The 41,526-nt window shown below is 70.1% G+C and carries 45 protein-coding genes; 18 read left to right on the plus strand and 27 right to left on the minus strand.

The window, feature by feature from the left end:
• Positions 1–2 precede the first annotated feature (2 nt).
• The gene (locus tag ACVNF4_RS05245; protein ID WP_461801467.1) at positions 3–185 is read right to left on the minus strand and encodes a hypothetical protein; all 183 of its coding nucleotides are present in this window, start codon (positions 183–185) and stop codon (positions 3–5) included.
• Between the two features lie 49 nt (positions 186–234).
• Entirely contained in the window at positions 235–1,743 is a 1,509-nt protein-coding gene (locus ACVNF4_RS05250) for a gamma-aminobutyraldehyde dehydrogenase (RefSeq protein ID WP_461801468.1), read from the minus strand.
• 223 nt (positions 1,744–1,966) lie between these two features.
• On the opposite strand from ACVNF4_RS05250, the gene ACVNF4_RS05255 reads away from it, so the two are divergent.
• Positions 1,967–2,536 (plus strand): NADAR family protein, encoded by a 570-nt coding sequence (locus ACVNF4_RS05255; protein ID WP_461801469.1) that lies wholly within the window; start codon positions 1,967–1,969, stop codon positions 2,534–2,536.
• On the opposite strand, the gene ACVNF4_RS05260 is transcribed toward ACVNF4_RS05255, so the two are convergent.
• Positions 2,533–2,682: a hypothetical protein gene (locus tag ACVNF4_RS05260; RefSeq protein WP_461801470.1), complete on the minus strand. Its 150-nt coding sequence runs from the start codon at positions 2,680–2,682 to the stop codon at positions 2,533–2,535. The genes ACVNF4_RS05255 and ACVNF4_RS05260 overlap by 4 nt on opposite strands.
• 141 nt (positions 2,683–2,823) lie before the next feature.
• Complete coding sequence (locus tag ACVNF4_RS05265) at positions 2,824–3,576, minus strand: DUF4190 domain-containing protein (RefSeq protein ID WP_461801471.1); 753 nt, start codon at positions 3,574–3,576, stop codon at positions 2,824–2,826.
• Positions 3,577–3,921: 345 nt separating this feature from the next.
• On the opposite strand from ACVNF4_RS05265, the gene ACVNF4_RS05270 reads away from it, so the two are divergent.
• Together ACVNF4_RS05270 and ACVNF4_RS05275 are read left to right on the plus strand one after the other, a co-directional pair.
• Positions 3,922–4,977 (plus strand): adenosine deaminase, encoded by a 1,056-nt coding sequence (locus tag ACVNF4_RS05270; RefSeq protein WP_461801472.1) that lies wholly within the window; start codon positions 3,922–3,924, stop codon positions 4,975–4,977.
• Positions 4,978–4,996: 19 nt separating this feature from the next.
• Entirely contained in the window at positions 4,997–5,683 is a 687-nt protein-coding gene (locus tag ACVNF4_RS05275; protein ID WP_461801473.1) for a glycerophosphodiester phosphodiesterase, read from the plus strand.
• A 45-nt stretch (positions 5,684–5,728) separates the two neighbouring features.
• Here ACVNF4_RS05275 and ACVNF4_RS05280 read toward each other — a convergent pair whose 3' ends face one another.
• A complete protein-coding gene (locus ACVNF4_RS05280) occupies positions 5,729–6,337 on the minus strand; it encodes an NADPH-dependent F420 reductase (protein ID WP_461801474.1) in 609 nt (202 codons plus the stop codon).
• A gap of 70 nt (positions 6,338–6,407) precedes the next feature.
• On the opposite strand from ACVNF4_RS05280, the gene ACVNF4_RS05285 reads away from it, so the two are divergent.
• The gene (locus ACVNF4_RS05285; protein WP_461801475.1) at positions 6,408–6,749 is read left to right on the plus strand and encodes a winged helix-turn-helix transcriptional regulator; all 342 of its coding nucleotides are present in this window, start codon (positions 6,408–6,410) and stop codon (positions 6,747–6,749) included.
• Here ACVNF4_RS05285 and ACVNF4_RS05290 read toward each other — a convergent pair.
• Positions 6,731–8,455: an RNA polymerase sigma factor gene (locus ACVNF4_RS05290; RefSeq protein ID WP_461801508.1), complete on the minus strand. Its 1,725-nt coding sequence runs from the start codon at positions 8,453–8,455 to the stop codon at positions 6,731–6,733. The genes ACVNF4_RS05285 and ACVNF4_RS05290 overlap by 19 nt on opposite strands.
• A gap of 335 nt (positions 8,456–8,790) precedes the next feature.
• Between ACVNF4_RS05290 and ACVNF4_RS05295 the strand changes: the two genes are divergently transcribed.
• The 4 genes from ACVNF4_RS05295 to ACVNF4_RS05310 all read left to right on the plus strand — a co-directional run bounded on the left by ACVNF4_RS05295 (position 8,791) and on the right by ACVNF4_RS05310 (position 13,021).
• Positions 8,791–10,143: a serine hydrolase domain-containing protein gene (locus tag ACVNF4_RS05295; RefSeq protein ID WP_461801476.1), complete on the plus strand. Its 1,353-nt coding sequence runs from the start codon at positions 8,791–8,793 to the stop codon at positions 10,141–10,143.
• Between the two features lie 138 nt (positions 10,144–10,281).
• Entirely contained in the window at positions 10,282–11,175 is an 894-nt protein-coding gene (locus ACVNF4_RS05300; protein WP_461801477.1) for a hypothetical protein, read from the plus strand.
• Positions 11,176–11,304: 129 nt separating this feature from the next.
• Positions 11,305–11,751, plus strand: coding sequence for a hypothetical protein (locus tag ACVNF4_RS05305; RefSeq protein WP_461801478.1), 447 nt, complete (start codon positions 11,305–11,307; stop codon positions 11,749–11,751).
• 523 nt (positions 11,752–12,274) lie between these two features.
• The gene (locus ACVNF4_RS05310) at positions 12,275–13,021 is read left to right on the plus strand and encodes a DUF5131 family protein (protein WP_461801479.1); all 747 of its coding nucleotides are present in this window, start codon (positions 12,275–12,277) and stop codon (positions 13,019–13,021) included.
• 49 nt (positions 13,022–13,070) lie between these two features.
• Here the strand turns inward: ACVNF4_RS05310 and tcmP are convergent, their stop codons facing one another.
• The 3 genes from tcmP to ACVNF4_RS05325 all read right to left on the minus strand — a co-directional run bounded on the left by tcmP (position 13,071) and on the right by ACVNF4_RS05325 (position 15,336).
• Positions 13,071–14,180, minus strand: a complete 1,110-nt coding sequence (gene tcmP / locus ACVNF4_RS05315) for a three-Cys-motif partner protein TcmP (protein WP_461801480.1) — start codon at positions 14,178–14,180, stop codon at positions 13,071–13,073.
• A gap of 330 nt (positions 14,181–14,510) precedes the next feature.
• Positions 14,511–15,035: an ImmA/IrrE family metallo-endopeptidase gene (locus tag ACVNF4_RS05320; RefSeq protein WP_461801481.1), complete on the minus strand. Its 525-nt coding sequence runs from the start codon at positions 15,033–15,035 to the stop codon at positions 14,511–14,513.
• Positions 15,028–15,336, minus strand: a complete 309-nt coding sequence (locus ACVNF4_RS05325; RefSeq protein WP_461801482.1) for a helix-turn-helix domain-containing protein — start codon at positions 15,334–15,336, stop codon at positions 15,028–15,030. Before ACVNF4_RS05325 ends, ACVNF4_RS05320 begins: the two co-directional genes overlap by 8 nt.
• Before the next feature lie 124 nt (positions 15,337–15,460).
• Here ACVNF4_RS05325 and ACVNF4_RS05330 point away from each other — a divergent pair, with 124 nt between their 5' ends.
• Complete coding sequence (locus ACVNF4_RS05330; RefSeq protein WP_461801483.1) at positions 15,461–16,492, plus strand: hypothetical protein; 1,032 nt, start codon at positions 15,461–15,463, stop codon at positions 16,490–16,492.
• A gap of 93 nt (positions 16,493–16,585) precedes the next feature.
• Here ACVNF4_RS05330 and ACVNF4_RS05335 read toward each other — a convergent pair whose 3' ends face one another.
• Positions 16,586–16,945, minus strand: coding sequence for a hypothetical protein (locus ACVNF4_RS05335; protein ID WP_461801484.1), 360 nt, complete (start codon positions 16,943–16,945; stop codon positions 16,586–16,588).
• Positions 16,946–16,965: 20 nt separating this feature from the next.
• On the opposite strand from ACVNF4_RS05335, the gene ACVNF4_RS05340 reads away from it, so the two are divergent.
• Entirely contained in the window at positions 16,966–17,484 is a 519-nt protein-coding gene (locus ACVNF4_RS05340; protein ID WP_461801485.1) for a hypothetical protein, read from the plus strand.
• A gap of 60 nt (positions 17,485–17,544) precedes the next feature.
• Here ACVNF4_RS05340 and ACVNF4_RS05345 read toward each other — a convergent pair whose 3' ends face one another.
• Positions 17,545–18,720: a polyamine ABC transporter substrate-binding protein gene (locus ACVNF4_RS05345; RefSeq protein WP_461801509.1), complete on the minus strand. Its 1,176-nt coding sequence runs from the start codon at positions 18,718–18,720 to the stop codon at positions 17,545–17,547.
• 60 nt (positions 18,721–18,780) lie between these two features.
• Positions 18,781–20,220: a gamma-aminobutyraldehyde dehydrogenase gene (locus tag ACVNF4_RS05350; RefSeq protein WP_461801486.1), complete on the minus strand. Its 1,440-nt coding sequence runs from the start codon at positions 20,218–20,220 to the stop codon at positions 18,781–18,783.
• 165 nt (positions 20,221–20,385) lie between these two features.
• On the opposite strand from ACVNF4_RS05350, the gene ACVNF4_RS05355 reads away from it, so the two are divergent.
• The 7 genes from ACVNF4_RS05355 to ACVNF4_RS05385 all read left to right on the plus strand — a co-directional run bounded on the left by ACVNF4_RS05355 (position 20,386) and on the right by ACVNF4_RS05385 (position 26,964).
• A complete protein-coding gene (locus tag ACVNF4_RS05355; protein WP_461801487.1) occupies positions 20,386–20,868 on the plus strand; it encodes an Lrp/AsnC family transcriptional regulator in 483 nt (160 codons plus the stop codon).
• Complete coding sequence (locus tag ACVNF4_RS05360; RefSeq protein WP_461801488.1) at positions 20,865–22,229, plus strand: aspartate aminotransferase family protein; 1,365 nt, start codon at positions 20,865–20,867, stop codon at positions 22,227–22,229. Before ACVNF4_RS05355 ends, ACVNF4_RS05360 begins: the two co-directional genes overlap by 4 nt.
• 182 nt (positions 22,230–22,411) lie before the next feature.
• A complete protein-coding gene (locus ACVNF4_RS05365; RefSeq protein ID WP_461801489.1) occupies positions 22,412–23,152 on the plus strand; it encodes an ABC transporter ATP-binding protein in 741 nt (246 codons plus the stop codon).
• A complete protein-coding gene (locus tag ACVNF4_RS05370; RefSeq protein ID WP_461801490.1) occupies positions 23,134–24,429 on the plus strand; it encodes a hypothetical protein in 1,296 nt (431 codons plus the stop codon). The genes ACVNF4_RS05365 and ACVNF4_RS05370 overlap by 19 nt, the downstream gene beginning before the upstream one ends.
• A gap of 99 nt (positions 24,430–24,528) precedes the next feature.
• Positions 24,529–24,948 (plus strand): VOC family protein, encoded by a 420-nt coding sequence (locus tag ACVNF4_RS05375; protein ID WP_461801491.1) that lies wholly within the window; start codon positions 24,529–24,531, stop codon positions 24,946–24,948.
• A gap of 30 nt (positions 24,949–24,978) precedes the next feature.
• Positions 24,979–26,109, plus strand: coding sequence for an LOG family protein (locus tag ACVNF4_RS05380; RefSeq protein WP_461801492.1), 1,131 nt, complete (start codon positions 24,979–24,981; stop codon positions 26,107–26,109).
• Positions 26,110–26,265: 156 nt separating this feature from the next.
• The gene (locus ACVNF4_RS05385) at positions 26,266–26,964 is read left to right on the plus strand and encodes an LAETG motif-containing sortase-dependent surface protein (RefSeq protein ID WP_461801493.1); all 699 of its coding nucleotides are present in this window, start codon (positions 26,266–26,268) and stop codon (positions 26,962–26,964) included.
• A 35-nt stretch (positions 26,965–26,999) separates the two neighbouring features.
• On the opposite strand, the gene ACVNF4_RS05390 is transcribed toward ACVNF4_RS05385, so the two are convergent.
• From ACVNF4_RS05390 to rpsB, 11 genes are all read right to left on the minus strand, one after another.
• Positions 27,000–27,746 carry a maleylpyruvate isomerase family mycothiol-dependent enzyme gene (locus ACVNF4_RS05390; protein WP_461801494.1) on the minus strand — a complete coding sequence of 249 codons (747 nt, stop codon included), beginning with the start codon at positions 27,744–27,746 and terminating at the stop codon, positions 27,000–27,002.
• A 5-nt stretch (positions 27,747–27,751) separates the two neighbouring features.
• Positions 27,752–28,771, minus strand: a complete 1,020-nt coding sequence (locus tag ACVNF4_RS05395; RefSeq protein WP_461801495.1) for an ABC transporter ATP-binding protein — start codon at positions 28,769–28,771, stop codon at positions 27,752–27,754.
• A gap of 2 nt (positions 28,772–28,773) precedes the next feature.
• Positions 28,774–30,375, minus strand: a complete 1,602-nt coding sequence (locus ACVNF4_RS05400; protein WP_461801496.1) for an ABC transporter permease — start codon at positions 30,373–30,375, stop codon at positions 28,774–28,776.
• 14 nt (positions 30,376–30,389) lie between these two features.
• Complete coding sequence (locus ACVNF4_RS05405; protein WP_461801510.1) at positions 30,390–31,436, minus strand: thiamine ABC transporter substrate-binding protein; 1,047 nt, start codon at positions 31,434–31,436, stop codon at positions 30,390–30,392.
• A 159-nt stretch (positions 31,437–31,595) separates the two neighbouring features.
• On the minus strand, positions 31,596–32,702 hold the full coding sequence (gene rlmN, locus ACVNF4_RS05410) for a dual-specificity RNA methyltransferase RlmN (protein ID WP_461801497.1): 1,107 nt from the start codon (positions 32,700–32,702) through the stop codon (positions 31,596–31,598).
• 59 nt (positions 32,703–32,761) lie between these two features.
• Positions 32,762–32,935, minus strand: a complete 174-nt coding sequence (locus tag ACVNF4_RS05415; protein WP_461801498.1) for a hypothetical protein — start codon at positions 32,933–32,935, stop codon at positions 32,762–32,764.
• Between the two features lie 62 nt (positions 32,936–32,997).
• Positions 32,998–34,113, minus strand: a complete 1,116-nt coding sequence (locus ACVNF4_RS05420) for a phosphatidate cytidylyltransferase (RefSeq protein WP_461801499.1) — start codon at positions 34,111–34,113, stop codon at positions 32,998–33,000.
• On the minus strand, positions 34,113–34,670 hold the full coding sequence (gene frr, locus ACVNF4_RS05425) for a ribosome recycling factor (RefSeq protein ID WP_461801500.1): 558 nt from the start codon (positions 34,668–34,670) through the stop codon (positions 34,113–34,115). Before frr ends, ACVNF4_RS05420 begins: the two co-directional genes overlap by 1 nt.
• Before the next feature lie 121 nt (positions 34,671–34,791).
• On the minus strand, positions 34,792–35,547 hold the full coding sequence (pyrH, locus tag ACVNF4_RS05430; RefSeq protein ID WP_461801501.1) for a UMP kinase: 756 nt from the start codon (positions 35,545–35,547) through the stop codon (positions 34,792–34,794).
• Between the two features lie 170 nt (positions 35,548–35,717).
• Entirely contained in the window at positions 35,718–36,554 is an 837-nt protein-coding gene (gene tsf, locus ACVNF4_RS05435; protein ID WP_461801502.1) for a translation elongation factor Ts, read from the minus strand.
• Positions 36,555–36,693: 139 nt separating this feature from the next.
• Complete coding sequence (gene rpsB / locus ACVNF4_RS05440; RefSeq protein WP_461801503.1) at positions 36,694–37,587, minus strand: 30S ribosomal protein S2; 894 nt, start codon at positions 37,585–37,587, stop codon at positions 36,694–36,696.
• A gap of 271 nt (positions 37,588–37,858) precedes the next feature.
• On the opposite strand from rpsB, the gene ACVNF4_RS05445 reads away from it, so the two are divergent.
• A complete protein-coding gene (locus ACVNF4_RS05445; RefSeq protein WP_461801504.1) occupies positions 37,859–38,365 on the plus strand; it encodes a murein hydrolase activator EnvC family protein in 507 nt (168 codons plus the stop codon).
• On the opposite strand, the gene ACVNF4_RS05450 is transcribed toward ACVNF4_RS05445, so the two are convergent.
• From ACVNF4_RS05450 to ACVNF4_RS05465, 4 genes are all read right to left on the minus strand, one after another.
• A complete protein-coding gene (locus tag ACVNF4_RS05450) occupies positions 38,265–38,864 on the minus strand; it encodes a TetR/AcrR family transcriptional regulator (protein ID WP_461801511.1) in 600 nt (199 codons plus the stop codon). The two genes, ACVNF4_RS05445 and ACVNF4_RS05450, sit on opposite strands and share 101 nt — an antisense overlap.
• Positions 38,865–38,932: 68 nt before the next feature.
• Positions 38,933–39,775, minus strand: coding sequence for an RNA polymerase sigma factor WhiG (gene whiG / locus ACVNF4_RS05455; RefSeq protein WP_461801505.1), 843 nt, complete (start codon positions 39,773–39,775; stop codon positions 38,933–38,935).
• Between the two features lie 253 nt (positions 39,776–40,028).
• Complete coding sequence (gene dprA, locus ACVNF4_RS05460; RefSeq protein WP_461801506.1) at positions 40,029–41,174, minus strand: DNA-processing protein DprA; 1,146 nt, start codon at positions 41,172–41,174, stop codon at positions 40,029–40,031.
• A 55-nt stretch (positions 41,175–41,229) separates the two neighbouring features.
• Positions 41,230–41,526 (minus strand): magnesium chelatase subunit ChlI family protein (locus ACVNF4_RS05465; RefSeq protein ID WP_461801507.1); only part of this gene is annotated, 297 nt, incomplete at its 5' end.

Here is a 41,526-nt window from a genome sequence, read left to right on the forward strand (position 1 = left end):
GGTCAGGCGGATCCGGCCCCTTCGGCGCCGGGCAAGTCGCTGCCGCACAACGTGAAGGTGGACGGATACAGCGTGTCCGGGAGCGAGTTGACCGTGCGGTTCACGGGTGGGCCGCCGCGCGGGCTGCGCCTCATGGCCGCCAACCGGGCCGGTGAGAGGCGGTCGTCGGGCTCGTACTGCTCCATGCGCGTGCTGCCCTTCCTGACGGGACGACGGTCGGCTACGGGGCCTCGCTCAGCGGCCGGTGAACACCGTGCGGTGCCAGGGCTTGCGGGCGAGGCCCGTGTTGTCGAACATGACGTGCTTGATCTGGGTGTACTCCTCGAACGAGTACGGTGACATGTCCTTGCCGTAACCGGACTGCCCGTACCCCCCGTGGGGCATCTCGCTGACGATCGGGATGTGGTCGTTGACCCACACGCACCCCGCGCGCAGCTCCCGGGTGGCCCGGTTCGCCCGGAACACGTCCCGGGTCCACACGGAGGCCGCGAGCCCGTAGGGGGTGTCATTGGCGAGCCGGATGCCTTCGTCGTCGCTGTCGAAGGGCAGGGCCACCAGGACGGGCCCGAAGATCTCGGACCGGACGATCTCGCTGTCCTGGGGGGCGTCCGCGATCAGGGTGGGGAGATAGTAGGCGCCGTCGCGCTCCTTGGGGGAGGCCCCGCCGGTGACCACGCGCGCGTACGCGCGTGCCCGGTCGACGAAACCCGCGACGCGGTCGCGGTGCGCGTGAGTGATCAGCGGGCCGAGGTCGGTGCCGTCCTCGAAGGGGTCGCCGAGGACGACGCTCTCCATGAGGGCGGCCGTCCGCTCCACGAACGCGTCGTACAGCGGCCTCTGCACGTACGCGCGCGTGGCGGCCGTGCAGTCCTGCCCGCCGTTGATCAGCGCGCCCGCGACGGCGCCCTGTGCGGCGGCCTCCAGGTCGGCGTCGTCGTGCACCAGGAACGGCGCCTTGCCGCCCAGCTCCAGATGCACGCGCTTGACGGTCTCCGAGGCCACCCGCGCGATGTGCTTGCCGACGGCCGTGGAGCCCGTGAACGACGTCATCGCGACGTCCGGATGCCCGACCAGATGCTCCCCGGCCTCCTGCCCGGTGCCGCTGACGACGTTGACGACGCCGTCGGGGATCCCGGCGTCCGTGGCGGCCCGCGCGAACATCAGGGCCGTCAGGGGGGTCAGCTCGGAGGGCTTCAGGACGATCGTGTTGCCCGCCGCGATCGCCGGGAGGATCTTCCAGGCGGCCATCTGGAGGGGGTAGTTCCAGGGGGCGATGGAGCCGACGACGCCGAGCGCCTCGCGCCGTACGTACGACGTGTGGTCCGCCGAGTACTCGCCGGCCGCCTGGCCCTGGAGGTGCCGGGCCGCGCCCGCGAAGAACGCGGTGTTGTCGATCGTCCCGGGGACGTCGAACTCGCGCGTCAGCCTCAGGGGTTTGCCGCACTGGAGCGACTCCGCGCGGGCGAAATCCTCGGCGCGGTCGGCGAGGACTCCGGCGAGACGGTGCATCGCGTCGGAGCGTTCGCCGGGGGTGGCGCCGGACCAGCCGGGGAAGGCGGCCCGCGCGGCGGCCACGGCGGCGTCGACGTCCGCCGGGGAGGCGAGGGCGTAGGTGAGGACGGGGGTGTCCGTGGCGGGGTCGACGACGGTGTGGCTGTTCGGAGAGGTGCCGGAGGTGAGACGGCCGGCGATGTACTGGGCACCTCGGGCGAAACGTTCCTCTGCGGGGAACCTGTCCTGCATGCCGCTCTCCTCCACCTTCGCGCCTGACTCGGCGTTCGATGCACGGGCGTAGCTCTGGCCGGATTTGAGTGCTGATCCTGACAGAGAGACGGCACCCCAACAAGTGATTCCGTTGTTGCCTTTTGGTTACGCGACGGAATCTGTCGAGCGGACGGTTGAGGAAGGGTGCGCTGGAGCTGAAATTCGGCCCGGATTGTCAGTGGCGGCTGCGATGCTTCCGGGCATGGAGAAGATCGATTCACGGGAGGCGCTCACACGGGCGGTCCGGGCGGGCGCGAAGGTCAAGTATCTGCACTTCTGGGGACACCGGCCCAGTGCCGACGGGCGGGTCGGGGCCGGCTGCCTCAGCCAGTGGTGGAAGTCGCCGTTCACCGTGGCGGGGGTGCACTACGCGACGGCCGAGCACTGGATGATGGCCGAGAAGGCCCGGCTGTTCGGGGACGCGGAAGCGGAGGCGCGGGTGCTCGCGGCGGGGCATCCGTCCGGCGCGAAGAACGCCGGGCGGCGGGTCCGGGGGTTCGACGACGCGGTGTGGGCGCGGGAGCGGTTCCGGATCGTCACCGAGGGGAGCGTCCACAAGTTCCGCTCCGACCCCGCGCTCCGGGAGTTCCTGCTCGGCACCGGCCGGCGCGTGCTCGTCGAGGCCAGCCCGGTGGACGCGGTGTGGGGGATCGGCCTCGCCGCGCGGGACGCGGGGGCCGATGATCCCGAGCGGTGGAGGGGGCTGAATCTGCTGGGGTTCGCGTTGATGGAGGCACGGGAGAGGGTTCGGGAGGAGGGGGTGCCCGGCTAGGCGGGGGGGGCGGTGAGGTGGTCGAAGTGGTCCCGGGGGCTGACGATCCGGCCGTCGCGCACCCGGAGCACGAAGATGCCGGGCAGGGTGGAGGGTTCACCGATCTTCTCGACGGTCCCCTCGTACGCGAAAACGGCGACGATCACCGGGGGACGACGTCGGTGTCCTCCGCGTAGAGGTCGGGGAGTTCCTCCCGGCGGCCCTCCGCGCCGCCGCTCACCGCCCTCGCACAGCGCGTCATGCGGTGCCGTCGACGTCCCGGCCGTCGGGAGCAGGCCCCCGCCCGCTCAGACCATGATCATCAGTACGGCCATGCCCACCGACAGCAGGATCCCGGCGACGCCGCAGATGATGCCGGCCAGGGCCTGACCGCCGTTCGTCGCCTCGCCCCGCGCGGCCTTGCGGCGGCCGATGACGCCGAAGACGACGCCCAGGACACCGAGGATGAAGGCGATCGGCCAGAAGCAGAAGCCGAGGGCGCCGAGGATGCCGGTGATCATGGCGGCCGTGCCCATGCCGTTACTCGGGGGTGCGGCGGGCCAGCCGTAGGGGGTGGGGGCGGGGTAGCCGAGGGGCCCCGGCGTGGGGGGTGTGCCGTACGGGGTCGGGTAGGCGTAGGGCGCCGGGTAGCCGTAGGGGGCGGGGCCGGGGCCGTCCGGGGCTATGGGGGGTGGGGGGACGTGGGAGGTGGGGGCCGACGCCGCGTAAGGGTGCGGCGGGGGGTACGAGGCGAGGGGCGGGGTGGTCGCGCTCGGTGCCGCGAAGGGGTTCGACGGCGGCTGCGGGGTGGGGGCGGCCGGCGGGGAGGTGATCGTTCGGTGGTCGTGTACGGACGGGGGTGCCGCGTCGTACGTGGGGGTCGTGGGGGCGTCGGGGACGGTGGGTGTCGCCGGGGCGAGGGGTGTCGCCGGGGCCGGCTGTTCCTGCACCACTGGTGGTGGGGGCAGCGGTACGCCGGAGCCGTAGGTGCCGTCGGCGGGCGGCGCCCAGGGCGCGGTGGCTCCGCCCGGCGTCGTACCGTCCGCGGATGTCCCCGGCATCGGAGGCGCCCACGGTCCCGTCACCGGCGCCTTGTCCTGAGGCCCGCTGTCCTGAGGCCCACTGCGCTCGGGCCTGCCGTTCTCGGGCGCCCCGCCCGGAGTCCCGCTCCCCCCGAGCCCCTCGTCCGGAGCCCCGTCCTGTCGGGCCCCAGGGCTTCCGAACCCCTCGCCCCCCAGCCCCTCCCGCGTGTTCTCCGCCATCCGCCCGCCCCTCTCGTACGTCCCGACCATGCTAAATCCCCCCACCTCGCCCGCACTCCCCGCCCTAGGATGATCGGGAGCAGACGATCAGCCGATCACTCGCGCCCGGGGCGGACCCCTGGAGGCGCCGTCCCGGAGGGACCCATGAGCAACCCCGTACCCGCAGCACCCCACGACCTGAGCGCCTTCATCGCGGGCCTGCCGAAGGCCGAACTGCATGTGCACCACGTGGGGTCGGCGTCCCCGAGGATCGTCGCGGAGCTGGCGGCCCGGCACCCGGACTCGAAGGTGCCGACGGACCCGGAGGCGCTCGCCGACTACTTCAGCTTCACGGACTTCGCGCACTTCATCGAGGTGTACCTGTCGGTCGTGGACGTGATCCGCACGCCGGAGGACGTCCGCCTGCTGACGTACGAGGTCGCGCGGGAGTTGTCCCGGCAGCAGGTGCGGTACGCGGAGCTGACGATCACGCCGTACTCCTCGACCCGGCGCGGTATCGACGCGAAGGCGTTCATGGACGCGATCGAGGATGCCCGCAAGGCTGCCGAGAAGGACCTCGGCACCGTCCTGCGCTGGTGCTTCGACATTCCCGGCGAGGCGGGGCTGGAGTCGGCCGAGGAGACCGTCCGGCTCGCGACGGACGACCGGCTGCGCCCCGAGGGACTCGTCTCCTTCGGGCTCGGCGGACCCGAGATCGGCGTGCCCCGCCCGCAGTTCAAGCCGTACTTCGACCGGGCGATCGCCGCGGGCCTGCGCTCCGTGCCCCACGCGGGCGAGACGACCGGCCCGGAGACCGTCTGGGACGCCCTGACCTATCTTCGTGCTGAACGCATCGGCCACGGCACGAGTTCCGCCCAGGACGAGAAGCTTCTCGCCCACCTCGCGGCCGAACGCATCCCGCTGGAGGTCTGCCCGACCTCCAACATCGCCACCCGCGCGGTGGCGACGCTCGACGAGCACCCGATCAAGGAGTTCGCACGGGCCGGAGTGCTGGTGACGATCAACTCGGACGATCCGCCGATGTTCGGCACCGACCTGAACAACGAGTACGCCGTCGCCGCCAGGCTCCTCGGTCTCGACGAGCGCGGGGTGGCCGGCCTCGCGAAGAACGCGGTGGAGGCGGCGTTCCTCGACGACGCGGGTAAAGCACGGATCAAGGACGAGATCGACACCTACACCTCCCAGTGGCTCGCGCCGTAGCTGCCGTGACAATGGCCGTATGCAGACCCTGACGGCCGTGGCCCACCGCGGCGATCCCTACCGCTTCCGGGAGAACACCCTCGACTCGCTGCGTTCCGCGCTGACCCGTGGCGCGGACGCGGTCGAGATCGACGTACGGCTGACGCGGGACGGCGTGCCGGTCCTCCTGCACGACGAGACGCTGAACCGGCTCTGGGAGGTTGAGCGCCCGCTGGGATCCCTGTCGGCGGCGGAGGTGCGCGGGATGACGGAGGGCGGTGTGCCGACGCTTGTGGAAGCGCTTGCGGCGACGGAGGGCGCCCGGGTGATGGTCGACCTGCCGGGCACGCGGGACGTCCGGGTCGCCCGGCGGATCGTCGACGCGGTCCGTGAGGCGGGGGCCGCCGAGCGGGTCTACTACTGCGCCGACGCGCAGGCGATGCTGGCGGTCCGCGCGGCCGACGCGTCGGCGGAGATCGCCCTCACGCACACGTCCCTCGCGCCGATCCGCCCCACCCTCCTCGCCGCGATCCGCCCCCGCTGGCTCAACTACCGCTTCTCCCTGGTCGATCGGCCGCTCGCCGAGCACGTCCACCGCACCGGCCACCTCCTCTCCGTGTGGACGCCCGACACCCGGCGCTCCCTGCGGAAGCTGATCGATCTGGGGGTGGACTCGATCACGACGAACCGGATCGACGTGCTGCACGGGTTGCGGGGCGGGGAGTAGCAAGTAGCGGCGGGTGGCGGGTCTTTGAGGGCGCCGCCCCACCCCTCACCCCCGCCCCCACGCATCCGGCACCGGCGCCACGATCGCCTGAGCGTCCGCCCCCTCCCCCACCCACAGCCGGATCAACAGCGCGGCCGTCGCCTCGACGAGCCCCGCCCGGTCGGCTCCCCCCGCGTACAAGGGCTCGCACCCGATCGCGCGCACGAGTCGGCGGACGACGTCCAAGGCGCCGGCGTCGTCCCCGCAGAGCGGCACGGCGAGCGGGCGGCCCTCGAAGACGGGCGGGGTGAGGCGCCAGACGTCGACGTGGCACAGGTTGAACGCCTTGACCACATGGGCGGTTGGCGCGGCGGCGGCGATGCGCTCGGCGACGGACGGCCCGGCGGCGGTCGTCAGCGTGAAGCCGGGTGCGGTGACCGCGTTGACGCAGTCCACCAACACCCGTCCCCGCAGGGTGTCTTGGAGCCCGCTCACCACATCCACGACCGCCGGGTAGGGCAGCGCGAGAAGCACCGCGTCCGTCCCGAACTCGGCGGCCTCTTCCAGGGACACGACCCCTGTGCGTCCCCCGGCGAGCACCTCGTGTCCGGCGCGGCGCCACTGCGTGCCGAGTGCGTCCGCCATGCCGCCCGTGCCGAGAATCCCGATCCTCATGCCGCCGACTCCCCTGCTCCAGATGACTGTTCACCTGACACTAGGGAGCGACTGAGGCACCATCCGGTACGTGACGACCGAGCTACCCTTCCTCGCCGACTGCCGTGCCCGCCTCGCCTTCGACCTCCTCGCGCACACCTGGGACCCGGTGGCGCTGTGGGCCCTGCGGACCGGCCCGGTGCGGCACGGTCAACTCCGTTTGCGGATCGGGGGGATCAGCCCGAAGGTCCTCACGGAGACCGTCCGCAGGCTGGAGTTCAACGGCCTGGCCGCCCGGGACGAGGGCGGCGCGTACGAACTGACGCCCCTGGGGCGGACATTGCTGCCGGTGATCGAGGCCCTCGGGGTGTGGGCGGCGACACACGGGGACGACGTGCTGGAGGCGCAGGACGACTACACGGCGGACCGCTGAGGGACGGTCGCGGGGTCGACCGGCGTGGTGCGGGTGAGGTATTGGGGGACGGGGGTGTCGTCGTCGCCGGTGTCGCGGACGATGCCGTAGCGGGTGGCGCCCTGCGGCGGGCCCTGGCCGATGTCCTTCACCACTTCCTCGCGGGTGGCGGGGAAGACGGTGAGCCCGTAGTCGGCGCCGCGTTCGTTGACGGTGAGGGTGACGGAGCCGTCGAGGTAGAAGTACTCGTTCTGCCACATCTGTTGGGCCCCGCCGGGCAGGACGGCGTAGCCGGTCGTCGGGCCGCCCATGCCGGTCTCGGAACCGCCGGGGGCGCCTGTCGGGTCGTCCATCCGGCGTCCGCCGCCGGAGGCGACGTGGAAGACCTTGCCCTTCAGCCCGGTCCAACTGGGCATGGCCAGCGCGCCGGAACGGTAGCCGGGCGAGATCTGCCAGCGCACCAGGACGTATCCCTGCCCGCTCAAGTCGACGTGATCGCCCCGGTGTTGCATGACCGCCCTGGCCCCGGCGCTGCTTGTGACACCGGACGCGGGCCGCTGAGGCAGCGCGCCCGGCGGAGTGTCGGGGTCCGGCGCGCTGTCGACGGTGTCGACGACACTGCCGTACACAGCGCTCCTCTTCGAGGGCGTCGGAGTCGGACTGGGACTCGAACTCGGCTTCGGAGAAGGCGACTTGGTGGGCGTCGGGGTGGGGGTGGGCGGGGTGTCGGGGAAGTTTTCGGCGGTGGGGACGACGACGGCGCGCTTCGGCGGATCGTCGGGGGTCCGGACGACGACGTAGACGCCACCGGCGATCAGCGTCGCACCCGCCGTCACCGCGACGGCCGGCTTCGTCAGCGCCCCCACGACCTTCGCCGACCAGCCGACCCCGGTCGCCGCGACCGCCGTCTTCCCGCCCAGAGTCAGCGAGAGCGTGAAGCCGACCGGGACGGGGACGAGGGCGATGCCGGCGAGGAGCCGTTCGGCGGGTACGACGGGTTCGTGGGCGTCGCCGCAGTAGGCGCAGCCCCGGATGTGCCGGGCGAGCCGCTTGCGCCAGACGGAGTCGGGGCGGCCGTGCCAACGGGCGGTCAGCTCACGGAGGTTGGGGCACGCGCCGGCCAGCGCGCGGACGATGCCCCGGGAGACCTCCAGCCGTTCCTTGACGCGCTGGACCCGGACGGCGGCGTGCTGGCGGCTGATGCCGACGGCGGCGGCGAGTTCCCGTCGGGTGAGTTCGCCGGAGACCTCCAGCCACCACAGGGAGAGGAGTTGGCGGTCCTCGGAGTCCAACCAGGGCACCGCCTCGGCGACTTCCTTGCGCTGGCCCTCCAACTGGAGCCTGAGGACGGCGAGTTCGGCGAAGTCCGCCGAGTCGTGTGCGGCGGTGTCGTTCTCGTCGAGACGCTGGGGCGGGGTGCGGCGGCGGGCTCGGTCGCGGATCTGGCGCATGGCGATCGCGACGAGCCAGGAGCGGAAGCTGTCCGGGTCGCGCAGGGCACCGAGGTTGCCGACGGCCCTCATCATCGTCTCCTGGACGACGTCGTCGACGTCCGCGTGGCCGTTGAGCGCCCTGCCGACGATGTTGTAGACGAGCGGCAGCCAGCCCTGGACCAACTCGTCCAGCGCCCGCCGGTCACCCGCCTGGGCGGCGGCGATGACGACGGCCCAGCCGTCACCGGCCCGGCCACTCACACCGCCACGCCGGGCTCGCCCGCCCGCTTCCATTCTCATACCAGCACCTTTTCAGCCAGGGTCGGGCTGTTGGCAATGTCGGGGATCACAGGTGGGGACGGGATGGGCGGGGCGGCGATAACACTTTTCCGGGGTGCGGCCGTTTCTCGGCGCCCCGGTACCCCCTCTGACCTGGCCCGTTCAGGTGCGACGGGCCCGTGGGGCGGGCGGGCCTCTAGGGGTGAACCCTGAGAAGGTGACGGCGTGTCGGGGCAGGTGATCGGGGGCGGATCCGGGTGGGCCCCGATGTGGGAGAGGTGGTTCGGGCCGGACGATGGTCGCATCGCATCCGGCACATCGCATCCGGCACATCGTCCTCGGGGGTCTCCATGCAGTTTCGCCGTACGACCGTCCTCACCGCGTCACTCGCCGCGTCGCTCGCCTTGGCACTGGCCGCCGGTCCGCTCGCGGCGCCGGTCTTCGCGGCGGGCTCACCGGAAGGGGGCTGCAAGCCGGCCGGGACTCCCACGCCGGCGGGGATTCTTGCGCCGGCGAGAGAGGCATCAGGCTCCCCGGCACTGAGCACCCCAACAACGAGTTCCCCGGCACTGAGCACCCCAACAACGAGTTCCCCGACGCTGAGCACCCCGGCAGCGAACGTCCACGCGCCGAGCGCGCAGACGCCGGTCACACAGACCCGGGATCCGCTGGCCCCAGACGCGCAAGCCCTCCGTGAAGCCATAGCCGGTCTCCCCGGCCCCGACGCCACAGCCGCGCTGGTCCGCGTCGGGGGGACAGCCGGTACCTGGCGGGGCAGCTCGGGTGTGCGGGACATCGAGAGCGGCGCCCCCGCCGACCCGAACGCGCACTTCCGGGCCGGCTCGACGACCAAGGTGGTGACGGCGGCGACGGTGCTGCGGCTCGCGGCGGAGGGGAAGGTGGATCTCGGGGCGCCGGTGCAGCGGTATCTGCCGGGCCTGCTCAGCGGGGAGTTCGAGCCGATCAGTGTCCGGCAGCTCCTCAACCACACCTCGGGCATCCGGCCCGGCGCCGAACTCGGCAGCACCTTCGAGGAGCAGTACGCCCACCGTTTCGAGACGCTGACGCCCCGCCAGGTCGTGGCCTCGGCGGTGGCAGAGGGCCCCGAGTTCTGCCCCGGCACCGGGCAGCACTACTCCAACATCGGGTACACGATCCTGGGCCTGCTGATCGAGAAGGTCACCGGCCACTCGTACGCCTCCGAGGCCACCCGCCTGGTGCTGGCCCCCGCCGGAATGCGCCACACGTACTTCCCCGGCACCGACCCGCACATCGCCGGCCCGCACCACCACGGCTACCAGACGGTGCGGCGGGCCGACGGGACGACGGACCTGGTCGACGTCACGGAGTGGAACCAGGCGGACCGCGCGGCGGCCGGCGACATGATCTCGACGACGGCCGATCTGGAGCGGCTGATCACGTCCCTCTTCCAGGGCCGGATCGTCCCGAGCCCCCAGCTGGAGGAGATGTTCACACTCCCGTCCGGCATCCCGGGCGCCACCTACAGCGCCGGGCTCCAGCGCGGCGAGTTCGGCGGCAAGGTCTTCTGGCTCAAGACCGGTTCCCGTCCGGGGTTCATCTCGGCAGCGGGGGCCACCCGGGACCTCTCGCGGACGCTGGTCTACTCGATCAACGCGACCGATGCGAAGGGGAAGGAGATGAATGGGGTCGCCCAGCGGGTCGTCAGGGCGGCGGTGAGGTGAAGGCTCACGCGATGAGGTGAGGGCCGGCGTTGAGGTGCGGGGTCCAGCCAGCTTTCCTTATACCCCACCGGGGTATAGAGTCGAAGCCCTGTACCCCCCTGGGGTATACCGTCGGAGAGGCAGAACAGGGAGCCCGCCATGACCCCACTCCAGAAGATCGGCGCTTTCGGTGCCGCGCTCGCCGTGTCGTTCGGGGCCGCGTACGGGGTGGGCACGCTGATCGGCCCGTTCGACAGCGGCACGAAGAGCGAGGCGCAGCAGTCCGCGCACCAGGGGACGGGCCACAAGGAGTCCGACTCGGAGGGCACCGGCTCCGCCGTCACCCCGGCCGGCCTCCAGGTCACCGAGGGCGGCTACTCGCTCGACCTGAAGACCCCGGCGCTGACGGCGAACAGCACCGCCACGCTGAAGTTCGCGGTACTCGGCAGCAACGGCACGCCGGTGACCTCGTACCAGGTGGAGCACGAGAAGGAGCTGCACCTGATCGTGGCCTCGCGGGACCTCACCGAGTACCGGCACCTGCACCCGGTCCGGGCGGCGGACGGCACGTGGAGCACGCCGGTGACGCTGCCGGAGGCGGGCAGCTACCGGGTGTTCGCGGACTTCACGCCGGCCGGCGGGGGCAGGAACCTGACGCTCGGGTCGGACCTGACGGTCGCCGGGGCGTACGAGGCGCGGAAGGCGCCGGCCCCGGTGCGTGAGGTGACGGTCGACGGGTACACCGTGACGCTGGACGGCGACCTCGCGGCCGGGAAGGGGAGCGAGCTGGGGTTCACGGTGAGCAAGGAGGGCCGGCCTGTGAAGCTGGAGCCGTACCTCGGAGCGAACGGACACCTCGTCGCCCTACGGACCGGTGACCTGGCCTACCTGCACGTACACCCGCACGACGACAACCCCGGCGCGACGAAGGTCTCGTTCACGGCGGACGTGCCGAGCACGGGCACGTACCGGCTGTTCCTCGACTTCAAGGCGGACGGCAAGGTCCGGACGGCGGCGTTCACGACGAGCACGGACCAGCACTCGCACGGCTGACACCGCGCACCCCCGAAGGCCCGCAGCTCCCGGCGGGCCTTCCCCGCGTTCCGGCCACTTCTCGACCAGCGGACGACAACATCGTCCGGCCCCGCCCGAAACCCCCCAGAAGCCCCGAGGACCACGGAAATGCGATACGTAGAAACCGCCTGGGAATCCTTCGGCTTCCGCCTGGACCCCACCGCCTACCTGACCGCGCTCCCCACCCTCCGCGACCGCCTCCCACCCGGCGCCCGCGCCTTCGCCACCGCCCCCGGCCACTACGACATCGCGGGCGCGACCCACTGCGTCAAGGACCTGGAGCTCGCGGGCGTCCACCTCGCCACCGACAAGAGCGGCGGCCTCGTCCTGGAGTTCGCGCCGAACCGCTGGAAACACGACACCGGCCTGCGCATCACCTACTCCGGCGTCCGCCACTTCTCCGTCGACTACGCCCACGCCATGGGCTGGATGCCCGTGGACACCGTCCTCCTCGACGAGATCCTCCCGGACGACGACGGCTGCGTCCACGAGATCGCCCTGACCGACGCGACGATCACCGTCCGCTGCACGGACCTGCGGGCGAACTGGGGCTGACCACGAACTGTGACCAGGATCGGTAGTTGACACTAAGCCACCCTCGCGACCTGCGCTGATGCCAACTAGCTTCACCGACCGGAGGCTCGGAATCAGAGAGATAGTCGGCACTTTGGTACAGCGCAGATCACGAGGGGTGTCGCCACATCTGGGCATGCGTTGCACACAGCCGACTCGGTCACGGGAACTCGGCCTGGCTCATGACGCAGTTGTGGCCGTGTGACGGAGATGGCTACAGATCAGAACGAGCCCTGACCGTTCCCCTGTAGGCATGACCGGCGCCCGCACGAATCCGGGGTGGCCCGAGTGACCCCGCATGCCAGGAGACTTGGCCGGTTTTCAGCGCAACACTCACCCCGAAGATAGGTACACGTGTTCCATTTCGGGGACGATGGGAACGGGATGGATGCCGGATGGTTGGATGCCGGTACCAGGTAGTGCGGCAGGATCGTTGAGAATATCGCAGGCTCGTGCTGTGCCGCCGAGGACAGGATTTGGTTCGAGGGAATGGAGGGGCCGGCCAGTGAGTGACCGCAGCGCGATTGAGTGGACCGAGGCGACATGGAACCCGACGACAGGGTGCGACCGTGTCTCCAAGGGGTGCGACAACTGCTACGCGCTGACACTGGCAAAACGTCTCAAGGCCATGGGGTCGGTGAAGTACCAAAGCGACGGCGACCCGAGGACTTCGGGTCCGGGATTCGGGCTGACGCTGCATCCCGATGCGCTGAACGTACCGTACGGCTGGAAGAGCCCACGGACAGTGTTCGTAAACTCGATGAGCGACCTGTTCCACGCTCGCGTTCCGCTCGACTATGTACGCCGAGTCTTCAGCGTGATCGCCGACACCCCGCAGCACACCTACCAAGTGCTCACGAAGCGAGCCCGTCGCCTTCGCCAAGTTGCCGACCGACTGGAGTGGCCAGAGAACCTATGGATGGGTGTTTCCGTGGAAAGCGTGCAGGAGTTGCCGCGCATCGACGACCTACGGCAGGTTCCCGCTGCAGTTCGTTTCCTCTCGTGCGAGCCGCTACTGGGCCGGCTGGACGGCCTGAACCTGGCGGACATCCACTGGGTCATCGCTGGCGGTGAGTCAGGTCCAGGGTTCCGGCCGGTGGAAGAGGAGTGGATCACCCACATCCGCGACATCTGCCTGGACGGCGAGGTCGCGTTCTTCTTCAAGCAGTGGGGCGGGCGCACTCCGAAGGCGTCCGGGCGCCTGCTGGAAGACCGAACTTGGGATGAAATGCCGCTGCCGGTCACGGTGTGATGTGTGCCCGAGTCCCGACGCCCGACGGATTCGGTCGGGAGCGCTCGGGTCAGGCCTGTGCCGGCGGCAGGACGATCAGCTCGCGGGTCCTGTCACCGCCGACACCAGTGGTCGGTGTCTTGCCCTCCCCGTACAGATGCTTGACGGCTTTGCGAGCGACCGGCTCAGTAACCTGCCCGTAGTAATCTCCGAACAATTCCAGCGTGTGCTCAACGAGCTTCACGGGGCGACCGCGCCGTAGCAGTCGTTCAAGATTGGCCGCGATCACGGGAACAGCTTCTTTCTCCACCGCTGCAGAGTCCGGGCGTAGCATCGAGGCCGTGGAGAACAGCGCGTCCGGATCCTCCTGCTCCTCCTGCAGTTCAAGCGTCTTCCACCACTCGGCACGGGCCCGGGCGACCGCGTCGCCGAACACCCACAGGCCGTACGGGCTGCGAGTCGCGAAGACCAGGTGGTAGACGGGCTTCCACGTCGGGTGCTTGGTGACCGGAACGGAGTGGACGAACATGGCGGTGCGCCGTTTGAGTCGGGTGGCGTACTCTGCGGCCACCGCCTCCGCAGCGTCGTCCTCGGCACTGCCACCGGTGAAGTAGTCCCGCCACCACCGGCCACCGCAGACTGCGTCGAAGCGCTCCAAGGCCTTCTCGTTACCCTTGGGAGAGCGAACGTGGCCACCGAGGCGGCGCACCGCCATCATGCTGAAGTTCATCAGCAGTTCGGTCGCCGGACGGCGCTGCGGCCGTCGCTGGGCCAACACATCAGCCAGCCGATCCATCGGTAGGCACAACCCGCACGGATCCAGGAACAGGAACAGGGGCACCCCCATGGCCCGCTGTACTACGTCGTCCAGGACGCCGTCGACCTCGCCGCGATGGGCACGGGCTTCCACGCCACGTGCCTGATATCCACGCATGACCTCCAGCAGCCGCTCGAACGACTTGGCCTGCTGTTCCACAAAGAAGCAAGACAGGTTCAGTCCACGCGAGCGGTAGTAGGAGGCGACCCGCAGAACGATCTCCGCAGAGCCCGGCTCCCCGTTCTCGTAACGGCCCTCGCCGGCATACCCGTCCAGGTACACAACACGCCGGTCTTGAGCCTGGGCGCCAGTCATACCGCCGAACGGCGGTATATAGCGGCGCAGCAGGTCGTGCTTGAACACGCTGGGCAGAGCTTTGCCCTGCCAGTAGACCCCGCCTGTCCCCGTCGACATGATCCCCCGCACCGTTAGAGAACCAGTACATGCTGTTACGCATGGTGAGCCACTGGCCTAACCCCGACAAGAGGCCCATGGGCCGCGCGGTCAGAAACAGGCCTTCGAGGCTTGACGGCGGTCGGGTTCCTCGGCTCCTGTGGTCCGATCTCGGCATCGGGCGATCTGGGGTGGGTACTGGCAGGACACTCAGGACCAGAGTCCCACCTCGGCGGCCTCCGGCCTGCGCCGGTCGAACGTGTCAGCGCCACTGAGGTCCGGCAATTCATCAGATCCGCATCAACTCACGAGCCCAAGGTTGATGAGGCGGAAACCCATGGCTGACTCGCTGACACCAAAGACGGCAGCCAACGCGCCGGTGCAGCGCTCCGGATCCTGACGAACATCTACAGGCAGCCGTTGCAGTTCCAATCGGACGAGGCCAGCAGGCATCAACAGGTTCGCTGCAAAGGCGTTCGCCTCGATCTCCTCACGATCGGTAGCCATGCTGGACGTCTTGTCCCGGAGGTTGACCCGAACGGGCCGATCAAGCACGATCTCCCGCCCCGGATGCAGCAAGAAGTGCCCCAGCTCGTGGGCGATCGTGAACCGTTGGCGGCGATCGGAGTGAACATCGTTGACCCCGATCACCGGAGCCCGGCCGTCCTGCCGGATGAGCATCCCTGAGACATCTCCGTCCTTGAATGCGCTGCGGGAGACTACGATCCCGAGATGCTCCGCCAGCCGCTCGACGCTGATGGGCGGCGCAAGCTCACCCGCCTCCGCCAGGAGACGGCCAGCCGCCTGTTCCGCTCGCCTAGCCACGACCTGACTCCTTCTCCACGTTTGCCAGCACACTCTGCGCCCAGCCGCGCGCGTCCTCCGGCAACTCGTCCAAGACATCCGAGCGACCGCCGGGCGTCGGCAACAACGACTCCGGCTCCACACGCAGTGCGGCAGCGAACTCGAAGAGCATGTGCAGCGCCACCCGCTGCCGTCCCTTCTCAATGTTGCTGATCGAGGTGCGGTTCAGCCCCACGGCACTCCCCAGTTCCTGCTGGCTCAGCCCTTGGGCGGCACGTGCCTTCCGAACTAGCTCTCCGAATGCCTCGTAGAACTCGTCCATACGTTCGCATCCTCTCGCACTCACGGCCAATGGTTCCAGTCTCACAAACGCCGTTGCTCAGAGTGGAATGCATATGGTTGGCTAGAGTGGAACCAATGGGGGGCCTGAGCACAGAGAGGTACCGATGGTCAGCAAAGAATCCCTCGCCGCACTCCTCGACGAAGGGCGCCGCAAGATCCAGGTGACCGACGAGGAAGTCGCCGAGGCCAAGCGTCGCCGTCAGCTCCTGGCAGCGTCTGCGCGCCGGGCCTTCCCCGGCTCCACCACCTACTACAACGGGAGCGTCGCGCACGGCGATGCCAACACTCCTCTGACCGACGTCGACCTCGGCGTCGTCCTCACCAAGAAGGAGGCCGAGCCGTACGGCCCCGGCAAAAAGAGCGCCGTGAACCTCATGGAGCAAATCCGCGAGGTGATCCACGAGGATCTTGACGACGAGTTCGACAAGCTCACCATCGAGGTCGAGGGCCGGCGCCGCGCCGTGCTCGTACGGTTCGGTGACCCGGTCACGCAGGGCCAGGCCGACTTCACTGCGGACGTGATGACCGCGCTCCCGCACCCCTCAGGCCGCGGACTGTACATCCCGAACACGAAGATCGCGGACCAGTGGGACCGCGCCGACCCGATCACCCACACGCGGATGGTGCTCCAGGCCATTGAGGACACGAAGGTCGTCTTCGCCCGCACCGTGCGGCTGCTGAAGCACTGGAACTGCACGCACAGCAAGCCCATATGCAGCTGGAACATCAAGGCCCTGTGCCTGAACTGCATCGACGAGCCCATGCCGCTGATCAACGCGCTGCAGGCCTTCTTCACGTATGCGGCGGACCAGATCGGCAAGGGCCCGACGCCCGACCCGGCCGGTGTGGCCGGACCGATCCCGCTCAACATGCCTCGCGCCGACGTACACAAGCGGCTCTGCACCGCGCGGGAGTACATCGACCTGGCAATCGAGCATGAGAAGGCCGGACGCCCGCTCAGCGCGCGGCACGCGCTGCACCAGGTCCTCCCCGAGCTTGTGCCGGACGCGGACGGCACGCAGGAGGAAGCCGGGCGCCTCGCCCAGACCGTCCTCACGGGCGGTACAGCGGCCTCGGGGCTGGGACTCGCCACCCGGCTCGTCACCCCGACCCGGCCCCGGGCTTGGGGAGACTGACCTTTCATGCCCCTCTGGTACGGGGCCCAGCCAGCATGGTGGGCCCCTCTCGAACGGGACGCCCGGCGCCAATTCGGTGACGCGCTTCGCCACTCATACCTGCGCGACTCGCTGACGTACGAACTCACCGGCCTCGACGTCATAGGCGAGCCCAACCCCATCGACATCCGGATCCGCTTCCACGCGGATCCGCCTTACTCCACCTATGGCCAGCGGGCCGAGGACTTTCCCCGCGTGCACGCCAAGCCCGGAGTCCCCTCGAAGCACCGATACAAGTTCGACGACGCCCTCTGCCTCTGGTACCCGCTTGACCCAGTAGAGAGACGCTGGACGAGTTCGAAAGGGCTGCTGGACCTCATCGAGATAGTCCGCACACACTTGTTCCTCGAACACTACTGGCGGCTCACCGGCGGAGAGCACGGCGGCCAGTGGCTCGTGGAGGATGCTCCTCACGGCATTGCGGGGAGTGGTACGTGGCGGTCATCTCGGCGGCACAGACGACGGACGGCGGCTGGACCTGGGCACAAACCGCCGCACTGATCGTGCCCTGCATCGCGCTCGTCGGCGCATACCTCACGTACGCCCTCAACCAGCGAGCCGTACGCAGGGAACGCCGCGCCAAGACATTCGCCGAAGCCCTGACGGCGGTCGAAGAGTACTTGGAGATGCCGTACCGCATACGGCGACGCCCCAAGTCCTCCTCCGCCGTTCGGCAACAGCTCACCAATGAAGTCAGTGGCCTGCTCGCCCGGATGGCGTTCCATCAGGCGTGGCTCCAGATCGAAGCATCGGCGGTCGCGGGCCCCTACACGACGCTCGTGGCAACGGCCCGAGCGGAGGCCGGCGCACAGATGAGTCTCGCCTGGAATCAGCCGCCGATCACCACCGATAGCGGCATGAACCTCGGGGCGCCGTATCCGCGTGACCGATCAAACGCTGCACGGGCCATCTGCATTGAGGTGATGCGCCGCCACCTCGGAGAACGATCGTGATCTTGGCGTCAAGCCATTCCTCCTTTTGCGTCAACTAAAAATCCTCGTCACACCAACCCCCTACAACCCCACGATCTCGTTCCACCTCTTCGCGAACCCCACCCGCTCCCGAGCCGTGATGTCCCGGGCCACCGCGAGCCGCTCCCGCATCCCCGCGTCGGGAAAGATCAGCGGGTTCGCGGCAAGGGCGGCCGTATCCGCGTCGGAGGAGTCCGCCATGACCCCCTGCGCGGCCGGCACCGGGCAGACGTAGTTCACCCAGGCGGCGAGCTCGGCCGCGACGGACGGCTCGTAGTAGTAGTCGACGAGCCGCTCGGCGTCGGACTTGTGGGCGGCGAGGTCGGGGATCATGAGGGAGTCGGCCCACAGCTCGCCCCCTTCCTCGGGGACGACGAACCGGATGTCGGGGTTGTCGGCCTGGAGCTGGACGACGTCGCCGGAGTACGCCTGACAGGCGAGGACGTCCCCGCTGACCAGGTCTTTCGTGTAGTCGTTGCCGGTGAAGCGCCGGATCTGTCCGCGCCGCACCTCCCGCTCGACCTGCTCGCAGATCAGCGCGAAGTCGTCACCGGTCCAGCGCCGCACGTCGACCCCGTTGCCCTGCATGAGCAGCGCGAAGGACTCGTCGAGCCCGGACAGCAGGGTGACGCGTCCCTTGAGGTCGGGCGCCCAGAGGTCGGAGACGCTGCGGATGTCCCGCCCGAGCAGGCGCCGGTTGTAGGCGATGCCGGTGATCCCGGACTGCCACGGCACGCTGAACCGGCGTCCGGGGTCGAAGACGGGCGTCCGCAGCAGCGGGTCCAACTCGGCGGCGACGTGCGGCTGTCGGCGCCGGTCCATCTCCTGGACCCACCCGAGCCGCACGAACCGCGCGCACATCCAGTCGCTCATCACGATCAGGTCCCGCCCGGTCGGCTGATGGTTCATCAGCGCCGGGCTGACCTTCCCGAAGAACTCGTCGTTGTCGTTGATGTCCTCGCTGTAGGAGACGGCGACCCCGGTCCGCCGAGTGAACTCCCGCAGCGTGGGCCGCGTGGAGCCGTCGTCCGACGTGTCGATGTACAGGGGCCAGTTGGCGAACACCACGCGCCGGTCGCGGGCGGACCGGTCGACGGCGGAACGCTCGCCGGGCCGTACGTAGGCGGCCTGGACCCCGCACCCGGTCAGCGCGGCGGCGCCGAGGGCGGTCAGGAAGGAGCGGCGGGCGAGAGCGCCTCGCCCACCGCGGCCGTGCATGATCAACTAACGCTTCCTCGAACAACGCTTTCCAGAGAACAAGGCTTCACTGAACCCGGTCTAGGAGTCCAGCGCGGTCATCACGTGCTTGATCCGCGTGTAGTCCTCGAACCCGTACCCCGAGAGGTCCTTGCCGTACCCGGACTTCTTGAACCCGCCGTGCGGCATCTCCGCGGCCAGCGGGATGTGCGTGTTGATCCACACGCACCCGAAGTCGAGGCGCCGGGACATCCGCATGGCCCGCCCGTGGTCCTTGGTCCACACGGAGGACGCGAGCGCGTAGTCGACGCCGTTGGCCCACTCGACGGCCTGGTCCTCGTCCGTGAAGGACTGGACGGTGATGACCGGCCCGAAGACCTCGTTCTGGATGATCTCGTCGTCCTGCTTCACCCCGGAGACGACGGTCGGCGCATAGAAGAAACCTTTCTCGCCGACCCGGTGCCCACCGGCCTCCACCTTGGCGTGCGCGGGCAGCCGCTCGACGAACCCGGAGACCCGCGCGAGCTGATTGGCGTTGTTGAGCGGGCCGAACAGCACGTCCTCGTCGTCCGGCAGCCCGGTCTTCGTCTCGGCGGCGGCCTTCGCGAGCGCGGCGACGAACTCGTCGTGGATGGACTCGTGGACGAGGACGCGCGTCGCCGCCGTACAGTCCTGACCGGCGTTGAAGAACCCGGCGACGGAGATGCCCTCGACGGCCTTGGCGATGTCGGTGTCCTCGAAGACGACGACGGGAGCCTTGCCGCCGAGCTCCAGGTGGACCCGCTTGAGGTCCTTGGACGCGGACTCGGCGACGGCCATCCCGGCGCCCACGGACCCGGTGATGGAGGCCATGGCCGGCGTCGGGTGCTCGACCATGAGGCGCCCGGTGTCACGGTCGCCGCAGACGACGTTGAAGACGCCGGACGGCAGGATCGAGCCCATGATCTCGGCCATGAGGACGGTGGACGCCGGGGTCGTGTCGGACGGCTTCAGCACGACCGTGTTGCCCGCGGCGAGGGCCGGCGCGAACTTCCAGACGCCCATCATCATCGGGTAGTTCCAGGGCGCGACCTGCGCGCAGACCCCGACCGGCTCGCGCCGGATCATGGAGGTCAGCCCCTCCAGGTACTCCCCGGCCGCGCGCCCCTCCAGCATCCGCGCGGCGCCCGCGAAGAACCGGATCTGGTCCACCATCGGCGGGATCTCTTCGGTGCGGGTCAGCCCGATCGGCTTGCCGGTGTTCTCGACCTCGGCGGCTATCAGGTCCTCGGCGCGCTCCTCGAACGCGTCCGCGATCTTCAGCAGCGCGCGCTGCCGCTCGGCGGGGGTGGTGTCCCGCCAGCCCGGGAACGCGGCTTCGGCTGCGGCCATCGCGGCGTCGATGTCGGCCCGGCCGGAGAGCGGGGCGGTCGCGTACGTCTCGCCCGTGACGGGGTTGACCACCTCGGTGGTCCGTCCGTCGGCGGCGTCACGGAACTCGCCGCCGATGTAGTTGCGCAGCCGACGCGGTTCGGTGCTCACGGCCGTCCTCCCAGAGTGCAGGTGTCCACTGACTGAGACACCACCCTAATCCGCCGCCCGACGTTTTCAACACCCCCGATCCCGCCACCCTTACGAAATCCGCAGATCCTGAGCACCACAACAACGGATTTCATCGAAACGGCCTTGCGAAACAAACGAGACGTGATGCAGAGTGACCCCGTGGCCAACCGAAGCACCGACAAGCACCTCGACTCCGTCAGCCTCGCGATCATCGAGCAGCTCCAGGAGGACGGCCGCCGCCCCTACGCGGCGATCGGCAAGGCCGTCGGCCTCTCCGAGGCGGCGGTGCGCCAGCGCGTGCAGAAACTGCTCGACCAGGGCGTCATGCAGATCGTCGCGGTCACCGACCCGCTGACCGTCGGCTTCCGCCGGCAGGCCATGGTCGGGGTGCACGTCGAAGGTGACGTCGAGACCGTGGCGGACGCCCTCACGGCCATGGACGAGTGCGAGTACGTGGTGATGACCGCCGGGTCCTTCGACCTGATGGTGGAGATCGTCTGCGAGGACGACGACCATCTCCTGGAGGTCATCAACCGCCGCATCCGGGCCCTCCCCGGTGTGCGCTCCACCGAGAGCTTCGTCTACCTGAAGCTCAAGAAGCAGACCTACATGTGGGGAACCCGATGACAGCGAAGGACCTCAGCAAGTCCGCGTACGACCACCTGTGGATGCACTTCACCCGCATGTCGTCGTACGAGAACTCCCCCGTCCCGACGATCGTCCGCGGCGAGGGCACCTACATCTACGACGACAAGGGCCGCCGCTACCTCGACGGCCTCGCCGGACTCTTCGTCGTCCAGGCAGGCCACGGCCGTACCGAACTCGCCGAGACCGCGTTCAAGCAGGCGCAGGAGCTGGCGTTCTTCCCGGTGTGGTCGTACGCGCACCCGCAGGCGATCGAGCTGGCGGAGCGCCTCGCGGGCGAGGCCCCCGGCGACCTGAACAAGGTGTTCTTCACGACCGGGGGCGGCGAGGCCGTCGAGACGGCGTGGAAGCTGGCGAAGCAGTACTTCAAGCTGACCGGCAAGCCCACCAAGCACAAGGTGATCTCCCGGACGGTCGCCTACCACGGCACCACCCACGGCGCCCTGTCCATCACCGGCCTGCCCCCGCTGCGCGCCCCCTTCGAGCCGCTCGTGCCCGGCGCGCACAAGGTCGCCAACACCAACATCTACCGCGCGCCCATCCACGGTGACGACCCGGTCGCGTTCGGCCGCTGGGCCGCCGACCAGATCGAGCAGCAGATCCTCTTCGAGGGCCCGGACACCGTCGCCGCCGTCTTCCTGGAGCCCGTCCAGAACGCGGGCGGCTGCTTCCCGCCGCCGCCCGGCTACTTCCAGCGGGTGCGCGAGATCTGCGACCAGTACGACGTCCTGCTCGTCTCGGACGAGGTGATCTGCGCGTTCGGGCGGCTCGGGACGACGTTCGCGTGCGACAAGTTCGGCTACGTCCCGGACATGATCACCTGCGCGAAGGGCATGACCTCGGGCTACTCCCCGATCGGCGCCTGCGTCATCTCCGACCGCCTCGCCGAGCCGTTCTACAAGGAGGGCAACGCCTTCCTGCACGGCTACACCTTCGGCGGCCACCCCGTCTCCGCGGCCGTCGCCCTCGCCAACCTCGACCTCTTCGAGCGCGAGAACCTCAACCAGCACGTCCTCGACAACGAGTCCGCGTTCCGCGCGACCCTGGAGAAGCTCCACGACCTCCCGATCGTCGGCGACGTCCGCGGGAACGGCTTCTTCTACGGCATCGAACTCGTCAAGGACAAGGCGACGAAGGAGTCCTTCGACGCCGACGAGACCGAGCGCATCATCTACGGCTACCTCTCCAAGGCCCTCTTCGAGAACGGCCTGTACTGCCGCGCGGACGACCGTGGCGACCCGGTCGTCCAGCTCGCGCCGCCGCTGATCGCGAACCAGGAGACGTTCGACGAGATCGAGCAGATCCTGCGCCAGACGCTGACGGAGGCGTGGTCGAAGCTCTGATCGTCCGATATACGGCCCCGTACGCGCCCGTTCGAGTGAGAAACGGCGCTGCGGGGCCGTGTGCTGTCCGGCATTCCAGGGACCCCCTGCCTAGCGTGCAGTGACCGATCCCCCCTGCCTTTCGTTCACCCGCACGGGGGATCGGACACGGGAACTACGGATCTGAACGAAGGTGTACGCCCATGGAGGCCCCGCCGGACAACGACGTGCTCTGGGCACGCTCCCTGCACTTCACGCACCGCGACGGCACGCCCGGCCTCGGCGGTGTCTCCCTGGGGGTCCGCGAGGGCGAGATCCTCGCCGTCACCGGCCCGCGCGGCAGCGGCAAGACGACGCTGCTGCACTGCCTGTCGGGGCTGACCCCCGCGCAGCGCGGCGAGGTCTGGTTCAACAGCGTCCCCGTCCACACCATGGGCCCCGTCGCCCGCGAACGCCTGCGCCGTGACCGCTTCGGGTGGATCGACCCGGTGCCGGTGCTGGTCCCCGAGCTGAACGTGTGGGAGAACGCGGCCCTGCCTCTCATGCTGCGCGGCACGAGCCGCCGGCGGGCCAAGGCGGCGGCGCTGGAGTGGCTGGAGCGGCTCGACGTCGGCGACAAGGCCCGCCGGGACACGCGGGAGTTGACGCAGGCCGAGCGGCAACGGGTGTGCATCACACGGGCGTTGGCGCCTGCGCCGTCCGTGCTGTTCGCGGACGAGCCGACGGCACCTCTCCACCAGGCCGACCGGGCCCACGTGTTGCGCACCCTGACGACGGCCGCGCGCTCCCACGGCATCACCGTCGTGCTGGCGACCGGCGACCCGGACACGGCGGCCCTCGCCGACCGGACGATGCCGATGCTGGACGGGCGGCGCGTCACCACCGTCCACCTTCCCCCGCCCACCGACCCGGAAGGCCGTCCCGCGTGCTCGCTCTCCGCCTGACCCGAGCCGCCCACCCGGCCGTTCACGCGCGCCGCCTGGCGGTGTCGGCGGCAGCGGCGGGCACGGGCTTCCTCCTCCTCTCGACCCTGGGCCACGCCCTCACCCACCCCGAGGCGACGGCGTCCTCGGCCCTGCGCCTGGCGTGGTGCGCGATCCCGCTGACGGCCACGGTCTACTTCGCGATGGCGGTCGCCCGCACGGACCCGGCCACCCGACCCCGCCCCGGCCTGGCGGCGATCGGCCTGGGCCCCACCCGCCTGATGGCGGTCTCGGCAACGACGACAGCGCTCTCCACCCTCCTGGGCTCCACGCTGGCCCTCCTGGTCTTCCTCCACCTCCGAGGCGACCTGACCGGCCTCCCCTTCGACAACGCCGCCGCCGACTTCCTCGCCCACCGACACCCCCTCCCCCTCCCCGCAGCCCTGACCCTCCTGACGCTGGTCCCCTTGACCTCGTCAGCGGCGGTAGCCCTGATGCTGCGCCCGAGGGACACCCAGGTGGCGGCCAAGGCGACCCACCGGGCGTTCGGCGGCTTCGGAAAAACGCCGGGGCGGGAGACGTTCGGGTCGTACGGGAGGTTCGGGGCGCGTGGGGGGACGAAGAGCGAGCCGGCAGAGACCGAGACGCACGAGGCACCCCCCACCCCAGCCCTCACCGAACCCGCACCCACCCATCCCTCTCCCACAGCCCTCCCCTGGGGCGCGGCCACCCTCGCCGCCGGCCTCGCCGTTGAGGCATACGCTGCCCGCACCACCCCCACCTCCTCCCTCCTCACTCTCCCCGCAGGCCTCCCCACCGGCCCCGCGGCGGTCCTCCTCGGCTGGACGCTCACCGCAGTGGGCCTGGCCCTGGCCGGCCCCGGTCTCACCCACCTCTGCGGCCGCCTCCTCCAGACGCTCCGCCCCGGCGCGCTGCGCCTCCTCGCGGGCAGGGGCCTGATGGAGGAGTCCCGGAGGATCGGCCGCCCCTTGGGCGTCCTGTGCGCGGTCCTCTCCGGCGCCTACACGATGGCGTCCCTGAACGGCGACCGCCCCTCGGGCCCCCTCTCCACCCTCGGCGCCCTCCTGGTCACCGGCTGCGCCCTCGGCACTCTCCTCACCGCGGCGATCGAGTCCCGCCAGTCGAGGGCGGACACCACGGCGGCCCTGATCCGCCTGGGCGCCCCCGCCACCACCCTCCGCACCGCGGCGGCCCTGAGGGCAACGGCCCTCCTCCTCGTCTTCACCCCCCTCACCCTCGCGGTGGCCCAGCTCGCGACCCTCCCGCTGGCGACCTGAAAATTCGTACGAAAAAAATCTCCGGACACCGATGAGTAATCCCGGTCCCCGGCGTCTACCCCTCGAACACAACGGAACGACACCTACGGAGAGCCCGAGATGACCACCCCCGCGTACCAGCAGATGATCTTCGTCAACCTCCCCGTCGCGGACCTGACGGCCTCCAAGAAGTTCTTCACGGAGCTCGGCTACAGCATCAACCCCCAGTTCAGCGACGACAACGCGGCCTCGGTGGTGATCAGCGACACGATCGTCGCGATGCTCCTGGTGAAGCCCTTCTACTCGACGTTCACGAAGAAGGAGATCGCGGACGCCACGAAGACCAGCGAGGTCATGATCGCGCTGAGCGCGGAGTCCCGCGCCGCCGTGGACGAGCTGACGGACCGTGCCCTGTCCCTCGGCGCGACGGAGACCCGCGACCCCCAGGACCACGGCTTCATGTACGGCCGCGCCTTCGACGACCTCGACGGCCACACCTGGGAGATCATCTGGATGGACCCGTCGGCGATCCAGGGCTGACCCGAAAAGAGCACGACCTAGCATGGGCGGGTGCCCCAGACCCAGACACCCGCCCAGCCGTACGACGGCTACCCCGACCGTGAGATCGAGTCCCTGGCCGAGTTCGACGAGGTGCTGGCGACGGCCGGCACACTCGCCGGATACCGCGTCCAGGCAGTGGACCTGACAGCCCGTACGGACGCCCTGCTGGCCACGGACACCACCGGCGCCGTCTTCCTCGGCTGCCTCTTGACCCCGGCTGCGGACACTCACGTCAGAGCGGCCGGGGCGCTGGTCTTCCCGCCGGTCCCGGGCCTGCCTTTCGACCCGTACCGCGCCCTCCTCTACACCCCTGACGAACTGTTCGACGGCTTGCCGGACGGCTACGAGGCCACCCCGGACGCCCGGACGTACGCGTGGTTCCAGGAGACGAAGGCGAACGGCGACATCTTCGCGTCGATGCTCCGCTCGGTGCACGACGACGCCGTGTCGGACGGCCTCGACGAACTCCTCGCCGGCGCACGGGTGGTGGGGGTCATGGGTGGCCACGCGATGGCGCGCGGCACGGCGGAGTACGCCGGTGCCGCCCGCCTCGGCCGCTCGCTGGCCCGCGCCGGACTGACGGTCGCGACAGGCGGCGGTCCGGGCGCGATGGAGGCGGCGAACCTGGGCGCGTACGCGGCCCCGTTCGACGACTCCATGCTGGAGGAGGCACTGCAACTCCTCGCGAAGGCACCGACGTTCACGCCGTCGGTGACGGAGTGGGCGAGGGCCGCGTTCGAGGTGCGGTCCCGATTCCCGGGCGGCGGGGCCTCGGTGGGGATCCCGACCTGGTTCTACGGCCACGAACCGCCGAACGCGTTCGCCTCCCACATCGCCAAGTACTTCTCCAACGCCACCCGCGAGGACGGCCTGTTGGCGCGCTGCACCGCCGGCGTCGTGTTCCTGCCGGGCGCCGCCGGAACCGTCCAGGAGATCTTCGACAACTCGACGCCGAACTACTACGAGTCGAGGGGCGAGCCGCGCCCGATGGTGCTGGTGGACGAGGCCCACTGGACCGAACACCTGCCCGCCTGGCCGCTGTTGGAGGCGCTGGCGAGGGACAGGGCAATGGCGGGGCGGATCGTCCTGGTGGACCGCGTCGAACAGGCACCCGAGGCCCTGAAACGCGCGGGTAATTAATAAGCGAGCAAAGCCGGGGGTCAAATGGGATGCCCGCATTGACACTTCTTATGGCGCGCTTATACACCTGTGAGCCTCAAGGGGATGCTGATGCGCCCCGCACGGGGTCATCTCACCTCCAGCCCCCCGCAGTTGCGCCTCCCGCAAAGGACAAACATGTCCATATCCCGCCGCACAGCCGCCCGTTCGGCCCGTATGCTCGGCGTCGCCGCCGCCTCCGCAGCCGTCGTGCTCTCCGCGTCCTCCAGCGCGCTCGCCTGCACCATCGCGGACTTCTCCGCCACCGCCTCCTGCGACGGCGACAAGGGCGTCATCACCGTCAAGGACATCGACGTCACCGGAGTCACCGCCACCGTCTCCGTGTACCTGGAGAACAACGGCAGCGACCTCCGCAAGGTCGGGAAGGACCAGAAGGTGAAGGGCAGCCTGACCGGCACGACCATCACCTTCGCCGAGGACTGGGCACCGAACTCCACGTACCGCGTCCACGTGACGGCCGGCGCTCTGGTGAACGAGGACATCTCCCCGAACCTCACCACCCCCTCGAAGGCGTGCAAGTCCGAGGAGTCCCCGTCCCCTTCGCCGTCCCCCTCTCGGTCGGAGTCCCCCAGCCCCTCCCCCTCCCCTTCCGGCTCCGCGTCCACCCCGCAGCCGTCGCCCTCCCCCAGCGACAGCGGCACCACGGTCACCCCGGTGGGCAACAACCCCACCCCTGCGGTCGGTGAGTCCCACCTCGCGGAGACCGGCGCGAACTCCAACACCGGTCTGATCGCCGGGATCGCCGTGGCCCTCGTCGTCATCGGCGGCGGCGCGATCTTCTTCGGCATGCGCAGGAAGGGCAGCAGCAACCGCTGACGTCCCGGGGTGAGCGCCGCACCCCCACGCGGCGCTCACCCCATCGTCGCCCGCTCCAGCCAGTACTCCAACACCTGTCGCTCGCCCAGGACTTCGACGGCGTCGAGCGGCAACCGCCGGTAGAACGCGAGCATCACGTCGGTGAGCGTCCCGCGCATGACGACGTCCGCCTTCTCGTGCGCCCGCCGCCACGCCACCCCGTCCGGCCCCCACTCCACGAACCACTCGGCGCCGGGCGTCTCTAGCCGGATGCTCCACGTCCGCTGCCCCACGAGTTCCTTCGCCCCCTGGTGGGGCATGTTGCGCTGCACCCACACGACGATCTCCAGCCACTCGTCGATCGCGTCGGCGGCCATCTCGGGTGCCACCTCGTACGGCACCCCGGCCGTGAACGCCGCGTCCGCACTGTGCACGGTCAGCTCGTGCGCCATCCGACGCGCCCAGAACCCGGTGTCCTGCCGCTCGGTCCAGGCCCACACCCGAGCCTCGGGTCCGGCCTCCCGCAACGCCCCGACGACCAGGTCTCCGGACTCACCGAGCCATGCGTCGAGCGGTTCTCCCGACACCTTCTCGATCGGCCGGAACTCCTGTACCCGGTCCCGCACTTGGACCGCCACCCAGCGCAGTTCACCCCCGACGTGCCACAGCAGTTCCCGCAGGGACCACTCGGGACACGTGGGGACGACGTCCCCCGGATCGGCCCCGGAGCGCACCACCTCCCGCAGCCCCTCGACCCGGAGTTCGATCTCGTCGCAGTACCGTTCGTGCGTGAGAAGCGTCACGCCCCTCACGATAGGGGCAGGACGACCACTTCCGCCGGATCGAACCCGGCCTCGACCCGCTCCCCCACCTCCGGCGCCTCCCGCAGCGCGACGGCCGCCTCCAGCCGGGGCCCGCCCCCCTCCGGCACGAGCTGCACAGCGACATGCGTCCCCTTGAACGTCCGCCCGGCGACCGTGCAGCGCATCCCCTCCGCCCCGATCCGCACCCCGGCCGACCGCACCAGCACATCCCGTTCCCCCTGCGCCGACCCGGCGGGCACCGGCACCTTCCCCCACGGCGTGAGCGCGACCTCCCCCTCGACGGTCGCGGGGACGACGTTCTCGAAGCCGAGGAACCTCGCGACGAACGCGTCGGCCGGCCGCTGCCACACCTCAAGTGCCGTGCCGGACTGGGCGATCCGCCCGTCCCGCATCACCACGACCCGGTCGGCGAGCGCGAACGCCTCCCCCTGGTCGTGCGTGACGGCGAGGACCGTCGTCCCCAACCGCCCGAACAGTTCCCGCAGTTCGACGACGAGCCGCTCCCGCAGCGAACGGTCCAGTTGACCGAGCGGCTCGTCCAGCATGAGGAGTCGAGGCCGTGGCGCGAGCGCCCGCGCCAGCGCCACCCGCTGCTGCTCGCCCCCGGACAGCGCACCGACGGCCCGCTTCCCGGCCCCGGGCAGCCCGACGAGTTCGAGCAACTCCCCGACCCGGCCCGCCTGTTCCCCCTTCGACGCCCCGTGCATCCGCAACCCGAAAGCCACGTTCCCGGCGACATCCCGCTGCGGGAACAACTGATGGTCCTGGAACATCAGCCCGACCTCCCGCCGATGCGCCGGCACCCCACCCTGATCCTTCCCCCCGAGCAACACCCGCCCGGCGTCGAGGGGTTGCAGCCCCGCCACCACCCGCAGCAGCGTCGACTTCCCGCTCCCGCTCGGCCCGAGCACACACACCACCTCGTGCTCGCCCACCTCCAGATCGACGGCGTCCAGCACGGCCCGCTCCCCGAACCGCACGGTCGCGCCTTCAAGCCGCAGCATCCTCAGAACTCCCCGCTCCGGTCGGTCCGCAGCCGCTCCAGCACCAGCAGGGCCACCGCGCACACCAGCATCAGAATCGTCGAAAGGGCCATCGCCTGCCCGTAGTTGAGTTCCCCGGCCCGGCCGAGGAGCCGCGCCACCGCGACCGGCAGAGTCGGGCTGTCGGGCCGTGCGATGAACACCGTCGCCCCGAACTCCCCGAGCGACACGGCGAACGCGAACCCGGCGGCGACGAGCAACGCCCGCCGTACGAGCGGCAGATCGACCTCCCGCCACACCCGCCACGGCGACGCCCCCAGCACGGCGGCGGCCTCCCTCAGCCGAGGGTCGACGGCCCGCAGCACCGGCAGCATCGTCCGCACCACGAACGGCACCCCCACCAGCGCCTGCGCGAGCGGCACCAGGATCCAGCTGCTTCGCAGGTCCAGCGGCGGCTCGTCCAGCGAGATCAGGAACCCGAACCCCACGGTCACCGCCGACACCCCGAGCGGCAGCATCAGCAGCGCGTCGAACCCGCGCACCAGCCGCCCCGCGTCCCGCCGGGCCAGCGCGGCGGCGGCGAGACCGCCGATCACCACCGCGATCCCGGTCGCGACGGCCGCGTACTGGAGGGAGTTGCCGATCGCGTCGATCGGCGGCACCAGGAAGACGTTGCCCTCGTCGGACACCAGCGCCCGGTAGTACGCGAAGTCCGTTCCGCCGAGGGACCGTTGGACCAGTACCGCCAGCGGCAGCACCAACAGCACCGCGATCGTCGTCAACACCCCGCCCAGCAGGGCCCATTGACCGACCCCGCGCGGCCTGCGGGCCGTCGTCGACGCGTCCACGAGCCGCAGCGCGCTCTCCCGGCGCCGCACGGTCCACGCGTGCACGGCGAGGATCGCGCCGACCGCGAGGAACTGAACGACCGTGAGGACAGCGGCCGTTGTGAGGTCGAAGATCTCGGACGTCTGCCGGTAGATCTCCACTTCGAGGGTCGAGAAGGTCGGCCCGCCGAGGATCTGTACGACCCCGAAGGAGGTGAACGTGAACAGGAACACCATCAGCGCGGCGGCGGCGACGGCGGGGCCGAGCGCAGGCAGGGACACCGTCGTGAACGCCCTCAGCCGCGACGCCCCCAGCATCCGCGCCGCCTCCTCCTGACGCGGGTCGAGCTGCGCCCAGAGCCCGCCGACCGTCCGTACGACGACCGCGTAGTTGAAGAAGACGTGCGCCAGCAGGATCGCCCACACGGTCGTGTCCAGGCGGACACCCCACAGCTCGTCGGTGAGCCCGCCCCGGCCGACGAGCGCCAGGAACGCCGTCCCGACGACGACCGTCGGCAGCACGAACGGGACGGTGACGACGGCGTGCAGGAGCCTGCGGCCCGGGAAGTCGAGGCGGGCGAAGACGTACGCGCCCGGCAGCGCGACCAGGAGCGTCAGGGCCGTCGAGGCGAGCGCCTGCCAGGCCGTGAACCACAGGACGTGCCGTACGTCCGACTGGGTGACGACGTCCCACAGGCGGCCGAGGTGCCAGGTGCCGTCCGCGTGCAGGCCGCGCAGCAGGATCGCGGCGACCGGGTAGGCGAAGAAGGTCCCGAAGAAGGCGAGCGGCAGGGCCATCAGGCCCAGCCGGACTACTTGAGGACGAGAGAGGCCCACGTCTTGACCCACTTGTCACGGTCGGCGGCGATCTTCGCCGGGGCCATGGTCTCGGGGGACTTCGCGGCGGGGCCGTACTTCGTGAACTCCGCCGGGACCGCCGCGCCCGTCAGCACCGGGTACACGAACATGTTCAGCGGCATGTCCTGCTGGAACTCCCTGCCGATCAGGAAGTCGATCAGCGCCTTGCCGCCGGCGGTGTTCTTCGCGTTGCTGAGCAGGCCCGCGAACTCGATCTGCCGGAAGCAGGTGCCGTCCACGATCCCGGTCGGCGCCTCCTTCGGCTTCGGCTCCGCGAAGATCACCTCGGCGGGCGGGGAGGACGCGTACGACACGACGAGCGGCCGGTCCCCCTTGGCCTTCTTCCCGCCGGCCGACCCGGAGAACACCGTGTTGTAGGCCTGGTCCCAGCCGTCGACGACCTCCACACCGTTCGCCTTCAGCTTCGTCCAGTAGTCCTGCCAGCCGTCGTCCCCGAACTTCGCGGCCGTCCCGAGCAGGAAGCCGAGGCCCGGGGAGGAGGTGGAGACGTTCTCGGTGACCAGCAGGTTCTTGTACTCCGGCTTGACGAGGTCGTCGTACGACGCCGGCGGGGTCAGCTTGTGGTCCGCGAAGTACTTCTTGTCGTAGTTGACGCAGATGTCGCCGTAGTCGATCGGCGTCACCCGGTGCTTGTCCGCGTCGAGCTGGTACGCCGTCCCGACCTGCGCCAGCCCCTTCGCCTCGTACGGCTGGAAGAGGCCGTTGTCGAGGGCGCGGGACAGGAGGGTGTTGTCGACGCCGAAGAAGACGTCGCCCTGGGGGTTGTCCTTGGTGAGGATCGCCTTGTTGACGGCCTGCCCGGCGTCGCCGTCCGTCAGCACCTTGACCTTGTACCCGGAGGCCTTCTCGAAGTCGGCGAGGACGGGCTTGGAGACGGCCCAGGAGCTGTGGCTGACGAGGGTGACGGTCTTGCCACCAGAGCCGGAGCCGGTCTGATCATCGGACGATGATGACGACCCGCACGCGGACAGCGCGACCATGCCCAGGCCCACGACAACAGCGAAACACTTCTTCACGGTGATGACCGAACTTCCTACCCAGAATGACCTGGGCGAGGTTCAGAGGGTCTGCGGCCTGTGCACCGCACTCTCAGCGCTGTCGCGCTCCCCTGTCGGATATATGGACGTACGACCAGCAGCTTACCGTTCGGTGGCGGCGAGCTGACCGCACGCCCCGTCGATCTCCTGCCCCCGGGTGTCCCGGACGGTGACCGGCACGCCGTGCGCCGCGATCGCCTCCACGAACGCCTTCTCGTCCTCGGGCCGCGACGCGGTCCACTTCGAGCCCGGCGTCGGGTTCAGCGGGATCAGGTTGACGTGCACCGGCTTGCCGCGCAGCAGCCGTCCGAGCCGGTCACCTCGCCACGCCTGGTCGTTGATGTCCCGGATCAGCGCGTACTCGATGGACAGCCTGCGGCCCGACTTCTGGACGTACTCGAACCCGGCGTCCAGGACCTCACGGACCTTCCAGCGGGTGTTGACGGGGACGAGGGTGTCGCGCAGCTCGTCGTCCGGGGCGTGCAGGGAGATCGCGAGGCGGCACTTGAAGCCCTCGTCCGCGAACCGGTGGATCGCCGAGACCAGACCGACGGTCGAGACGGTGATCCCGCGCTGCGAGAGGCCGAGCCCGTCGGGGTTCGGGTCGGTCAGGGCGCGGATGGCACCGACGACCCGCTTGTAGTTGGCGAGCGGCTCGCCCATGCCCATGAAGACGATGTTGGACAGCCGCGCGGGCCCACCGGGCACCTCGCCGTCCCGCAGCGCGCGCATCCCGTCGACGATCTGGTGCACGATCTCGGCGGTCGACAGGTTCCGGTCCAGGCCCGCCTGCCCCGTCGCGCAGAACGGGCAGTTCATCCCGCACCCGGCCTGCGAGCTGATGCACATGGTGACCCGGTCCGGGTACCGCATCAGCACGGACTCGACGAGCGTCCCGTCGAACATCCGCCACAGCGTCTTGCGGGTCGTCCCCTCATCGGTGGACAGATGCCGCACCACGGTCATCAGCTCGGGAAGCAACGCCCCCCGCAGCTTCTCCCGCGCCCCCGCCGGAATGTCCGTCCACTCCGCCGGATCATGCGCATACCGAGCGAAGTAGTGCTGCGACAACTGCTTCGCGCGAAACGGCTTCTCCCCGATCTCCGCGACAGCCTCTTTCCGCTCGGCGGGCGAGAGGTCGGCAAGGTGCCGCGGCGGCTTCTGGGCTCCGCGGGGGGCGACGAAAGTAAGTTCTCCGGGCTTAGGCATAACCCCTCCAGTGTCGCAGACTCGGAAGAGTGCCTCAGCTCGTGAAGAGTGCCTCAGCTCTAGAAGAGGTCGAGGGCCTGGCCGAAGACGCCGACGGCATACCGCTTGGTCCGATGCCACCCCCGGCAGAACCGCTTCACCCGGCGCCGCCCGTCCTGCACGACCGGCTCCCCGCACCACCCGCACGGCAGCGCCCCGTAGAGCCTGCCGTCCTTCCCCCGCCTGGCAATCATGCGCGCACCCTACGCAAAGAGCCCCCACCCGAGAAGGGCGAGGGCTCAGGGCGCCGAACCGATCAGCCGGAGCCGACGAACAGCACCAGCAACGACCACACCACCGGCGCCGTCGGAAGCAGCGAGTCCAGCCGGTCCATGATGCCGCCGTGGCCCGGCAGCAGCGTCCCCATGTCCTTGATGCCGAGGTCCCTCTTGATCATGGACTCGCCGAGGTCGCCCAGCGTGGCGCTGGCGGCGACGGCGAGGCCGAGCAGGAGGCCCTGCCACCAGGTGCCGTCGGTGATGACGTACTGCATGAGGAGCGCGCCGGCGGCCATCGCGAAGGCGATCGCACCGAAGAGCCCCTCACGGGTCTTGCCGGGGCTGATCCGGGGGGCGAGCTTGCGCTTGCCGAACCGCCAGCCGACGGCGTACGCACCGGTGTCGCTGACGATCGTCAGCACCAGGAAGACCAGCACACGCCGGTGCCCGTCCTCGGCGGTCAGCATCAGCGCGACGAACGTGGCCAGGAACGGCACGTAGAACGCGGCGAAGACCCCGGCCGTGACGTCCTTGAGGTATCCCTCGGGAGGCTCCGTCATCCGCCAGACCAGCACCGCGAGAGCCGTGAGCGCCATGGCGACCCAGGCCCCCTCGGGCCCGCGCACATACCCGGCGACGACCATCGCGGCCCCGCCGACGGCGAGCGGCACCAGCGGCGCCTTGATCTGCTTGCGCTCCTGGAGCCGGCTCGTCAGCTCCCACAGGCCGACGACGACGGCGACCGCTATCACCCCGACGAACACGGCCTTGACGATGAACAGCGAGGCGACGATCACCGCCCCGAGCCCGATCCCGACCCCTATGGCCGCGCCCAGGTCACGCCCCGCGCTCTTCTTCGGCGGTGCGGACTGCGGCGTCGGCTGCCGCTCGTCGGCCATGGGCTCCGGTTTCTGCGGCACCGCCGCCTGGGGCTGCGCCGACGGGATCTCGTCGCGGAACAGGGGACCACCGCCCGCTGCGGCAGCCCCCCAGTCGTCATCCTGGTCTCCGCCATGAGCGGGTACGTCGGGCACGATGGGCATGGGGCGAGTCTGCTGCGCCTGCGGCGCATCGTACGCGGGACCCGCCGGAGCGCCCCCCCAATACCCGGCCTGTCCGGCCTGCGGCGGCGCCCCCCAGGGAGAGTCGTTCATCAGACTTCGAGCAGCTCCGCTTCTTTGTGCTTGAGCAGCTCGTCCACCTGGGCGACGTACTTCGCCGTGGTGTCGTCGAGTTCCTTCTCGGCGCGGCGCACGTCGTCCTCGCCGCTCTCCTTGTCCTTGACGAGCTTGTCGAGGGCGTCCTTGGCCTTGCGGCGGATGGAGCGGATCGACACCTTGGAGTCCTCGGCCTTGCCGCGGGCCACCTTGATGTAGTCGCGGCGGCGCTCCTCGGTCAGCTCCGGGAAGTTGACGCGGATGATGTTGCCGTCGTTGCTGGGGTTGACGCCCAGGTCCGAGTCGCGGATCGCCTGCTCGATGTTGCGCAGGGCGGTCTTGTCGAACGGGGTCACGACGGCCATGCGCGGCTCCGGGACGGAGAACGAGGCCAGCTGGTTGATCGGCGTCGGCGCACCGTAGTACTCGGCCACGATCTTGTTGAACATCGCCGGGTGCGCACGCCCGGTGCGGATCGCGGCGAAGTCCTCCTTGGCGACCACGACGGCCTTCTCCATCTTCTCCTCGGCTTCGAGGAGGGTCTCTTCGATCACCACTTGCTCCTGCGTGTCTTGAGTAGGCCCGGCTGCGGTTCCCTGTCGGTGGCGGCGGCCGGCTGCGTCGCGTCTTCTTCCTGCACGGTTCCCGACCGGCAGGACATTGTCCATCCCCCGGTCAGGCCCGGGTGTCCTGGTCACCCACCAGCGTGCCGATCTTCTCACCCTTGACGGCGCGCGCGATATTGCCCTCGGCCAGCAGCTCGAAGACGAGGATCGGCAGCTTGTTGTCACGGCACAGCGTGATCGCGGTGGCGTCGGCGACCTTGAGGTCGCGCGTGATGACGTCGGCGTAGCCGAGCGCGTCGTACTTCACCGCGTCCGGGTTGGTCTTCGGGTCGGAGTCGTAGACGCCGTCGACGCCGTTCTTGCCCATGAGGAGCGCCTCGGCGTCGATCTCCAGGGCTCGCTGGGCGGCGGTGGTGTCGGTGGAGAAGTAGGGCATGCCCATGCCCGCGCCGAAGATGACGACGCGGCCCTTCTCCAGGTGGCGCACGGCACGCAGCGGGATGTAGGGCTCGGCGACCTGTCCCATGGTGATGGCGGTCTGCACCCGGGAGTCGATGCCCTCCTTCTCCAGGAAGTCCTGGAGGGCGAGGCAGTTCATGACGGTGCCGAGCATGCCCATGTAGTCCGAGCGGGCCCGGTCCATGCCGCGGACCTGGAGCTCGGCGCCCCGGAAGAAGTTGCCGCCGCCGATGACGACGGCGATCTCGGCGCCGTCCCGGACGACGGCCGCGATCTCCCGGGCGATCTTGTGCACCACGTCGGGGTCCACACCCAGCCCGCCGCCGCCGGCGAACGCCTCGCCGGACAGCTTCAGCATGAACCGGCCGCGTACCTTGCCGTCGTCGCTCTTCTGAGTGGTGGTCATGGGTGTTCCCGCCTCTTTCACGTGGTGCACATACCGCACATACGAAGAAGGCCATTGCCGGTGGGGTGTGTTCGCAACCCGTGCGCGGCAATGGCCTCCTCGTCAGATCTGCTGTAGTCCGTGACGTGCGTCCGACTTTATAGCGGCCGGGCGCCTGTCGAGGTACGGACTCAGATGCCGACCTTGATGCGCGTGAAGCGCTTCAGGGTGACACCGGCCTCGTCCAGGACCTTCTGGACGGACTTCTTGTTGTCCAGCGCGTAGGGCTGGCCGAGCAGCGTGGCGTCCTTGAAGAAGCCGTTCACGCGACCCTCGACGATCTTGGCGATCGCGGCCTCGGGCTTGCCCTCGGCGCGGGTGGTCTCCTCGGCGATACGACGCTCCGACTCGACGATCTCAGCCGGAATCTCTTCCTTGGTGAGGTACTTCGGCGCGAAGGCGGCGATGTGCTGGGCGACGCCCTTGGCGACCTCGGCGTTCGGCTTGTCCAGCTCGACGAGGACACCGATCTGCGGGGGCAGGTCGGGCATCGTGCGGTGCATGTACGCGAGGACGAAGCCGTCGTTGTACTGCGCGAAGCGGTCGAGGACGATCTTCTCGCCGAGGTTGGCGTTGGCCTCGTCGACGAACGCCTGGACGGTCTTGCCGGCCTCGATCTCGGAGCCGAGGAGGGCGTCGAGGTCGGCCGGGGAGGTGGCGACGACGTGCTCGGCGATCTGCTGGGCGACGGCCTGGAACTTCTCGCCCTTGGCGACGAAGTCCGTCTCGCACTTCAGCTCGACGAGGACGCCGGTGCTGTTGTCGTCCGCGATGATCGAGACCACGGCGCCGTTCTCGGCGGAGCGGCCCTCGCGCTTGGCGACGCCCTTCTGGCCCTTGATACGGAGCGCCTCGACGGCCTTCTCGACGTTGCCCTCGGCCTCGTCCAGCGCCTTCTTGCAGTCCATCATGCCGGCGCCGGTGAGCTCGCGGAGCTTCTTGACGTCGGCGGCGGTGTAGTTCGCCATGAGTCTGTAAGTCTTTCTAGAAGTCTGGAAGATCTACCCGATCAACGGCCCACATGTAGCTGCGGGCCGCGACCTATGGGTGAACGGCGGGGGCGACACGGGTGTCGTCGCCCCCGCCGTCAACGCTGACGGTGGCGGATCAGGCCTGCTCGGCCTCGGCGGCGGGCGCCTCGGCGACCGGAGCCTCCTCGACGACCGGAGCGGCCTCGGCGGCCGGAGCCTCTTCAGCGACGACCTCGGCGGCGGGGGCCTCGTCGGCCTTCTTCTCGCCCTCAAGCAGGTCGCGCTCCCACGCGGCGAGCGGCTCGGCGGCCTTCTCGCCCTTGTCACCGGTGTTGACGCCGGAGCGGGAGATGAGGCCCTCGGCGACGGCGTCGGCGATGACGCGGGTGAGCAGGGTGACGGAGCGGATCGCGTCGTCGTTGCCCGGGATCTTGTAGTCGACCTCGTCGGGGTCGCAGTTGGTGTCGAGGATGGCGACGACCGGGATGTTCAGCTTCCGGGCCTCGCCGACCGCGATGTGCTCCTTCTTGGTGTCCACGATCCAGACGGCGCTGGGCACCTTGGACATCTCGCGGATACCGCCGAGGGTCTTCTCCAGCTTGGCCTTCTCGCGCGAGAGCACGAGGAGTTCCTTCTTGGTGAGGCCGGACGCGGCGACGTCCTCGAAGTCGATGAGCTCAAGCTCCTTCAGACGCTGAAGGCGCTTGTAGACGGTGGAGAAGTTGGTGAGCATGCCGCCCAGCCAGCGCTGGTTGACGTAGGGCATGCCGACGCGGGTCGCCTGCTCGGCGATCGCTTCCTGCGCCTGCTTCTTCGTGCCGACGAACATGACCGTGCCGCCGTGGGCGACGGTCTCCTTGACGAACTCGTAGGCGCGGTCGATGTACGACAGCGACTGGAGCAGGTCGATGATGTAGATGCCGTTGCGCTCGGTGAAGATGAAGCGCTTCATCTTCGGGTTCCAGCGACGGGTCTGGTGACCGAAGTGGACGCCGCTCTCCAGCAGCTCCCGCATCGTGACGACGGCCATGGCCGCACTCCTAGTTTTCTCGGTTGTGCCGCGGAAACCGGACGGTCTCCACGCCTGACGCCCGCGATGCGCCCAGCCGCGAAGGACCGAGGGACGCGAAGTACGGACCGTTTCCGGCCCCGTACCGGGGCGTGCGAAGTCGACCCGGTGACCCGGATCGCCGGTAAAAGTGTACGGGACGCGTACACCCCCGGATGACGCCGCTGTCCACAACCCGGGAGTACTCCACAGGGGTGAGCGCGTGAAGGGCGCGTGAACCCACACTCGCCGCATGGTCAAAGCCCTCTGCGCCCTGCTGCTCCTGCTCCCCGCCTCGGCCGGCTGGCCGATCACCCCGCACCCCCCGGTGCTGCGCCCCTACGACCCGCCCCCGACGCCCTACGCGAGGGGCCACCGGGGCGTGGACCTGGCGGCCCCGCCGGGCACCCCGGTACGCGCGGTCGCCCCCGGCCGGGTGGCCTTCGCGGGCACGGTGGCGGGCCGGGGCGTCGTCACTCTGTCGCTGGACTCGGACCCCGGGCTGCGTACGACGTACGAGCCGGTACGCCCCGCCGTCGCCGAGGGGGACGCGGTGACGGCGGGCGAGGTGATCGGGGAGGTGGCACCCGACGGCGCCCACTGCGCGGTGCCCTGCCTGCACTGGGGCCTGAAGCGGGGCGGGGCCTACCTCGACCCCCTCACGCTCCTCCCGCGGCCCCCGTCGCGCCTTCTCCCGTACCTGGACCTCCCAGCACCCCCCGCAGCACCATCCCCACCGCGGCCTCCACAACGGCCGTAGGCTCCTCGACCCCCAGCTCGACCCTGCGGACGGCGGCGTCCACCACGCCCTGCACCAGCATCGCCGCGAGCCGCGGCTCCTCGTGCCCCAGCTCCGCCAGCGCCTCGACGATCATCGCGACGAGCCCGCCGTGCGCGGCCCGGATCTTCTCCCGGGCCCCCGCGTCCAGCTCGCTGGCGGAGATGGCGACGACGGCGCGGTGCCGCCGGTCCCCGACGAGTCCGAGCTGCTGACGGACGTACGCCTCGACCTTGGCCGCACCCCCCTCGACCGCCGCCATGGCCTTTTCGACCTCGGCGGCCCACACGGGGAAGTCGACCGCGCAGAGCTCCTCGACGACGGCCGCGCGGGAGCGGAAGTACTCGTACACCGAGGACCGCGCGAGCCCGGTCCGCTCGGCGAGCGCCGGGAACGTCAGGGCCTCGGTACCGCCTTCGGACAGCAGGGAGCGGGCCGCGTCCAGCAGGGCGGCTCGCTGCATCGACCGGTGCTCGGCCACGGAGGCCGCTCGAATCCTTGGCACACGTCCACTGTACGGACGCCGCGCCGGGCACGGGAGTCCCGGCCTCAGCGCCCGAAGGCGGCCAGCTTCGCGCGCAACTGGAGCACCGACTTCGTGTGGATCTGGCTGACCCGGCTCTCGGTCACCCCGAGGACGTTGCCGATCTCCGCGAGCGTGAGGCCCTCGTAGTAGTACAGCGTCACGACGGTCTTCTCACGGTCCGGCAGCGTGTTGATCGCCCGCGCCAGGAACCGCCGCAGCTCCCGGTCCTCCGCGATCTCCACGGGGTTGTCGGCGGCGTGGTCCTCCAGCGTGTCCACGAAGCTGAGCCCGTCGCCGTTCTCGCTCCCGACGTGCAGCAGTTCGTCCAGCGCGACGACGTTGGCCAGCGACAGCTGGCTGAACACGGCGTGCAGGTCCTCGACGGCGATCCCCAGCTCCGCCGCGACCTCCTGCTCGCTGGGTGTGCGCCGCAGCCGCGCCTCCAGCGTCGCGTACGCCCGCTCGACGTTGCGCGCCTTCTGCCGCACCGAGCGCGGAATCCAGTCCAGCGCCCGGAGTTCGTCGATCATGGCGCCGCGGATCCGGGTGATCGCGTACGTCTCGAACTTGATCTCCCGGCCGACGTCGAACTTCTCGATCGCGTCGATCAGCCCGAAGATCCCGGACGACACGAAGTCCGCCTGCTCGACGTTGGGCGGCAGTCCCACGCTCACCCGGCCCGCCACGTATTTCACGAGGGGTGAGTAGTGCAGGATCAACTGCTCCCGCAGCCGTTCGTCCCCCGTCTCCTTGTACGACCGCCACAGCTCGTCGAGTGTCGAGGGAGCGGGCGGCCGCACGCTGCCACCGTCACGGGCGGCTGGGGGGACAGCCGTCCGGTCGGACCCGGAGGTGTGCTGGGGCATTCGTCGCCTTGTGCCGTTCTGCCGTGAGTACGTGAGGTAGGAGTGCCTACGGCCGGTCTGTGCCGGAATCCTCGTGAGCGTAGCGTGACAAAGCAGTCGCGGTGCGCGAAGAGCAGGGCCCGGCAGGTGCGCAGATACGTTCACTCCGCCGTCCCGCAGGGCCCGGCTCGGTACTCGTGTGATCTGTCGCGTTCGTCAACTGCCGGAATTCCCAAGGGGTTACGCGTTCCCTCGGACGGCCGAACCGCGCACCTCACCGGCCGCCGCGATCACCGCGAACGGACATCACCGCCTGGCGTGTCAACTTCCAGCTCTCGCCGTGTCGTTCGACGTACCCGAGTGCCCGCAGTTCGTACAGCCGGACGACGGTGTCGTCCCTGGTGGTGAGAGCGGCCCGCGCGATCTCCGCGACGCCGGCCGCGCGGCCCCCCGGCAGCGCGTCCAGCACCTGCCGCGCACCCGGCTCCAGCAGATCCCGGGGCAGCACGGCCCCCCGCCGCTCCACCCCCAGCTCCCCCATCTCCCCCACCAGCTCGACGACATCGCCGGCGTCGGTCACCACCGACCCGCCCCCGCGCAGCAGTTCATGCACCCCGGCGGACAACGCGCTGGTCACCGGCCCAGGCACACCCATGGTGTGCCGCCCGAGCCGCAGCGCCGCCCGCGCGGTCACCAACGACCCGCTGCGCACCGCCGCCTCCACGACGACGGTCCCCCGCGTCAGCGCGGCGATCACCCGGTTCCGCAGCACGAACCGGGTGGGCGTCGGATGCGCTCCCGGCGGCAACTCCCCCACCACCAGTCCCTGTTCGGCGATCCGCCCGATCAACTGGGCATGCCCTTTGGGATACACCTGATCCACCCCGCAGGCCAGCACCGCGACGGTCGCCCCACCCGCCCCCAACGCCCCCCGATGCGCGGCCCCGTCCACCCCATAAGCACCCCCGGACACCACCACCCACCCCCGCTCGGCCAGCCCCGCCCCGAGCGAACTCCCCACATGGGCCCCGTACTCGGTACACGCCCGAGCCCCCACCACAGCCACCGACCTGAGCGCCCACACCCTGAGATTCGCCCGCCCCCGCACCCACAACCCCAACGGCCGCCCGTCCCCCAGCTCGTCCAGCGCCCCCGGCCACTCAACCTCCCCAGGCCCCACGAACCGAGCCCCCACCCCCCGAGCCACCTCCAGATCCCGCTCCCCGTCAGCCTCCTGCGCCCGACCCCGCATCCCCTCCCACTTCCGCCCACTGACCCCTTGGGGCCCACCCCCGCCCCACTTCACCCACCGAGCCGCCTCCACAGCCCCCACCTCTCGAACCCACCGGCCCCCGACCTCGTCCCCGGGCTCGACGACCCGCCCGAGAAAGACCCGCGCGATCCGCTCTTCCTCCGTCATGCACCCTCCCTCCGAGAGGGGCCGCGCACCGGGATGCGCGGCCCGACCCCATGTCTCAGGTCAACGCGCCGATCGCCATCGGCACCCCGCGCGGAACCCCGGTCCGCAGTTGGAGGGCGAGGGCGACGTCGGTCGCGTCGGGGCGGTCGTGGCCGACCAGGTCGGCGACCGTCCAGGCGACCCGCAGGACGCGGTCCACGCCCCGCGCGGTGAGGACACCGCGTTCGAGACCCCGCTCGGCCTCGTCCATCGCGCCGGTCACCGCGTGCCAGCGGCTGCGCAGCTCCCGGCCGGGGATCTCGCTGTTGGTCCGCCAGGGGGTACCGGCGAGCCGGGCCGCCGCGCGCTCCCG

It is taken from the genome of Streptomyces sp. S6 (assembly GCF_054880855.1).

Excerpts from the sequence above, each read along its gene's own strand:
- ACVNF4_RS05305 (WP_461801478.1), top strand. The coding sequence starts at position 11,305 with ATGCGATACGTAGAAACCGCCTGGGAATCCTTCGGCTTCCGCCTGGAC.
- ACVNF4_RS05300 (WP_461801477.1), top strand. The coding sequence starts at position 10,282 with ATGACCCCACTCCAGAAGATCGGCGCTTTCGGTGCCGCGCTCGCCGTG.
- ACVNF4_RS05250 (WP_461801468.1), bottom strand. The coding sequence starts at position 1,743 with ATGCAGGACAGGTTCCCCGCAGAGGAACGTTTCGCCCGAGGTGCCCAG.
- ACVNF4_RS05375 (WP_461801491.1), top strand. The coding sequence starts at position 24,529 with ATGACCACCCCCGCGTACCAGCAGATGATCTTCGTCAACCTCCCCGTC.
- dprA (WP_461801506.1), bottom strand. The coding sequence starts at position 41,174 with ATGACGGAGGAAGAGCGGATCGCGCGGGTCTTTCTCGGGCGGGTCGTC.
- ACVNF4_RS05415 (WP_461801498.1), bottom strand. The coding sequence starts at position 32,935 with ATGATTGCCAGGCGGGGGAAGGACGGCAGGCTCTACGGGGCGCTGCCG.
- ACVNF4_RS05270 (WP_461801472.1), top strand. The coding sequence starts at position 3,922 with ATGAGCAACCCCGTACCCGCAGCACCCCACGACCTGAGCGCCTTCATC.
- ACVNF4_RS05420 (WP_461801499.1), bottom strand. The coding sequence starts at position 34,113 with ATGAACGACTCTCCCTGGGGGGCGCCGCCGCAGGCCGGACAGGCCGGG.
- ACVNF4_RS05345 (WP_461801509.1), bottom strand. The coding sequence starts at position 18,720 with ATGCACGGCCGCGGTGGGCGAGGCGCTCTCGCCCGCCGCTCCTTCCTG.
- ACVNF4_RS05385 (WP_461801493.1), top strand. The coding sequence starts at position 26,266 with ATGTCCATATCCCGCCGCACAGCCGCCCGTTCGGCCCGTATGCTCGGC.
- rpsB (WP_461801503.1), bottom strand. The coding sequence starts at position 37,587 with ATGGCCGTCGTCACGATGCGGGAGCTGCTGGAGAGCGGCGTCCACTTC.
- ACVNF4_RS05275 (WP_461801473.1), top strand. The coding sequence starts at position 4,997 with ATGCAGACCCTGACGGCCGTGGCCCACCGCGGCGATCCCTACCGCTTC.
- ACVNF4_RS05245 (WP_461801467.1), bottom strand. The coding sequence starts at position 185 with ATGGAGCAGTACGAGCCCGACGACCGCCTCTCACCGGCCCGGTTGGCG.
- ACVNF4_RS05280 (WP_461801474.1), bottom strand. The coding sequence starts at position 6,337 with ATGAGGATCGGGATTCTCGGCACGGGCGGCATGGCGGACGCACTCGGC.
- ACVNF4_RS05330 (WP_461801483.1), top strand. The coding sequence starts at position 15,461 with ATGGTCAGCAAAGAATCCCTCGCCGCACTCCTCGACGAAGGGCGCCGC.
- ACVNF4_RS05360 (WP_461801488.1), top strand. The coding sequence starts at position 20,865 with ATGACAGCGAAGGACCTCAGCAAGTCCGCGTACGACCACCTGTGGATG.
- rlmN (WP_461801497.1), bottom strand. The coding sequence starts at position 32,702 with ATGCCTAAGCCCGGAGAACTTACTTTCGTCGCCCCCCGCGGAGCCCAG.
- tsf (WP_461801502.1), bottom strand. The coding sequence starts at position 36,554 with ATGGCGAACTACACCGCCGCCGACGTCAAGAAGCTCCGCGAGCTCACC.
- ACVNF4_RS05295 (WP_461801476.1), top strand. The coding sequence starts at position 8,791 with ATGCAGTTTCGCCGTACGACCGTCCTCACCGCGTCACTCGCCGCGTCG.
- whiG (WP_461801505.1), bottom strand. The coding sequence starts at position 39,775 with ATGCCCCAGCACACCTCCGGGTCCGACCGGACGGCTGTCCCCCCAGCC.
- ACVNF4_RS05400 (WP_461801496.1), bottom strand. The coding sequence starts at position 30,375 with ATGGCCCTGCCGCTCGCCTTCTTCGGGACCTTCTTCGCCTACCCGGTC.
- ACVNF4_RS05355 (WP_461801487.1), top strand. The coding sequence starts at position 20,386 with ATGCAGAGTGACCCCGTGGCCAACCGAAGCACCGACAAGCACCTCGAC.
- ACVNF4_RS05255 (WP_461801469.1), top strand. The coding sequence starts at position 1,967 with ATGGAGAAGATCGATTCACGGGAGGCGCTCACACGGGCGGTCCGGGCG.
- ACVNF4_RS05405 (WP_461801510.1), bottom strand. The coding sequence starts at position 31,436 with ATGGTCGCGCTGTCCGCGTGCGGGTCGTCATCATCGTCCGATGATCAG.
- pyrH (WP_461801501.1), bottom strand. The coding sequence starts at position 35,547 with ATGACCACCACTCAGAAGAGCGACGACGGCAAGGTACGCGGCCGGTTC.
- ACVNF4_RS05395 (WP_461801495.1), bottom strand. The coding sequence starts at position 28,771 with ATGCTGCGGCTTGAAGGCGCGACCGTGCGGTTCGGGGAGCGGGCCGTG.
- ACVNF4_RS05445 (WP_461801504.1), top strand. The coding sequence starts at position 37,859 with ATGGTCAAAGCCCTCTGCGCCCTGCTGCTCCTGCTCCCCGCCTCGGCC.
- ACVNF4_RS05290 (WP_461801508.1), bottom strand. The coding sequence starts at position 8,455 with ATGGAAGCGGGCGGGCGAGCCCGGCGTGGCGGTGTGAGTGGCCGGGCC.
- ACVNF4_RS05265 (WP_461801471.1), bottom strand. The coding sequence starts at position 3,576 with ATGCCGGGGACATCCGCGGACGGTACGACGCCGGGCGGAGCCACCGCG.
- ACVNF4_RS05325 (WP_461801482.1), bottom strand. The coding sequence starts at position 15,336 with ATGGACGAGTTCTACGAGGCATTCGGAGAGCTAGTTCGGAAGGCACGT.
- ACVNF4_RS05365 (WP_461801489.1), top strand. The coding sequence starts at position 22,412 with ATGGAGGCCCCGCCGGACAACGACGTGCTCTGGGCACGCTCCCTGCAC.